A 57,671-nucleotide genomic window follows, 5' to 3' on the forward strand; every position below is an offset into this window, starting at 1 on the left:
GCCCTGGAGGTCGGGTGACCGATGGAGGGAGCCAGTGCGCATGGACGAGGGCTTCCCTGGCCTGCCACGAGCGTGGGCGCGACGCGCCTGCGGTGGCGGTGGCCGATGGGGGAAGGGACAAAGACCGAGACGAACTTGCAGCAGTTGGTTGGCGAGGGTGCTGCACCCCTGAGCCAGTGGCGTGCGTTGAGCGCGGTGGCCCCACCCCGTCCCATCTCGAACCGGGTCGTGAAACACCGCAGCGCTGAAGGTACTGGCTCCCCTGGAGCTGGGAGACAAGGTCCGCGCGCCCACCATATCAAGAAGCGGCTAGAGGAAACTCTGGCCGCTTTTTTGTATATTTCAATAAGCCAGTTCACACCTTGTGGAAAAGATCTCTCTTATTCTCTTAAAAAGAGATTATTTCATGCCGGAACCCTTCCAATTTACCCACTTTTGTGGGACAATAGAAATATGGGAGCAGGTTGTTTGGCGGCGTAAGGCTCAACACCGCTAAAACAGCATTACCACGTAGTAAAAAACTCCCTGTACGTCAATTAAGCTATAGAACATCTCCTAATTGACGTCAGTGTTAGGAGGGGGTGGGGCAATGAAAGAACTTCCGATCATTGGAGACATCGTTCTGGTAAAAGCCGCTGACGGCTTGCCAGAGCGAACTGGCATTGTCTTGCGTGTTCGCACACGCAAAGACGGCTACTGGACAGCAGCCGAGCTTCTGATCGACGGCAGCATCCAGTGGATCAACAAAGGGCATCTTGTACGTGTTGTCGGACGCCCTAAAGGGATTAGCCGCATCGATCAGCCATCGAGGCGCACCCATGGGTGGTTTGTGCGTATCTATGAAGGCAAACGCACACGCGTAGCTCGCCTCTTCAGCGACCAGAAGCACAATGGTATCGGGCCAGCACTAGAAGCTGCGCTCGCATTCCACAAGTCTGAGTCCGAGCTGGTGCAGCAAGCTCAGCAGATCCACGCGCCTGCCGTAGGATAATGGGTCAGCCCCATCCCCGGGGACTTCCATCCGAGTACTATTCTCCAGCTTCTGAGAATACTATACTCCCCATCTTCAAATAGCATGGTAGATAATATGTGCTTTTGACCATCGCTGAACCGAGCCAGCAGCTTGGCGGAGCCGTACCTAGTACTATTTTCTTCCCTCTATTTGCATAGATGGGATGAACCAGTATAGAGTCCCTTCACCTACAACGCCATGATTCACTCATGGCGTTGTTTTTTTGATACAGGCATGCGACAATGGGCGATATCGCATTGCCCCTAGGAAAGAAGTATGGTATCAGCTATGACAGACGATACCGAATACCAGCCGACGCCCTATGCTATCGATGTCTTTACCGCGCCGCGTGCCATTGCGGTAATCGGCGCGACCGAGGAGCCACATAGCTTTGGGCGCACCGCGCTCTGGAATCTGATCAGCAGCCCATTTGGCGGCACCGTCTACCCCATCCACCCCACACGGTCGAGCGTGCTAGGGATCAAGGCATACCCCCATGTCAATGCCGCGCCCGAGCAGATAGACCTAGCTATCATCGTCACCCCCACCAGCACTGTACCGGCGCTGGTGCGCGAGTGCGCCCAGGCGCGGGTGAAGGGGGCGATTATTGTGACATCGGGGTTTCGCGCACTGGGCGCATCCGGAGTGGCGCTTGAGCAGCAGGCGCTGGCCGAGGCCCGCAAGACGGGCATGCGCCTGATGGGGCCAAATAGCCTCGGGCTGATCCACTCGCAGGGGCACCTGAACGCCAGCTGTGCGCGCGCGATGCCCAAGCCAGGAAATCTGGCCTTTATCAGCCATAGCGCGGCGCTGGCGACAGCCGTGCTAGATTGGAGCCTGCAGGAAAATATCGGCTTTAGCCACTTTATCTCGCTTGGATCGATGCTCGATATTGGCTGGGGCGATATGATCGACTATCTGGGCAGCGACCCCTCCACCGATAGCATCGTGATCTATATGGAGTCGGTAGGCGATGCCCGCGCATTTCTATCGGCAGCACGCGAGGTGGCGCTGGCCAAGCCGATCGTGGTGCTCAAGGCGGGCCGTAGCGAGCAGGCCGCTCGCTCGCTGGCCGCCCATACCGGCAGCCAGATTGAGCGCGACGAGATCTTTGATGCCGCGCTTCGGCGCTGTGGGGTGCTGCGCGTCGCCTCAATCGCCGAGATGTTCGCCATGGCCGATGCGCTGGCACGCCAGCCGAGGCCGCGCGGCCCACGGCTCTCGATCATCACCAACGCCGGCGGGCCAGGCATATTGGCTGCCGACACCCTCATCGCCAGCCATGGCGCGCTGGCCACGCTCAGTTCCGCTACGATCGAGCAGCTCGACCAGATCCTGCCCACCGCGTGGGCCGAGTCGAACCCAGTAGATCTGCAGGGCGACGCCAAGGCCCCACGCTATGCTGCCGCCATCGATATCGTCGGGCGTGACCCCCAGGTGGATGGGCTGCTGGTGATCCTTAACCCCACCCTGATGTCGGAGCCAGACGAGACGGCCCAGCAGCTGAGCCGCTACGCGCATACGATTGGCAAGCCGCTGCTGGCCAGCTGGATGGGCGGCGACATGATCGCCAACGGCGCGCGGCAGCTGAAGCAGGCGGGCATCCCAGTATATGCCTACCCCGATGTGGCGGCGCGCACATTTTCGTATATGTGGCAGTATAGCGAGAATCTGCGCAGCCTCTACGAGACGCCCGCGCTCCCAAGCAGCAGCCCGATCAACCGTGCCCGCATCTGCGAGATCTTCGAGCAGGCCGATCGCGAGCAGCGCACGCTCCTTTTGGAAATAGAGTCCAAACATGTGCTTGAGGCCTACGGCATACCGGTATGCCCTACATTCGCGGCCAGCTCGCCAGCGCAGGCAGTAGCGCTAGCCGAAACTCTGGGGTACCCTGTGGTTATGAAGCTGCAGGGCGCCGAGATCGCTCATAAAAGTGACCTAGGCGGTGTTCGGCTGAATCTACAGACCAGCGAGCAGGTATCGGCCACCTTTTACGAGCTGATCGCCACCGCGCAGCAGCATAGTCTCACATCATATACCGTCAGCATCCAGCCCATGGTGCAGGGCCGTGGCTACGAGCTGATCATTGGCAGCATAGCAGACCCACAATTTGGGCCAGCGCTGCTCTTTGGCGCTGGCGGCGACCTTGTTGAGATCCACCAAGATCGAGCGTTTGGTCTGCCGCCGCTCAACACCACGCTTGCCCGCCGCATGATGGAGCAGACGCGGATCTTCCATGCGCTACCAGGCGTGCGCGGGCGGCCTGCAGTCGATAGCGCCAAACTTGAGCATCTGATGGTGCAGTTTAGCCAGCTTGTGATCGAGCAGCCCCGCATCCGCGCGATCGATATCAACCCGCTCTATATCGACAGCACCACGATCGCGGCCCTCGACGCGCGGATTACCCTCTACCCGCCGACGAGCAGCCTGGAGCAGCTGCCGAAGGTGGCCATCCGCCCCTACCCCGCCGAATATATCTCGCGACACCAGCTGCGCGACGGCAGCACAGTGCTGATACGGCCCATCCGCCCCGAGGACGAGCCGCTGATGATCGGATTTCACCAGTCGCTCTCCGAGCAGAGCATCTACTATCGCTTCTTTCGCTCGATGTCGTACGACCGCCGGATCGAGCACGAGCGGCTTTCGCGGGTATGCTTCCTTGACTACGACCGCGAGCTTGCCCTGGTAGCCATCAGGCAGCCGGCTGATAGTGGCAGCGAGGTGATCGGCGTGGGTCGCCTGACCCACCCGCGCAGGCTCGAAGATGCCGAGTTCGCGCTGCTGGTGAGCGATAGCGTGCAGGGAAAAGGGCTGGGCAAGATACTGCTTGGGCAGCTGGTGGACATTGCGCGCAAAGAGCAGTTTCAGCGCCTCGTTGGGTATATGCTGCCGGAGAACCGCGGGATGATCCACATCGCCGAGCAGCTCGGATTTCGGATCAAGCGATCGCTGGACATTACCGAGGCTACACTGGTGCTTTGATATGAGCGCACACAAAAACACGCTGGCTTACCCCAGCGTGTTTTTGTGTGTAGAACTGGTTGTGCTAGTCCAGGTAGCGCCGCAGCGCGCGCCCGTAGTGGGGGTGGCGCAGCTTGCGCAGGGCCTTGGCCTCGATCTGGCGGATACGCTCGCGGGTGATGCCGAACTCGCGCCCGACCTCCTCCAGCGTGCGATAGCGACCATCCTGCAGGCCGTAGCGCAGCTGGATGATGCGGCGCTCGCGCTCGGGCAGCTTCTGCAGGGCCTCATCGAGCTGCTCGCGCAGGATGTTCTGGGTGGCGTTCTCAAGCGGCGGGGCGTTATGCTCATCCTCGATAAAATCGCCCAGCACAGCGTCGCCCTCGGTGCCCACCGGCGACTCAAGCGAGACCGTCTGGCGGGCGGCATCCATGGCGCGGCGCACCTTGGAGACCGGGATGGCCATCTCGGCGGCGATCTCCTCGGAGCTAGCCTCGCGGCCAAAGCGCTGCTGCAGCTCGTTGGATGTGCGCTTGATGCGGTTGATGGTATCGCCGATATGGACAGGTAGCCGGATCGTGCGGCTCTGATCGGCGATGGAGCGGGTGATGGCCTGGCGGATCCACCAGGTGGCGTAGGTCGAAAACTTGTAGCCGCGGTGGTAGTCGAACTTCTGTGTCGCGCGCATCAGGCCAATATTGCCTTCCTGGATGAGATCCAGCAGCGACATGCCGTGGCCAAGATATTTTTTTGCAATACTGACAACAAGACGAAGGTTGGCTTGGATCAGCCGCTCGCGGGCAAGCTCGCCATCGGAACACCATTGCTGTAACAGGGCGCGCTCGGCGCTGGAACAGGCCCCCCGCTCAAGACGCTCGCTCGACTGGTCGCCGCGCTCCACGCGCTGAGCCAGCTGCGTTTCCTCCTGCGGCGTGAGCAGACGCACACGTCCGATCTCGCGCAGATACACGCGCACAGGATCGTCGATGCCTAGGGCCTCTTCGTCGATGGCCAGCTCGGCTTCTTCTTCGATTTCGACATCCTCGGGGTGAAATTCTTGTTCAGGCGCCTCGTTAGGGGCGGCGGGGTGTGTTGTATGCGCAGAGGGTGGGGTAGCAATGGGCTTCGAGCGCTCGGGAGATGACGTGTAGCTTGGGGAGAGCACCGGCTGTTCACAGGCCGCGAAGTCAAACAGATCAACGGTTTCTTTCAATGTGTTACCGCTTTCTCTTTTTCATACACGAACGCGGCGCGTTATGCAAAGTGAATATAGCACAAAGAATCGGCTTATTCAAGGCCTTTTTCCTGAGGAGTTGCTGAGTTGTGCCCTGATGCGTACGGGCTTCCTTGATAAACCGCTGATGTGTATAGTATAAATTGCTACTTTCTACAGCTTTCTTACACATATAATTCTAGTATAGAGTATAGAGCATAGGTCTTCGGCAGCGCTGCACCTACCATACACGCCACAGGGCGTGTGTTGGCGTTCTGGCGGCAGGTACCGCCGACGCGCAGCACAAATCTATGGTGGGTGCTATGGGTGCGGCAGCAATACTTCGCATTAAGAGTAAAGATGACACAAAGTCACAGGGAGTGCTATAATGCAGAGGGGCATTCCCCGTAAACGGCATACGTGATGGTCGAAGCGCACCCAAAGGCACCTGCTGGTACGCATGGTGCAGCGGTGTCTTTATCGAGCATACGAGGCAGCTGTTTCTTGCAAAGGAGGAAGGGATCATGCAAATCTTTTTGGACAGCGCCAACCTCAACGAGATCCGCGAGGCGGCGAGCTGGGGCATCCTGAGCGGCGTGACGACGAACCCGACCCTGATCGCCAAGGAAAAGGGCGCTGACTTCCAGGCCACCATCCAGGAGATCGCGTCGCTGGTGGATGGGCCGATCAGCGCCGAGACGATCTCGCTGGATGCCGAGGGGATGATCCGCGAGGGCCATGAGTACGCCAAGTGGCACCCGAACGTGATCATCAAAGTGCCAAGCACCACCGAGGGCTTGAAGGCCGTGAGCGCGCTGCACGCCGAGGGCATCCGCACCAACGTGACGCTGTGCTTCAACACCACCCAGGCGCTGTTCGCGGCGCTGGCAGGCGCGTTTGTGGTCAGCCCCTTCGTGGGCCGCGTGGATGACACGGGCGTAGATGGCATGAACCTCATCCGCGAGATCGCCCAGGTCTACCGCAACAACCCCGCGATCGAGACCAAGATCCTCTCGGCATCGATCCGCCACCCGCGCCACATCATCGACTCGGCCCTGGCTGGCGCGCACATCGCCACCTGCCCGTTCAAGGTGCTGGAGCAGAGCATGAAGCACCCGCTGACCGACAGCGGTATCGAGCGGTTCCTGGCCGACTGGAAGGCACGCACCCCCGCGCAGTAGCGATAGAAAGGTTGATATTCCGCACCGGGGCGGGCGCTTGTGGCGCTGGCCCCGGAGGCTGAATGGAGCTTTATGGCTTACACAGAAACCGACCAGCTTGTGGTCAACACCATCCGCACGCTCTCGATCGACGGCGTACAGAAGGCCAACTCGGGCCACCCCGGCCTGCCACTTGGCGCTGCGCCCATGGCCTACGTGCTGTGGTCGCGCTTCCTGCGCTTCAACCCCAAAAACCCTGGCTGGGCCAACCGCGACCGTTTCATCCTCTCGGCGGGGCACGGGTCGATGCTGCTCTACAGCATGCTTCACCTGTTCGGCTACGAGCTGCCGCTGGATGAGCTGAAGAAGTTCCGCCAGCTGGGATCGAAGACCCCCGGCCACCCCGAGGTCGGGTTCACGCCTGGCGTCGAGGCCACCACTGGCCCGCTGGGCCAGGGCTTCGGCAACGGCGTGGGCATGGCGATGGCCGAGGCCTACCTGGCGGCCACCTACAACCGCAACGGGCACGACCTGATCAGCCACTACACCTATGCGATCGTGAGCGACGGCGACCTGATGGAGGGCATCACCTCCGAGGCAGCATCGCTGGCTGGGCACCTCAAGCTGGGCAAGATCATCTACCTCTACGACGACAACAGCATCTCGCTCGACGGCCCCACCAGCCTATCGTTCACCGAGGATGTGCTGAAGCGCTTCGACGCCTACGGCTGGCACACCCAGCGCGTGGAGGATGGCAACGACCTGGATGGCATCGAGGCAGCCATCCGCGCGGCCCAGGCCGACGAGCGCCCCTCGATCATCTCGGTGCGCACGATCATCGGCTTCGGCAGCCCGCTGCAGGGCACCAACAAGGTGCATGGCAACCCGCTGGGTGCCGAGAACCTGCGCAAGACTAAAGAGGCGCTTGGCTTCGACCCCAGCCAGGAGTTCGTGGTGAAGCCCGAGGTCTACGAGTACCTGAAGCAGTTCGCCGAGCGTGGCGCGCAGCTTGAGGACGAGTGGAACGAGGCCTTTGCCCGCTACAGCAACGCCTTCGCTAGCGAGGGACAGCAGCTGAAGCAGGCCCTGGGCGGCACACTGCCGATGAACTGGGATGTGCCGCTGCCGCGCTTCACCCCTGAGGATGGCGAGCTGGCGACGCGCCAGGCATCGGGCAAGGCGCTGGTGGCGCTGAAGTCGCAGGTGCCCTGGCTATTCGGCGGCTCGGCAGACTTGGCCAGCTCGAACGAGATGCCGACCAAGGACGATGTGTCGTTCCAGCCTGGCAGCTACAACAACAGCAACGTGTGGTTCGGCGTGCGCGAGCACGCGATGGGCGCAGCGCTGAACGGCATGGCGCTGCACGGCGGCATCCGGCCCTATGGCGGCACCTTCCTGACCTTCTCGGACTATATGCGCGGCTCGATTCGACTGGCGGCGCTGAGCGAGCTGCCGGTGGTCTACGTGTTCACCCACGATAGCATCGGCGTGGGCGAGGACGGCCCGACCCACGAGCCGGTGGAGCACTTCGCCTCGCTGCGCGCGCTGCCGAACCTGGTGGTGCTGCGCCCCGGCGATGCCAACGAGAGCATCGTGGCTTGGAAGATCGCCATGGAGCGGGTGCACGGCCCGACGGCGCTGCTGTTCTGCCGCCAGAAGCTACCGGTGTTCGACCAGAGCAAGCTCGGCTCTGCCGAGGGCACCCGCAAGGGCGGCTATGTGCTGATCGACGCCGAGGGCGGCCAGCCCGAGGTCATCCTGATCGCCACTGGCTCCGAGGTCGCGATCGCGGTCGAGGCGCACGCCAAGCTGGCCGAGCAGGGCGTGAAGGCCCGCGTGGTCAGCCTGCCCAGCTGGGAGCTGTTCGCGGCGCAGGATCAGAGCTACCGCGACGAGGTGCTGCCGCCTGCGGTGACCGCGCGCGTGGGCGTCGAGGCGGGCGTGTCGCTAGGCTGGCACCGCTGGATCGGCGACAAGGGCGTGTTCGTGGGCGTGGATCGGTTCGGCATCTCGGCCCCGTACAAGGAAGTGTACGAGGAGCTGGGCGTGACCACCGAGAACGTGGCCGCGCAGGCGCTGGCCCTGCTGGGCCGCGGCGGCGATGTGGGCGGCGGCACGCAGGTGCCCGGCCACGCCAGCGGCAGCGAGGGCCACTCCTAGGCGCTCTAGCGCCCAATCGCAGCATGCAGAAAGGCCGCCCCGGGCAATCCGGGGCGGCCTTTCGCTGTGCTCGCAAAGCCGCTGTGCTCGCAAAGCCGCTAGGCGCGCGAGCGGGCCAGGCTGGTGCGACGGACCACCGGCGGCACCTGACGACGAAGCGCAGAGCCAGCGCGGCGGCGGGGGGCCACCACCTGGGCGGCCTCGCGCACGCGGGCGGGCGTGGCCACCGGGGTTGGCTCCAGGGCCTCGCGGTTGTAGCCCAGCAGGCTCATGATCTGGGCCACGCTCTGCGGCAAGATCTCGCGCATCACCAGCTGGTCGCCATCCTGCTCGATGATGATCCGGCGCATCTCGGGGCTGAGGCAGTGGTGGGCCGCGCCCTTGCCCGAGATCATCTGCTGGTATGCGCCCACGCCGAACACCGCGAAGATCAGGCCCTCGCCCTCGGCGGGCATCACCAGCGGCTCGTGGCCGGGGCGAGGGAAGAGGTCGTCGGAGTCGCAGGTGCGGCGTCCGCCCAGGCGCACCGACTGCGACTCCGTCTCCCAGCCATCGAGCGGCAGCACCATGAACTTCTGATCTTCCACGATCAGCATGTCGGGCAGCGAGACCATCATCGAACCGTTAACCAGATACCACGGCTCCATGTCGGCCTGGGCCTCCTTCACCGCGCCCACCTGCATCAGGTAGACGCTGTGCGAGGCCACGGTGTAGCGGCCAAACTCGCCCATCACATCGGGCTGGGGCACGCCGTGCTCGGCGGTGATAGCGGCCAGCGTGCGCATCAGGCGGGCTAGGAACTGCGTGTAGTCGAACTGGAAACCCAGCTCGTAGGCGGATGTGGGCATGCCGCCGCCGAAGTTGAACATGTGCAGCGAGGGCACCTGCTGGCGCACGCGGCTGTAGTTGATGGCCGAGCGGGCCAGCCGCGCCATCCAGCCGTCCATATCCTCGATCTGGCTGCCGACCATGGCGTGGTAGACCACGATCTGGTGGGGGGTACCCGCCACGCGCCGCGCGGCCAGGGCGATCTCCTCCTGGGTCAGGCCGAAGCGCTCGCCGCCGGGGTGGGCGGGGTTCACCGTCTCGGCGGCGTGGCGCTCGCGCACGCCCAGCAGCAGCGGCTTCGAGCAGTGGGCGAGGTAGGCATCCAGCTCCTCAAGGTCGTCGAGGATCGGGACGATGTTAGCGAACCCGGCCTCGCGCAGCGTCACGATCGCGTCGATGTAGTTGCGCTCCTTCGAACCATTGCAGAAGATATAGCGGCTCTCGGGCAGGATGCCCTGCCGCCACAGGTGGTGGGCGATCACCACATCGGCAGCCGACGAGGTCTCGTACTGGGCACCGGCATTCATGGCCGTGCGCACGACCTCCTCGGCAAAGTTGGCCTTGGTGGCATAGGCGTACAAGAACGCACCGCGATAGCCAGTCTGGGCGCGGGCAGCATCGGCGTAGCCGTGCATGCGCTCGACCTGGGCGGTGATCAGCGGGCAGTAGGCGATCTCCAGCGGCGCGCCATAGCGCTCGGCCAGCGCGCTCAGATCGACCTCATCCGCGAGTAGCAAACGTCCATCCCGGCGACTGAGAAAATCAGTCAGGGCACCATCGGCTGTGATGCCATAGCGATTCTGAAGGTAATCGAGATAGGTCTGCTTGCTCAACTCTTGCGGCCCTCCTTGGGGTGATGATGAATACACCGACAGCGAGCAGCCCTGGGCGGATGCGTGGCCCAGGGCGGAAGGTGCGGCATGCGCGGCGGTGCCTGCGCTGGTGGCGCGGGCGGGCATGCACAGTGAAGATTCGTGGGTTGGGAAGCGATCGATTGCTTGTACCTCCTATCAGTGAACGCAGGCGCAGGCGCGCCAGCAGCGGGACCAGATCTGGTTCACCGCACGCACTGACAGGGGCACAAAAAACCCACACCTAGCGGCGTGGGGGAAGGTACTTGCAGCAAGTTTGCGCGCCGACTAGCGGCGCATGGACATGGCAGCAGACACCGAACCACCCGGCAGGTGAGTCAGTGGCGCGAGTCGAACCTGTTCGAAACGCACTAAATTGCCTTGCCCGTCCATATAGCCTCGGCAAAAGCCCCCGGAGCACCAACCCGAATGGCTACGCGAAGGTACCATTCACCCTGGCATTTCGCAATACCCGGTTGCCTAGAGAGGCGGTCAGGTATGCGCCGGAAGCACGGATACGGTGGTGATTTCAATTCACCAATGCGGTATTATAGCGGTTTTCCGCCACTTGTCAATAGATCGTTCACGACATGTTTTAGCCGATCCGGATGCCTTATCTCAGCATTTCCCGCCCAGCGATGTCCGCTAGGGCCTAGGTGTTCTCAATCCACAGAAAATCTCTACCACTCAAGAATCCAAGACACCAAGGAACAAAAGGGGGCAAATGCCACGAAGGCGCAAAGCCACGAAGGCGCAAAACCGCTGCGCCCAAGATGCATACGATGCAAAAAGACAGCAGACAGAACCCATAGACCCTGGGCCACGACAAGGGCGGCACCTACCGTGGCGCAGGGTATGCTATACTGATGCGGCAAATAGCCCCACACACAACGAGGAGGATGGTATGGTCGAGCGTATCTGCCCGTCCTGCCAGCAGGGCAACCCTGCGGAAGATCGCTTCTGTGGAAAGTGCGGCGCGGCGCTGGAGCGGCTGGAGCTGGCGCCTCGGCAGCAGCACGCGATCACGATCGCCGGGCGGAGCCTGCCGGTGACATGGCAGCAGGTGGGCAAGACAGCGGCGCTGGGCGCGGCCACCGTACTGGCCGAGGTGGGCATGGCCTGGCTGCGGCGGCGGATGGCCCAGGGCGCAGCCGACCGCGTGGCGATTGAGCGACCGCAGCGCAGCGCAGCGCCAAGCCAGCAGCGCAACACGCCACGCAACGCGGTGACGATCATCAGCAAGAGCGTGACCCAGATCTTCTACCCCGATGATGAGAAGATGGCTCGCTGATCGGCGAAAAAGTGGTTTTCGAGCGGTTCAGATCATCAGATGATAACCAGCTAACTCTCATCCCGCTCCAATAGACGCCATCCGCCTAACGTGCTATGCTGAACAAAAGAAACTTTTTCATGGCGTAAGACGTCTTTATCGGTGAAAGAATCGGCGGCACAACGGGCTTAGCGGAACGGAACAGGACTATGGCGCAGGCGATTGTGACAAGAAATGATATCCAGCGGCGGCTCCAACCCATGGCGATGCGGCTAAGGCTGCGCGATACCATTCTTCTTGGAAGCAAAACCCTGTGGATGCCCCTCGCGCTCAGCGCGCTCATCCAGCTGATCGGCCATCTCGCTCCCATCCCCCAGCTTCTGCTCATCACATGTGCCCCGCCGCTGATCTGGCTTCTGGCCATGGTCGGCTTCCTGACGCTGCGGCCCATGCCTGTGGCCCAGGTGGCGCAGCGGGTCGACGGCCTGCTCGACCTGCGTGAGCGGCTGGCCACCGCGCTGGAGCTAGGCGGGCGCGCCGAGCACGGGCCGGTGGATGATGAGCAGCAGGAAGATGCCCGCAGCGTCGCCCGCCAGATCCGCCCTCAGCAAGTGCCACTGATCTTCGACCGGCGCATGCTAGGGGCCGCGCTGGCCGCGCTGGCCTGCGTGCTGGCCCTGGTATTGCTTCCCAATCCGCAGGTGGCGGTGCTGGCGCAGCAGGCCGCCGTGCGCCAGAGCCTGCAGCAGGCCGCTCAGCAGATCGAGCAGGCCCGCCAGCAGATCGCCCAGGACACCTCGCTGTCGCCCGAGGAGCAGGCTGCGCTTGAGAAAGAGCTGGCCGCGCTGGAGCAGAAGCTGCGCGAGAATGGCGGCAACCGCGAGCAGGCGCTAGCCGATATTTCCACCGCCGAGGCCCGGCTCCAGCAGCGGATCAACCCGAACGCCGATGCCCAGAAGGCCGCTATGGATCAGATGGCCCAGAGCCTGCAGTCGCTGGCCGAGCAGCAGGGCCAGCCAAACACCAGCGCCAGCGCCGCCGAGCAGCTGCGGGCACTGGCCGACCGGCTGGAGCAGATGACGCCTGAGCAGCGCCAGCAGGCCGCACAAGCGCTGCAGCAGCAAGCCAACCAGCTGGCCCAGAGCAACCCGCAGATGAGCCAGGGGCTGGCCAGCGCGGCCCAGGCAATGCAGGGCAACGACGTGCAGGCCGCGCAGCAGGCGCTCCAGCAGGCCCAGCAGCAAGCCCAGCAGCAAGCCCAGCAGCAGCAGGCCCAACAAGCGACAGAGCGGTCGCTCTCGCAGGTGCAGCAAAGCCGCGAGCAGGTGGCACAGGCAGGCCAGCAGAGCCAGCAGGCCCAGCAGGGCCAGCAGCAGCAGGGCCAGCAGCAGGGCCAGCAGCAGCAAGGTCAACAGGGCCAACAGGGACAGCAGGGCCAACAGGGCCAACAAGGACAGCAGGGCCAAGGACAGCAGGGCCAGGGACAGGGCCAGCAAGGATCGCGGCCAGCGAATGGCCAGGGCGGAGGCGACGCCAACAGCCAAAACCAGGGCGGGCAGACCGGCAGCGGCAAGAGCGGCAGCGGCCAAGACGGCGGCAGCGGCCAGGGCAACGAGGCCGGCGACATGATCTACCAGCCCTACAACCCGAACGCCAAGCCGGGCGACCCCGACTATGTGCAGGGACAGCAGAACGGCCAGGGCCAGACCCAGGTGCAGCAGGGCCAAAGCCCGCTGCCGGGCGTGGCCAACGAGTCGCAGGTGCCCTACGAGCAGGTTTTCCCGCAGTACCAGCAGTCGGCCAGCGAGGCGCTCGATCAGAACGCCATCCCCTCCCACCTGAAGGGCTATATTCGCGACTATTTCTCGGAGCTTGAGCCATAGCGCAGATCGGACACACCAGACACCACGACCACCGCTCTGCCATAGCGCAGCCGCACCAAGCCGTGCGGCCTAGGAAAGATACTATGTTTGTGTATGTATTAGAGGGACTCCTCGCAGCGCTGATCATCGTCGGGAGCGCAACCATTGTCTGGGGGGTGCGCGCATTCAACCTGCCGACCAAGATCACCACGATCGCTTTTGCTATCACCGCTGTCTCGTGGGTGGCCTTTCTGATCACTACTATCAGCTTTACCGTACGCAGCTTTGTTGTGCCCAGCGCCTAGCCCCAGGGCAGCGCCACACGCACACCTATAAGTAGGAGCAGCTATGACCGCACCTCAACCAGCACCACGCATCAGCCCCGAGGAATTTCGCCAGCGCGCCGCCGCCATCGAGGCCGAGGTCGGGCAGGTGATCGTCGGGCAGCGCGAGCTGATACGCCAGACGCTGATCACCATGATCGCTGGCGGCAATGCGCTGCTGGAGGGCGTGCCGGGCCTGGCCAAGACCACCCTGGTGCGCACGATCGCCGACGTGATCGACTGCAACTTCAGCCGCATCCAGTTCACCCCCGATCTCATGCCAGCGGACATCATCGGCACCACGCTGATCAGCGAGGATGAGGCCGGGCACAAGAGCTTTCGCTTCGAGCCGGGGCCGATCTTCGCCAACCTGGTGCTGGCCGACGAGATCAACCGCGCCACGCCCAAGACGCAGAGCGCGCTGCTAGAGGCCATGCAGGAGCACACGGTCACGGTCGCCAAGACCATCCACAAGCTCACCAGCCCGTTCTTCGTGCTGGCCACGCAGAACCCGCTGGAGATGGAGGGCACCTACCCGCTGCCCGAGGCCCAGCTCGACCGCTTCTTCTTCAAGATTCTGGTGCCGTTCCCCTCCGCCAGCGAGCTGGTGGAGATCGCCAACCGCACCACCGGCGCGCGCGCAGCGGCCCCGCGCAAGGTGGCCAATGGCGCGCTGATCAGCGAGATGCAGGCCCTGGCCCGCAGCGTGCCGATCGCCAGCCATGTGGTGAGCTACGCGGCCCGCCTGATCACGGCCACCCACCCAGGCGACCGCGACACGCCCGCGATCACGCGGCAGTATGTGCGCTACGGCGCTAGCCCGCGCGGCATGCAGGCGCTCATCCTGGCGGGCAAGATCCTGGCGCTGCTGGATGGGCGGCTGAATGTGGCCTTCGCCGACCTAAAGCTGGCCGCGCTGCCCGCGCTGCGCCACCGCGTGGTGCTCAACTTCGAGGCCCAGGCCGAGGGCGTCGCCCCAGATGATGTGGTGCGACAGATCGTCGAGTCGGTGAAAACTGAATAGGTTTCTTGTCTGCGCGCGTTCTCTACCCTACGCTGCTTGCTGTGGCTCACGCCAGAGGACATATATGGTTGCTTCCTAATCAACCCAACGATATGTCAAGATCTACCATGACGTCCCTGAGCTAGCTGCTGGTATGCCCCCCACCCACCCAACGCGCGGGATGTAGCAGGGGAGGATACCCAATGATTCGTGTTCCAGGGCTTATTGTCGGGCTGATCTGCGCACTCATTCTGAACATTGTTCTGTTTGTCATTGCTGGCCACACCAGCGCCACCTACATCTTCACCGTCGGCCTGCCGCTGAGCGCGCTGGTGGGGGGCTACCTCGCCGGGCGCTGGGCCATCCGCCCGCCTGTGGTGCCCGGCATGAGCGTAGGCATGCTGGTGGTGGCCACCCAGATGGGCATGGGCATGGGCACCCAGGCCAATCTATTCGCCTATGTCTCGCTGATGGTGGTGCTGCTTGAGCTAATCGGCGCGATCTGCGGCGGCATGATCGGCACGCTGGTGGCGCGGCGCACAGCGGACGAGCCGCTGCGCGAGCCGCTCTTCCGCCTGCCATAGCCCGACCGCCGCACCACGCTGGGCGCGGCACACCCCGCGCCCAGCCCCAAGGAGCGCTATGACCACAACCACCGCACCGCCGCTCTTCGACGCCGCCTTCGTGCGCAAGCTCGACCGCTTGGCGCTGCTGACCCGTCACGCCATGCTGGGCGAGACCCAGGGCGAGCGGCGAAGCCCGCGCCGGGGCAGCTCGGTTGAGTTCGCGGACTTCCGCCCCTACACGGTGGGCGACGACATCCGCCAGATCGACTGGAACCTCTACGCCCGCATGGAGCGCTTTTTCCTCAAGCTGTTCGTGGCCGAGGAGGAGCTGAGCATCCACCTGCTGGTAGATAACAGCGCATCCATGGCCTGGGGCGACCCCGACAAGCTGCACTTCGCACGGCAGGCGGCTGGTGCGTTTGGCTACATCGCGCTCTCCAGCCTGGACCGGGTGACGGTGACGGCCTTCGCAAACGAGGGCGGGCGCGTGCTGCCGAGCGTGCGCGGCAAGCGCGGGGCCTTCCCGCTATTCGACTTTTTGCAGAAGCTGCCTGTGGGTCGCGGCGGCAGCTTCGCCGAGGCCTGCAGGCGCTACGCGCGCACCGCACGTAACCCCGGCCCGCTGCTGCTCTGCTCCGACCTGATGGACCCGCAGTGGGAGGAGGGCCTGCGCGCGCTCACCACCCGGCCCTTCGAGATCACGGTCATCCACACGCTCGCGCCGCAGGAGATCGAGCCGACGCTGGAGGGCGACTTCCGGCTGCTGGATGCCGAGGGCGGCGAGCCGATCGAGATCACCGCCGACCTTGAGACCCTGCGGCGCTACCAGGAGGGCCTGCGCCAGTGGCGCGGCGAGATCGAGTCATTCTGCAGCGGTCGCGGCATCGCCTACATCTTCGCCGACACCGCAATCCCGATCGAAGAGTTCGTGCTGACCCACATGCGACGTCGCGGCGCGATCCGCTAAGAGCTACCGCGCCAGGCCGTGTGGCCTGGCGCGGCCCCACACCACTATGTCATTTCTTGCACCACTGGCCCTGCTGAGCGCGGCGGTGATCGGCCCGATCATCGTGGCGATGTACCTGCTGAAGCTGCGCCGCGAGGAGCGCACCGTCTCCTCCACCTTCCTGTGGAAGAAGATGGTGCGCGATGTGGAGGCCAACGCGCCCTGGCAGAAGCTGCGCCGCAACATCCTGCTGCTGCTGCAGCTGCTGATCCTAGCCCTGCTGGCCTTCGCGCTGGCGCGGCCCTTCTTCCGCACCACCGGCATCGCGGGCAAAAACCTGATCGTCATCATCGACCGCTCGGAGAGCATGGGCGCGACCGACGCGAACGGCACCCGGCTCGATGCCGCCAAGCAGCAGGCGATCGCGCTGATCGACCAGCTGCCCGACGGCGGGCGGGCGACCGTGATCGCGGCGGGCGGCCAGATGGATGTGCCCGCCTCATCGAGCAGCGACAGGCGGCAGCTGCGCGATGCCATCCAGGGCATCCAGCTGCGCTACAGTGGCAGCGACCTGGCGCAGGCGCTGACGCTGGCCTCGGCGCTGGCCTCGCACGAGGCCGAGAGCGAGGTGGCCGTGCTCTCCGATGGCAACGCCAGCGTGCCCGCCGACCTGCAGGTGCCCGCCACGGTGCGGTTCTTCCCGGTGGGGTCGCGCGATGCAAATCTGGCCGTCAGCGCGCTGACGCTGGAGAGCAGCGCGGCGGGCCAGACCATGTTCGCGCAGGTGAGCAACTACGGCACCGCCGAGGCCAGCAGGCGGCTCGACATCTACCTGGATGGCGAGCTGTTCAACGCCTACAGCCTGCAGATCAAGCCGGGCCAGTCGGCCTCGCAGACGGTGGAGGTGCCCGCCGCCGTCCACACCGTAGAGGCCCGGCTCGACGCCAGCGACGAGGATGCCCAGCCGCTGGACGACCGCGCGTGGGCGGTGAGCAACGCGGGCGAGGGCAGCCGCATCCGGATCGTGGGGCCGGGCAACCGCTTCCTAGAGACCGCGCTGGCCCGCCTGCCGAACATCCAGGTGACGCGCATGCCCACCAGCACCACCACCTTCACCGAGACCGCCGCGCAGGTGCCGCTGACCATCCTGGATGGCGTGGTGCCCGCCCAGCTGCCGCCGGGCAACCTGTTCTTTATCGCCCCGCCGCGCTCCACCGCCTTCTTCTCGGTCACCGGCCAGGTCGAATTTCCCGCGCTGCACCCCAGCACTGGCGAAGATGCGCTGCTGCGCTATGTGACGCTGAGCGATGTGCACGTGCGCCGCGCCACCGCGCTGGTGCCGGGGGCGTGGGCGCGCACCGTGGTGGATGGCGACGGCGGGCCGATGCTCGTGGCGGGCGAGTACGAGGGCAGGCGGATCGTGGTGCTCAGCTTCAGCACCCACAACTCCGATCTGCCGCTTCAGGTGGCCTTCCCGCTGCTGATCTCGAACGTGGTGAGCTACCTGGTGCCAGGCAGCGGTGCCGACGCCGCCCAGATCGCGCCCGGGCAGCCGCTGGCGCTGCCAGTGGATGACAGCATCACCGCCGTGCGCGTGACCAAGCCCGATGGCGGTGTGGTGGAGGCCGTGCGCGAGAGCGGGCAGGCGATCTTCGCCGACACCACCCAGCCAGGGCCATATGTGGTGGAGCAGTACCAGGGCCAGAAGCTCGTTGGGCGCATACGCTACGCGGCCAACCTGTTCTCGGCCAGCGAATCGACCATCGCGCCCAAATCCCAGCTGGCCATCGCCCAGGCCAGCGGCCTGCAGCAGGCCGAGACCCAGGAGCAGAACCGCGTCGGGCGGCAGGAGATCTGGCGCTGGCTGGCGGCGGTGGCGCTGGCCGTGCTCGTGATAGAATGGCTTGTGTACCAGCGTAGCGGCATCGCCTACCTGCGCGAGCGACTACTGCGGCGTCGATCGCAGCCGATCAGATAGCGAAGCAAAACGCCCATGCGCCTGACCTTCATCCACCCCGAGCTGCTCTGGCTGCTGCTGCTGCTGCCGCCCATGTGGGCGCTGGCGCTGCTGGGGCCGCACAAGCTGGCCGGCGCGCGGCGCTGGGCCAGCCTGGCGCTGCGCACCGCCATCATGCTAGGGCTGATCGGGGCGCTGGCAGGCACACAGGCGGTGCGCCGACAAGACACCACCACCACTATCTTCCTGCTGGATGGCTCGGACTCGGTGGCGCTGTCGCAGCGCGCCCAGGCCGAGGGCTTCATCCAGAGCGCGCTGGCCGCCATGCCCAACGAGGATGCGGCGGGCGTGGTGGTGTTCGGCAGCCAGGCCCTGGTCGAGCGCGCGCCGCAGCAGGAGACCACGCTGGGCCAGATCGCCGCGCACCCCGCAGGCAGCGCCAGCGACATCGCCTCGGCCATCCAGCTGGGCCTCTCCATGCTGCCGCAGGAGGGCCACCAGCGGCTGGTGCTGCTCTCCGACGGGGGCGAGAACCGTGGCGACGCGCAGGCCGCCGCGCGGATCGCCGCCGAGCGCGGCATCCCGATCGATATTGTGCCGCTGAACGGCCTGCCCGATGGGCTGGATGCCCAGGTGAGCCGCGTGCGGCTGCCCGCCAGCGCCCGCGTGGGCCAGCAGCTGCGGCTGCAGATGACGCTGGAGAGCACCCAGGCGACGGCGGGACAGCTTCGGATCGAAGGTCCAGACGGCCAAGTTCTGGTCAACCAGCGCGTCGACCTGCCGCAGGGCAGCGCGGATATGGACGTGGTGCTGCCGCCGCCCACCCAGCAGTTTAGCCGCTACACCGTGCGGCTGAGCGTGGAGGGCGACGTGCGGCCCGAGAACAACGCCGCCGAGGCCTACACCTTCATCACCGGCAGGCCCCGCGTGCTGCTGGCCGAGGGCAGCCCCGATGCCGCCAAAAACCTGGCCGGGGCGCTCGCATCCAGCGGCATCGAGGTGAGCGTGATCAAGCCCCAGGCCCTGCCCGAGAGCATCGGCCAGCTGGCCGAATACGATGCGGTGGCGCTGATCGACACGCCCAAGCGCGCCGTATCGGCCCGCGCCCAGAGTGCCCTGGCCACCTTCGTGCACGACCTAGGGCGCGGCCTGATCATGGTGGGCGGCACCCAGGCGTTTGGCGCTGGCAGCTGGCGCGACACACCGATCGAGGCGGCGCTGCCGGTGGACATGGATATCCCCACGCAGTACGAGATCCCGCCGGTGAGCATCGTGGTGCTGATCGACACCTCGGGCAGCATGTCGCAGGAGGAGGATGGCAAGACCAAGCTGCAGCTGGCCGCTGACGGCGCGGCCCAGATCGCCACGCTGATGCGCGACAGCGACGAGATCACCGTCATCCCCTTCGACGAAGCGCCCGGCCAAGTGGTGGGGCCGATCCCCGGCAGCCGCAGAAATGAGGCCGTGTCGCTGCTGAGCAAAATGGAGCCGGGCGGCGGCGGCATCAACATCTTCGATGGCCTGTCCGAGGTCGAGCGGCGGCTGTCCAGAACGCAGATGAGTGTCAAGCATATCATCACCATCACCGACGGCGCCGACACCGAGCAGCAGGAAGGGGCCATCGACATCATCAAGCGGCTGCGCGGCCAGCAGGTGACGCTCACCTCGATCGCGATCGGCGATGGCAAGGATGTGCCGTTCCTCCAGGGCGCGGTGCACGAGGGCGGCGGGCGCTTCTTCCTGACCACCAAGGCCAGCGAGCTGCCGTCGATCCTAGCTGACGAGACGCAGGCCGTGGTGCGGCCCTATGTGGTGGAAGAAGACTTTACACCGGGCAGAATTAACGACCACCCCATCCTGCGCGCGATCGACGGCGTGCCCAAGCTGCAGGGGCGCGTGGTGACGACGCCCAAGCAGACCGCGCAGGTGCTGATGAACAGCGAGCGCGGCGACCCCGTGCTGGCGGTGTGGCAGTATGGCCTGGGCCGATCCGCCGCATGGACCAGCGATCTGGGCGGGCGCTGGGCCAACGGCTGGACCACCTGGGAAGGCTACCAGCGATTCTGCGCCCAGCTGGTGGGCTGGCTGCTGCCCGCACGCGAGGACTCGGGCCTCGCCCTGCAGACCGAGACGGTAAACGGCCAGCTGCTGCTGGAGGCGCAGGCCAGCAACACCCAGCAGCAGGCGCGCTCGGGGCTGACGATCACCGCGCGGCTGCTGCGCGGCGACCAGCCCGCCGTGGAGGTGCCGCTGAGCGAGGTGGGGCCGGGCCGCTACCGCGCCGCCGTGAGCGACGCCGCGCCGGGGGCCTACCTAGTGCAGCTTGAGGCCAAGGACAGCGCGGGCGCGACCGTGGGGCTGGCCACCGCCGGTGCCGCCGTGCCGCAGAGCGCCGAGTACCAGACCCGCAACGCCAACCCCGCGCTGCTTAGTCAGCTGGCCCAGATCAGCGGCGGGCGGCAGGGCATCGCACCCGCCGAGGCCTTCGCGCCCAACCTGCGCAGCCAGGGCGCGGCCAGCGAGATCGCGCTGGCGCTGCTGGCCCTGGCCCTGGCGCTGCTACCCTTCGACATCGCCATCCGCAGGCTGTTCGGCAGACGCGGCCCGACCCTGGCCACCGCCCCGCGCAGCGCGTGGGCGCTGCCGCCGATACCCAAGACGCTCAAGATCCCCACACCCAGCGCGCCAGCCGCACCCAAAGCCGTAGGCAAAGAGGCCGAACTGGAGAAGCTGCGCGCCGCCCAGGAGCAGGCCCGCAAGCGCGCCAGAGGCGAGGAATAGGCCAATACGATGCCACAGATCAGCTTTCTCTCACCGCTGGCGCTTCTCCTGCTAGCGCTCATACCACTGCTGTGGTTGCCCGCGCTGGTCGCGCCGCGCCGCACGGCCCGCTGGCGGCAGGTGGCCAGCCTCGCGCTGCGCACCGCCATCATGCTGGCGCTCATCCTGGGCATCGCTGGCGCGCAGCTGACCTTCCCGGCCAGCGCGATCACCACTATTTTCCTGCTGGATCGTTCGGACTCGGTGGGCGACAGCCAGCGCGCCCAGCAAGAGCAGTATGTCGATCAGGCGCTCCAGCGGCAGCGCGCAGGCGACCGCACCGGCATTGTGGTGTTCGGCAAAAACGCACTGGTCGAGCACGCCCCCGGCGATCTGTCCGCGCTCGGGCGGCTGGCATCCGCACCCGTGGGCGCGCGCACCAGCCTGCCCGACGCCATCCAGCTAGGCATGGCGCTGTTTCCCAACGACACCCAGAAGCGGCTGGTGCTGCTCTCCGACGGCGGCAACAACCTGGGCACCGTGGGCGAGGCCGCGCAGCTGGCCAGGCTGGGCAAGATCCCGATCGATGTGGTGAACCTGCCAGCCGACGTGGGCCAGGATGTGCTGGTGCGCCGGATCGACACGCCCGGCAGCGCGCGGCTCGGCCAAGAGATCAGCGTGACCGCCCAGATCGAGTCGAGCTACGCCACGCGCGGCAGCGTGCAGGTGTTTGTGGATGGCCAGCTGGCGCTCAGCCAGGAGCGCGAGATCCCCCAGGGGCAGTCGAGCATCAGCTTCCAGCTGCCCGCGGGCGCGGCGGGCTACCGCAAGATCGATGTGCAGGTGCAGGCCCAGGGCGACGCCACCAGCCAGAACAACCGCACCGCCACCTTCACCGAGATCAAAGGGCCACCCAGGCTGCTGATCGTCGCCGCCGAGCCAGACAAGGCCGAGAGCCTGCGGGCCGCGCTGGAGGCGGGCGGCGCGCAGCCTGTGGTGAGCGACCCCAGCCACGCGCCCACCGAGCTGGCCCAGCTGAGCGAGTACGCCGCCGTCATCCTGTTTGACACGCGGGCGCGCGACCTGCCGCACGCCCTGATGGAGAACATCCCGACCTATGTGCGCGAGCTAGGCGGCGGCTTCGCCATGATCGGCGGGCAGCACAGCTTCGGGGCGGGCGGCTACCGGCGCACCGCCATCGCGCCCATCCTGCCGGTGGAGCTTGACCCGGTCGACACCATGATGCGTCCTGACGTGGCCCTCACCATGGTGATCGACCACAGCGGCAGCATGGCCGAGGCCAGCGGCAGCGGCACGCGCACCAAGCTCGACCTAGCCAAGGAGGCGGTGTACCAGGCCAGCCTGGGCCTCACCCCGCAGGATCAGATCGGCCTAGTGGTGTTCGACGACATGGCCCGCTGGGTGCTGCCGCTGCAGCAGATGCCCGACACCACCGCGATCGAGCAAGCCCTCAGCACCTTCGACCCCGACGGCGGCACCGACATCCTGCCCGGCATGCAGCTGGCCGCTGGAGCTATGCAGCAGAGCCAGGCCAAGATCAGACATGTCATCCTGCTGACCGACGGGCTGGCCGACGACAACTACGCCCAGCTGGTGCAGCAGATGAACGCGCAGGGCGTCACCATCTCCACCGTGGCGCTGGGCGACGACGCCAACCCTAACCTAGAGGGTATCGCCAAGCAGGGCGGCGGGCGCTACTATCAGGTGCGCTCGGCCCAGCAGATCCCCAACATCTTCCTTCAGGAGACCGTGATCATCGCCGGGCGCGACCTGATCGACCGCGACTTCACGCCCATGCTGGCGCTCAGCAGCGCGGCGCTGCGCGGCATCACCAGCTTCCCCACGCTGCGCGGCTACAACGGCACCGAGCTGAAAAGCAGCGCCCGCACCATCCTCGTGACCGACGACAGCAAGCCGCTGCTGGCCCAGGAGCAGGTGGGGCTGGGCCGCACCGTCGCATGGGCCAGCGACCTCGACGGACGGTGGAGCGCCCAGCTGCTGCGCTGGGATGCGTTCCCGCGCTTTATGGCGGGCTTTATCGACATGCTGGTGCCGCCCCAGGGCGACACCGGCCTGACACTGGAGGCCAGCGCCCAGGGCGATCAGGTGGTGCTCACGGCGCGCGCGCAGGATGCCAGCGGCCAGCCGGTGCCCAACCTGGCGGTGTCGGGCAATCTACTGGCCCCGCAAGACCAGCAGAGCCAGAGCCAGCCGGGCCAGAAGCTCACCTTCACCCAGGTGGGCGCGGGCGAGTACCGCGCCACCGCTCCCGCGCACGACATCGGCGTGTATCTGGCGCAGGTGGCGGCGGTGGACGCCCAGGGCGCGCCCGCAGGCACCGCCAAGGGCGGCGTGGTGATGAGCTACTCGCCCGAGTATGGCCAGCAGCGCGCCAACCCCAGCCTGCTGGCCGATATCGCCCGCGCCACCGCCGGTCGCGTGGACCCGCCCGCCGACACGGCGTACGAGCGGCTGGCCCAGCCCTTCAGCGCGGTCTACGAGCTGGGCATCACGCTGCTGCTGCTGGCCTTCGCCCTGCTGCCGCTCGACATCGCGGTGCGGCGCGTGTTCATCCCGCTGCGCTCGCTGGTGCCCGCGCGCCAGCGGGCCGCCGCGCCCCAGCCGATCCCGGCCATGGCGCGGCTGGGCCAGGCCAAACAGCGCGCCCAGGCCCGCGTGGCCACGCCCGAGCCACCCCAGGCCGCTGCGCCCCAAGCAGCCGCGCCCCAGCCGCGCCCAGCGCCCCAGGCTGCACCCAGGCCCGCGCCGACCAAGCCCGCCCCCAAGCCCCAGGGCGGCGCGGCAATGAGCGACGAGCAGTTCGCGCGACTGCTGGCGGCGAAGAAGCGGGCCAGAGACAGCGAGAAGAAATAGCGAAGGCCATGGGGAAGTGATCCCCCATGGCCCTTAGCCTCGCCCGAGCGCATCGCTAGGCCTCAAACGGCAGCTCCACCACCTCGGCGGTCAGCGAGCTGCCCGCGATGCCCACCTGCGCCCCCTGCTCGGCGTGGGCGGTGCGCACATAGGCCAGCGCCACCGGCCCCAGACGCGGCGACACCACCACGCTGGTCAGATCGCCGGCCTCCTTCCCGCCCACATCCAGCTTGGCCGGGGTGGCCAGCCCGCCCACATCCGCCGAGGAGAGCCGCAGGCCGCACAGCCGCTTGGCCATGCGCCCACGGCTCTCCATCCGCGCGATGATCTCCTGGCCCACATAGCAGCCCTTACGGAAGCTCACCGCGTCGGTCAGGCCGGTCTCCAGCGGGATGTACTCCTGCCCCAGCTCGTGCCCGACGGCGGCGTAGCCGTGCTCTACCCGCAGCAGGTCGAAGGTCGCCTCATCCAGCGCGGCGGCCCCACCGGCGGCCAGCGCATCGCGCAGCGCGGCGGCGTGCTCGGCGGGCACCACTAGGCGGAAGCCAGCGCCGCCCAGCGGCAGCGCGCGCGCCACCAGCGTGGGCGCGCCCGCCAGCACCAGCTCGGCGCTGGCGTGCAGCGCCAGATCGGGCAGCGGCGCGCCCGCCAGCTGCTCTAGCAGCGGGGCCGCGCCTGGGCCATACAGCGCCAGCTGGGCGTGCGACTGGCCCATCGGCTCCAGCGTCACCTTGTCGTTGAAGAAGATATTCTTGCGCAGATGCGAGTAGACCGGCCCGCCCTGGCCCGGCCCGGTGATCAGCACCAGCGCATCCTCCAGCCGGTAGACTGTGAGCAGATCGATGATCCTGCCGATCGGCGTGGTCAGAACGGTGCGTAGCCCCTGGCCCATGCCCAGGTGCACGATATCGTTGGTCGAAAGCCGGTGCAGCAGATCCGCCGCGCTCGCGCCGCGCATGCGGATGCGGCCATACCCGCCCTCGTCATAGAGCGCCGCGCCCTCGTAGGCGGCGCGGTAGGCTGTGTCGGTCATAGTCTCTCCTCCTCCAAAAAAGGCCAGCACCCAGACACCGCTATGGTGCCTGGGTGCCGAGGAAATGGGTAGGAAGCCGTGCGGACGCTAGACGTTCAGCGCCTCGGTCTGGCTGGTGGCGATATAGATCACGCGCTCGGCGATGTTGGTCGAGCGGTCGGCCACGCGCTCCAGCGTATGCGAGACATCCAGCAGGTTGATCACGCAGTCGAGCGTGCCGGGGTTGGCGCGCGCCGCGTTCATCAGCTCGGCGGAGACCTGATCCTCCAGGTCGTCCACCTTCTCGTCCTCGTAGGCCAGCGTGCGGGCCAGGTTCACATCCAGCCGCACGAAGCAGTCGAGCGAGGCGTTGAGCATCTGCTGGGCGTACTCGCCCAGGCGGTGCAGGCCGCCGGGGGTCTCGATCAGCTCGGGGGCGCGCAGGCAGCGGCCCACCCGCTTGGCGATGCCCTTGGCGTAGTCGCCAGCGCGCTCAAGCTCGCCCGCGATCGCCACGGTGGCGTTCAGGGTGCGCAGGTCGGTGGCCAGCACTGGCTGCTGGGTGGCCAGCAGCTGCTGCACGGCCTCCTCGATCTGGTTGCGGGCCACGTCGATCTCTTTATCGCCAGCGATCACGAGGTCGGCCAGGGCCGTGTCCCAGGTCTCTAGGGCGCGCATCGCATCGGCTAGCGAATGTTCCACCCGGCTGCCCATCCGCAGCAGGTCATCATGTACCGTCTTCAGCTGCTTCACATAGCGGTCGCGCATGGTTCCTACCTCTCCAGTCGGCGGTCGTTTTCGTAGCCAGCCAGCGATAATCCGGTATGCTATCACGGTTTCTCAGGCACGTCAACGGACTGCGCATATAGCTCCGTGATGCGGAATAATGAGCATCTGATGAATGTCTTTTCACAGATCAGTGAGAGGCTGAGCCAGCAAGAAAGGTAAGATCTGATCAAGGATCGCCACGCTCTTCCGCACTTGGCGTGCTATAGTACCCACCCGATGCTAAGACTATGTTAAGTGCATGTAAGAGTTTCGGTATAAAGGCGGGCAGAAAGCCGCTTCCTGCCAGCTACATGCCCTTTGCGCAAGGGGCGCGATGCTGCTATACTGCGCCGCATATGTATCCAAACCAGCCACACCTCATGAAGTAGATAAATGGTATGCAGGATCAGAGCAGAATTCGCAATTTCTCGATTGTTGCCCACATTGATCATGGAAAAACCACTCTTTCCGATCGATTTCTCGAACTAACTGGAACCATCAGCGCGCGCGAGCGCCGCGAGCAGCTGCTCGACGCCATGGACCTTGAGCGTGAGAAAGGCATCACGATCAAGGCCAAGGCCGTGCGCATGAACTACACCGCCGATAATGGCGAGACCTACGAGCTGAACCTGATCGACTGCCCGGGGCACGTCGACTTCACCTACGAGGTCTCGCGCGCGCTGGCCGCCTGCGAGGGCGCTATTCTGGTGGTGGATGCCGCCCAGGGCATCGAGGCCCAGACCCTGGCCAATGTCTACCTGGCGCTAGAGCACAACCTGACGATCATCCCCGTGATCAACAAGATCGACCTGCCCGGCGCAGAGCCGCAGCACGTGGCGCAGGAGGTGGAGGATGTGATCGGCCTGCCCAAGGAAGAATGCGTGTTCGCCTCGGCCAAGCAGGGCATCGGCGTGCGCGAGATCCTGGAGGCCGTGATCGAGCGCGTGCCCCCGCCTGTCGGCGACGCCGACAAGCCTGTGCGCGCCCTGATCTTCGACTCGCACTACGACGCCTACAAGGGCGTGATCGCCTACGTGCGCGTGATGGAGGGCACGATCAAGAGCGGCGCGCGCGTGCGCATGATCGGCACCGAGGCCGAGGCCGAGACGCTGGAGATCGGCTCGTTCCGCCCGGCCATGTTCCCCCAGGATGAGCTCGGCCCCGGCGAGACGGGCTACATCGCCACCGGCCTGAAGGACGTGGGCGAGTGCCAGGTGGGCGACACCATCACCCTGGCAGGCCGCCCCGCCACCGAGGCGCTCTCCGGCTACCGCCCGGCCAAGCCCATGGTCTTCGCCGGCCTCTACCCCGTCGACTCCATCCAGTATGTCGAGCTGCGCGAGGCCCTGGAGAAGCTGAAGATGAACGACGCCGCGCTGGCCTTCGAGCCAGAGACCTCGGCGGCGCTGGGCTTCGGCTTCCGCTGCGGCTTCCTGGGCCTGCTGCACATGGAGATCGTGCGCGAGCGCCTGGAGCGCGAGTACAACCTTGAGCTGCTGATCACCGCGCCCAGCGTGGAGTACCAGGTGCTCCAGACCAACGGCGACATCATCACCGTCGACAACCCATCCGAGATGCCCGAGGTCGGCCTGATCTCCAGCATCGAGGAGCCGGTGATGCAGATCAGCATCTTCACGCCCACCCGCTACATCGGCACGATCATGGAGCTGGTGACGGGCAAGCGCGGCACCTTCGAGACCATGGACTACATCGACCCGACCCGCGTGCACCTGAAGTACCGCATCCCGCTGGGCGAGATCGTGATCGATTTCTACGACCAGCTGAAGAGCCGCACCCAGGGCTACGCCTCGCTCGACTACGCGCTGGCGGGCTACCAGGAGGCCGATCTGGTCAAGCTGGACATCCTGGTCGGCGGCCAGCAGGTCGACGCGCTCTCGCTGATCGTCCACCGCGACTTCGCCTACAACCAGGGGCGCGCGCTGGCCGAGAAGCTGCGCAGCCTCATCCCCCGCCAGCAGTTCGAGGTGCCCATCCAGGCAGCCGTGGGCGCGAAGATCATCGCCCGCGAGACGATCAAGGCCATGCGCAAAGATGTGCTGGCAAAATGTTACGGCGGCGACATCACCCGCAAGCGCAAGCTGCTGGAAAAGCAAAAAGAAGGCAAGAAGCGCATGAAGATGGTGGGTAATGTCGAGATCCCCCAAGAGGCGTTCATGGCTGTGCTCAGCCTGAACGACTCCAAAGGGAAATAGATTGCCTAGGCGCGACCTGTCGCGCACCGCACCCGCGCAGATCCGCCCGGCGCACAGCCGCGCCCCTGCGCACTGAAGGAGCCACAGTGAAGATCAAACATGTGACGATCGTCGGTATTGCCGCCCTCGCGATCAGCGCGTGCGGTGGCCCCGCCGCCAGCAACACCACGGCCACCGCTGGCGCAGCCGCCAACACCACGGCAGCCCCGGCCGCATCCGCCGCACCCGCCACCGCTGGCGCTGGTGCCACCGCCGAGGCCGCCACCACCAGCGGCGACCCTGCGCTGGTGGTCGCCAGCGTGGGCAACGCCACGCTCACCCGCGGCGAGCTGGACGCGCGGATCAAGCGCATCCAGGATGCCGTCGAGAAGCAGTCGCAGGGCGCGCAGAAGCCCACCGCCACCCAGATCGAGCCAAGCCTGGTCGAGCTGTTCTTCGACGAGCACCTGACGCTGGCCGTGGCCAAAGACAAGAGCGTGGGCGTGGAAGATGCCGATGTCGAGAACCAGATAAAGAAGATCGACGAGAGCATGAAGGCGCAGGGCTCGACCCTAGAAGATGCCATCCAGGGCCAGCTGGGATTCGAGAGCTCGACCGACCCCAATTTCCGCCAGCTCGTCACCGCCATCGTGGCCCGCGAGAAGATCAGCAGCACCCTGGTGACCACCGACACGGTGGAGAAGGAAGTGCGCGCCACGGTGGAGCAGCAGGGCAAAGAGGAGATCGAGAAGGCCAACGTGCGCCACATCCTGGTGGCCACCGAGGAGGAGGCCAAGAAGGTGATCGAGCGGCTCGACAAGGGCGAGAAGTTCGAGGACCTGGCCAAGGAGCTCTCGACCGACCCCGGCTCGAAGGACAACGGCGGGCTCTACGAGAACGTGGAGAAGGGCCAGATGGTCGCCGAGTTCGACAAGGCCACCTTCGAGGATCTGCAGCCCGGCGAGACCACCAAAGAGCCGGTGAAGACCCAGTACGGCTACCACGTGATGCACCTGGACAGCCGCACCAAGGGGCCGCGCTACACCCCCGAGCAGATCGAGGAGAACATCAAGCAGCAGCTTGAGTACGCCGTCTACCAGAAGCAGCAGGAGGCCCTGCAGAAGCTGCTGGACGAGAAGCGCGCCGCGCTGAAGACCGCCAACCAGCTGGTCGAGCCGGTCTACCCGACGCCCACCGTCGCGGTGCCTGGCGAGCTGCCCAGCGATCTGCAGCCTGCCGAGGGCACCGCCGAGGCCGCCCCTGAGGCCACCGCCGAGGCCACCGCCGAGGCCACCGTAACGCCGTAGCCAACTCTATCGGGGCGGGCCGTGCCCAGCACGCGCCCACCCCCAGCCACACTATGCGCAGCCTGTATACCCTTCTTGTGAAAGCCATGCTGGCGCTCGCGCTCTGCAGCGCGGCCAGCGAAGCCGCCCTGCCCACCCACACGGCGCAGGCCGCCGCGCTGGCCGCACCCGCAGCCCAGGAGCCAGGCCCGACCAGCCCCGCCGCCACGCCCCAGCAGGGCAGCCAGCGCAAACGGCTGGAGGCCCCGCCGCTGCAGCCCCAGGCTGCCGGCCTGCTGATCGGCATCAACCTGCTGGTGGCCGCTGGTATCGTGGGCTTTGCATTCGCCCTGCGCCGCCGACGACAGCGCCAGTAGCACACCACGGTCGGCCAGCCATCGCATTCTAGCCCTCCATCCTAGCTCTGATGCCCAAAGGCATAGGGTGTACAACGCCGCAAGCGTCGTATGCTTTGTGCCTTTGCTATTGCATCTGTATGCGGAGAATCGCTCACCATGTCATCACTTACTAGCATCGAAAATATCTGCAGGGCTATCGGCATCGACCCGCTCGCACACGGGCTGCAGATCCTCCGCGCTGCCGACCTCATCCCCAGCCGCGCCCACTGGCCCGAGGCCAGCGCGCCCGCCGATCAAGCCTGGTCCGAGATCCAGGGCCGAGGCCCCTACCTGCCGCTGCTGCAGCCCTACCCGCTGCTCGCCACCCGCCCCGCCATCCTGGCCGATATGGACGCCAGCTCGCCCTCGGCGCTGGCCCTGTCGCTCGGGCGGCGCTACCCGCCCAGCCACCCGCTGACCCTGGCCAGCGCCGAGGGCCAGCCGCTGTGGCGCGGCACCCTGGCCGATCTGCCCGCCCAGCATCCCCAGCCCGGCAGCGCGCTCTACATCGCCCCGCTCGCCCTGCTCGACGACCGCTGGAGCGCCGATGGCCCCACCACGATCATCGCTCGGCTGCTGGGGCCGAAGGGCTGCCCCTGGGACCGCGAGCAGACCCACCGCTCGCTGCGCAAAGATCTGCTGGGCGAGACCCACGAGGTGCTTGAGGCCATCGACCAGGGCCAGACCGATGAGCTGGCCGAGGAGCTGGGCGACCTGCTGCTGCAGATCCTGCTCCACGCCGAGATCGGGCGTCAGGCTGGCGAGTTCTCGCTCGACGATGTCTACCACCACCTCGCCACCAAGCTCATCCGCCGCCACCCGCATGTGTTCGGCGACGAGACCGCCGAGACCAGCACCGAGGTGTTGAAGGCCTGGGACGCGATCAAGCAGGCCGAGCGCCAAGAGCAGGGCAAGGCCGCCCGTGGCACCCTGGATGGCGTGCCCGAGACGCTGCCCGCGCTGGCGCTGGCGCAGGACACGGTGAAGAAGGCCGCCAAGGCCGGCTTCGAGGCCGATAGCATCATCTGGGAGATCGACAAGATCTACGAGGAGCTGTCCGAGGTCAACGAGGCGATCAACCAGCAGCCCGACATCCGATCGCCATCCGACATGCACGAAGAGCTGGGCGACCTGCTGCTGATCATCACCAAGCTGGCCCATCGCCTGAAGATCGATGCCGAGTCGGCACTGCGCGAGGCCACCGCCAAGTTCCGCAGGCGGTTCCTGGCCATGGAAGCACTGGCCGAGCGCAGAGGGCTGCGCCTCAAGGCGCTGTCAGATGAGGAGAAGCTCCAGCTCTGGTCCGAGGTGAAGCACAGCTAAGGCGACCGGAGGGACGCAGCGCTATGGCAGGAACACCAGTACCCATCCACGTAGGCGATATCATCCAGACCCGCAAGGCCCACCCCTGCGGCGGCGACACCTGGGCCGTGGTGCGGATCGGTGCCGAGATCGGCATACGCTGCACCACCTGCGACCGCAAGGTCTTCCTGCCGCGCTCGGTGCTTGAGCGGCGCATCCGCAGGTTTGTCTCGCACGCCCCAGCGCCGCCCGAACACCCCCCAGAAGAGGCCACTCCCGAATAGCCCGATGAACCGCATTGCGGTCGTCGCCCCCACCCCGATGACCGCAATCGCCCGCATCAGGTGGAGGGGCGGATCGTGTGCGCCCTATCGCGCTGCGCCGCCCATATCGAAGCCCCACCCGACATGGTGTCACGTGGTCAGGCAGCCGCATGTGGGGGCAGCGACCGTGCATGGCGCTCCCCAAACCTTCTTTCCTGCCCCCTGAACCCTCTTGTCGCCTTCGTGCCCTCGCGTCTTCGTGGTATTCGTTCCCTTTTCTTCCTGCGTGTCTTGGCGTCTTGGTGGTAAATATGGTCTGAACGCACAGGCCCTGGCGTACGCCCTGCCAAGTGGCGCGCTCGTCCATTTCGCGGTATCATTGGGCGAACCCTTTCGAGTGGGCGCAAACGCCGTGAAATATCCTACGAGCTACGTTGATAGGTGCCTCCGCCTGCTGCGCGCCGCCATCCTTGCGCTGGCGCTGCTGGCCTGCGCCCTCGCGCCGAGCGCATCCCAGGCCGCACCGGCTGGCCCCATCCTCTCCATCCAGGTCGATGGGGTGCTCACCGCCCCATCATTTGACTATATCCGCCGCGCCATCCAGCAGGCCGAGTCGGCGCGGGCCACCGTGCTGATCATCAACCTGCGCAGCGAGGGCGGGGTGCTGCGCGACGCTCGGGTGCTGGCCCAGGAGATCGCCCAGGCCAAGGTGCCCGTGGCTGTGTTCGTGGCCCCCGCAGGCACCGACGCCGGGCCAACCGGCGCGATCCTGCTGAGCGCCGCGCATATCAGCGCCATGGCACCCGGCACCACCTTCGGCAGCCCCTACCCGCTAGCCCAGATCGACGCCAGCCTAACCCAGCAGACCGCCGACCTGCTGATGGACAGCCTGACCCAGCAGATCCGCCAGTGGAACGAGGCCCAGGGCCGCAGCACCGCGTGGGTCGATCAGGCGGTGCGCAGCGGGGCCATCTTCACCAACCAGCAGGCGGTAGCCGCAAGCCCGCCCGCCATCACCATGGTGGCCGCCGACCAGGCCCAGCTGGTGGCGCAGCTGCACGGGCGCACAGTGGCCCTGGCGGGCGGCGCGCAGGCCACGCTGGCCACACTGGGCCAGCCCATCCAGCCCATAGCGCCCACCACCTGGGAGGGCCTGCGCATGCTGCTGGCCCAGCCCACCCTGGCCTTTGCCCTGCTGATCATCGGCGCTATCCTGGTGTCGCTCGAATTTGCCACGCCGGGCATCACCGTCTTCGCTGGCTCGGGTGCGGTGCTCATCCTGGTGGGGCTGGCCGGGCTGCTCATGCTGCCCCTGCAGCTGTGGGCGCTGGCCGTGCTGGTGCTGGCCCTGGTGGCGCTGGTGGCCGAATTTGTCACACCCTTCCACGGCGCGCTGGCGGTGGTCGGCATCGTGCTGATGGTGGTGGCCGGGCTGAACCTGATCGACCCCGCGCAGGCCCCCGGCAGCGGCGTGTCGCTGTGGGCCGTGCTGGGGCTGGCCGTGGCGCTGGGCGCTGCGGTGGCAGCCGCCGTGGTGCTGGCCCTGCGCGTGCGGGCCAAGCCAGCCGTCACCGGCCAGGAGGCGCTGGTGGGCATGGTGGCCGAGGTGCGCAGGCCGCTCGACCCGCAGGGCATGGTCTATGTCGACGGCGCACTGTGGAGCGCGATCTGCCAGGATGGCAGCGCCGCCGTGGGCGACCACGTCAAGGTCGTGGGATTTCACCATATGCAGCTGATTGTCCAACATCTGGACAATGGTTAGAAGGAGCGATATATGCCCCTGGCAGCAACAATCCTCTGCGCCGCCGTCTTCATCTTCATGGTGCTCATGTTGGTGCTCGCCGCAATCAAGATCGTGCCCGAGTACGAGCGCGGCGTGATCTTCCGCCTGGGTCGCCTGGTGGGCGCGCGCGGGCCGGGTATCTTCTTCCTCATCCCGGTGCTAGAGCGCATGGTGCGCGTGGACACCCGCGTGATCACCATGGACGTGCCCGCGCAGGAGGTGATCACGCTCGACAACGTGACGATCAAGGTCAACGCGGTGCTGTACTTCATGGTCATCAACCCAGACTGGGCCGTGACCAAAGTGGTGGACTACATCCGCGCCACCATGCAGATCGCCCAGACCACGCTGCGCAGCGTGGTGGGCCAGGTCGAGCTGGATGACCTGCTGGCCCAGCGCGAGAAGATCAACCAGAAGCTGCAGCAGATCATCGACGAGCAGACCGAGCCGTGGGGCGTGAAGGTGACGATCGTCGAGGTAAAAGATGTGGAGCTGCCCTCCACCATGCAGCGCGCCATGGCCAAGCAGGCCGAGGCCGAGCGCGAGAAGCGCGCCAAGATCATCCACGCCGAGGGCGAGTTCCAGGCCTCGCAGATGCTCTCCGAGGCTGCCAAGGTCATCTCTGCCGAGCCGACCTCGCTGCAGCTGCGCTACCTGCAGACGCTGACCGAGATCGCGGTCGAGAAGAACAGCACGATCATCTTCCCGCTGCCGATCGACACGATCACACCGTTCATCGAGGGCGCGGTGGGCGCGATGGTCGGCTCGCGCAACCCTGCGCCACGGCCCGCGCCGCAGCCCGCCGCCCCCAGCGAGCCGCCCGCCGCCAGCCCAGAAACCGAGCGCCTCTAGCAGCCGCGCTCAGCACCGCGCCCGCAGGCCCGCGCATGCAGCTCGCACCCTACGAGCTGCATGCGCGGGCCTTGGCATACCAGGGCATGCTCAACACCCGGGCAAGCCATCGCCGCCAAAGCTGCAAGACACCAAGGGTGCTCTTTTCACCACAGAGGCCCAAAGGCACAAAGCAAAGAAAGGCCGGAAAATCGGCCCGCCAGCGCTGGGCATGGCCTTCCCGCTGCGGTGAGGATTATGGCCAGCATGCCCATTGGTGCACCTTCGCCGGATGGGCGAGGCCGCTGGCGTGCACTCGCGGGCCATCACCACGCAATCCACCTTCCCAAACAATCTTTTCTATCCTTGGTGCCTTGGAGTCTTGGTGGTAAACCGATCATCCGCTTCCCTCGTGTCTTTGCGTCTTCGTGGTATTCGTCGTGGTTTCCGGCGGCGCGATGCGGTGCTATAATGCCCATATGTGGCCTGCCAGCGCCCCCACCGGGGCCACAGACCGCAGCGAAACCCTTTGGCTCAGCCTGGCATCGCGGAGCGCCCCCAACCGCCGCTCCCACAACCACGGAGTTACGAGCCTGTAGCGAAACGGCACGGCAATGAACATCTCTATCAACGCGGCGGAGCCATTCGGCTACCAGACGCCGCTGCTGGCCCTTGCGACATGGGAGGGCGAAACACTCCCCGAGGCGATTGCCCCGCTGATCGAAGCAGGCGACTGGACAGGCAAGGCCAAGCAGAGCCTTGTGATCTACCCGCGCGGCGCGGTGGCCGCCAGCCGCGTGCTGCTGGTGGGCCTTGGCCCCAAGGCCGCCGTCACCAGCGAGAAACTGCGCGTGGCCGCCGCCACCGCCGCCACCCGCGCCCGCGAGATCGGCGTCGACAGCTTCGCCCTGGCCCTGGCCGAGGGCGGCCCCATAGGCCCGAGGGCTGCAGGCCAGGCCCTGGCCGAGGGCGCGACGCTCGCGCTCTACCGCTTCGACACCTACCGCACCGGCCTCAGCCCCGAGCAGACCCGCAGCATCGAGAGCCTGACCATCCTCGCCCCCAGCGACACCGACGAGGTGTCCGCAGGCGCGGCGGTTGGCCAGGCAATCGCCGCCGGCACCAGCTTCGCCCGCGACCTGATCAACCACCCCGGCAACGTGGTGGTGCCCGCCAAGCTGGGCGAGACCGCGCTAGATCTGGGCAAGGAATTCGGCTTCAAGGTGACAGTGCTCGACAAGGCCCAGCTGGAGGCCCAGGGCTTCGGCGGCATCATCGGCGTGGGCAAAGGCTCGGCCAACGAGCCGCGCTTCATCACCATCGAGTACGGCAGCAAGCAGCCGGGCGTGCCCACCATCTGCCTCGTGGGCAAGGGCATCACCTTCGACACCGGCGGCATCTCGATCAAGCCCGGCGAGCGCATGCAGGAGATGATCAGCGACATGAGCGGGGCCGCCGCCGTGCTGGGCACACTGCGCGTGATTGGTGCGCTAAAACTACCCCTGCACATCGTTGGTTTAATAAGCACTGCGGAAAACATGCCGAGCAGCACCGCCTACAAGCCAGGCGACATCCTGACCACGCTCAGCGGTAAGACGATTGAGGTGCTCAACACCGATGCCGAGGGCCGGATCGTGCTGGCCGACGCGCTCTACTACGCGCAGCGCTACGAGCCAGATGCGATCATCGACCTGGCCACGCTCACCGGCGCGATCGTGGTGGCCCTGGGCACCTACGTGAGCGGGATGATGACCAACAGCGACTCGCTGGCCGACCGCCTCAGCCGCGCTGGCCAAGAGACCCACGAGCGCGTCTGGCGGATGCCGCTCTGGGAGGAGTACCTCGACCAGACCCGCAGCGAGGTCGCCGACCTGAAGAACACCGGCGGGCGGCCCGGCGGCGCGCTCACCGCGGCGGCCTTCCTCTCGCAGTTTGTTGGCGAGTACCCATGGGCGCACCTCGACATCGCAGGGACAGCCTACTCCGAGCGGGCCATGGGGCCCTACACGCCGCGCGGCGGCGCGGGCGTCGGGGTGCGGCTGCTCACGCAGATGCTCGTCGACTGGGCCGGGGGCGACGCATAGCCCTTGACCGCACCATCTCTGCCCGCTCGGTCGCGCCTTGCCGCACGACCGAGCGGGCAGAGGCGGTTGGACGACCCGACCACATGGGCTATGCTCTGCGCACGGTGGGAACACTATAGCAGTACATTATGGTGCGAAGCCCGCTTGCCGCGCGGCGCGCTCATGAGGAAAGGGCATCCAATGTCTGACGATCTCGTGATCCGTTTTTGGGGGGTGCGAGGCAGCTACCCAGTGCCGGGGCCAACAACGGTTCGCTACGGTGGGAACACTTCCTGCGTTGAGATCCAGGCGGGCATCCACACCATCATCCTCGACGCAGGCTCGGGGATCATCCCGCTGGGCAACGAGCTGATCCGACGCTCGCAGGCCCAGGGCAACCGCCCGGTGGTGGCCACGATCTTCTTCAGCCACATGCACCACGACCACACCCAGGGCTTCCCCTTCTTCGAGCCGGCCTACATCGGCGCAAGCACCCTGCACATCCTCGGCCCCAAGGTCTTCGAGGCCGACCTGCAGGAGACGCTCACCCACGCCATGCTGCCGCCCACCTTCCCGATCAGCCTCGACGAGCTGGCATCGCTCAAGATCCTGCGCAACCTCAACGAGACCGACGTGGTGCTGATGGGCCAGAACCAGCACGATGTACGCGTGCTCAACCAGTATCATGAGCAGGTCGACCCCTCGCCCGAGCTGGTGCGGGTGCAGGTCTACCACAGCTACGCCCACCCCAAGAACGGCGTGCACGTCTACCGCATCAGCTGGCGCGGCAAATCGGTGGTCTACGCCACCGACACCGAGGGCTACATCGCCACCGACCAGCGGCTGGTGAAATTTGCCCAGGGTGCCGACGTGCTCATCCACGACGCCCAGTACCGCATGGAGGACTACGCCAACCAGCAGCGCCCACGCCAGGGCTGGGGCCACAGCACCCCCGAGATGGCCTGCGATGTGGCCCACGCCAGCCATGTGCGCCAGCTGGTGCTCTTCCACCACGACCCCAGCTACGACGACGAGACGATCGCCGAAAATGAAGAGCGCGCCCAGGCCCGCTTCCCCAACACCTGCGCGGCCCGCGAAGGGTTAGAGATCCGGATCTAGACGCGCGATTTCGCTATGCATGTTAGGCGACTGGCACAGTGAAGAAAAAGCTGCTGCCGTGGCCAAGCTCGCTCTCAAGCCAGATCGTCCCGCCGTGCGCCTCGACCACCAGCTTGCAGAACGGCAGGCCCAGCCCCGTGCCCCCACGCGAGTCGCCCACCTGGCTGAACTTGGCGAAGACCCGGCCCTGGTCTTTTGGCGCGATGCCGATGCCGCAGTCGCGCACCGACACGCAGAGCATGGGGTGTGCCGTACCGCCGCCGTAGCTGCTCACGCAGATCAGCACCGTGCTGCCCCGGCTGCTGAACTTGATCGCATTGCCCAGCAGATTCTGCACCACGCGCACGATCAGCTCGCCATCGGCGCTGGCGCAGGGCAGATCGGCGGGGATGTCGGTCTGGATGATGATCGAGCGCTCCTGCGCTAGCATCGACACCCGCTGGACAGCACGCTTGACCAGGCTAGCGATCGGCGTTGCGCTGAGCGTGATCGGCATGCGGCCATCCTCAAGCCTGCTTATGTCCAGCAGCGTATTGATCATCTCCAGCATCTGCACCGAGCTCGTGCTGGCGATATTCAGCACATTGCGCTGGCTGTCGGTCAGATCGCCGGGGATGCCACGCAGCATCATCTCAAGCGCCGCCATCACGCTTGAGAGCGGGGTGCGCAGGTCGTGCACGATCATGTTGGTCAGATCCTGCCGCAGCCGCTCGGCCTCGCGCGCCTCGGTGATGTCGCGCAGCACCAGCAGCACGCCGCCCTCCTCGCTGTGCACCGGCAGCACCGCCCACTCCAGCGAGCATGTCTGGGTGTCCTGCGCGTTCAGGTGACCAAAGGCCAGCCGGTCCTCGCCGTGCAGGATGCGATCCAGCCCGCCACGCAGCGACAGCCACTCATCAAGCCCATACGAAACCGTCCGCTGCCAATTGGTCAGCCATGCGTCAAACGAGGCGCTCTGGAAGGCCTGGCTGTCTAGCTGGGTCAGCCGGTAGATCGCCGCGTTGGCGTGGGCGATCTTGCGGTCGCTAGTGATCATGATGATCCCCTCGCGGGTGGAGGAGAGGATTGATCCCATCAGATCGTTCGCGCCGCGCAGCTCGGCAAACAGCTCGATGCTCTCGATCGCGGCGGCGGCCTGGGTGGCAAACAGCACCACGGTTTCTTGATCGGAGGCATCGGGCGAGATCGCCAGGAAGAACACGCAGAGCATGCCCACCAGCCGACGCGGGGCACGCATGGGCACGGCGAACAGCAGCGGCGCATCTGGCTCCAGCGGGCGCACCAGCTCGGGGCGGCCCGTGCGCATAGCCGTGCGGCATACCGCCTCGACCATGGGCGACATGGCGGCCTCACCAAGCTGCACCACCGGGGCTAGCCGCGTGTCATCAGGCAGCAGCACTAGCGCGCCCTGCGCCCCCGAGACCTCCATCACGCCGCGCGCGGTCATCGTAAAGATCTCGTGCTGGCTGCGCATCGATGTGGTGATGGCCATGCTCAGCGCGTTGAGCGCGGTGAGGCTCTGCAGGTTGTGCTGCAGCTGCGCGTTGGTCTCGGAAAGCTCCTGGGCGCGGCGGGCCAGCGCCCGATCCACCTGGGTGAAGCGCCGCGCGTTCTCCAGCGCGATCACCGCCTGGTCGGCCACCGCCTCCAGCAGCCGCCGGTCGTCGGAGGTAAACGGTGAGCCGTTTAGGCGGTTCATCACCTCGATCACACCGCGTATGCCCGCCACGCCGCGCAGCGGCACCGCCAGCAGCGCCTTGGTAGTAAAGCCGGTGCTCTTGTCGGTATAGTCGTAGAAGCGCGTGTCATTCTGGGCATTGTTGACAATCACGGCCTCGCCGGTGCGCACCACGTAGCCCGCCAGCCCGCGCCCGCGCGGGATGCGCTGCCCTAGCAGCTGGTTGCCTACCGGCCCGCTGGTGTAGGCGAACACCAGATCGCCGCTCTCCTCATCGGCCAGCAGCAGCGAGCCTTCCTCCACATTCAGCAGCGTGCAGACCTGCTCCATGATCAGCGAGGGCACCTGCTCAGTGTCCAGCGACGAGGTGATGGTGCGCCCGATGCGGTTCAGCGCCTCCAGCTCCTGCGACTGCCGCGTGCTCTGGCGGAACAGCCGCGCGTTCGAGAGCGCCGCCGCCGCCTGGCTGCCGATCGCCGCCAGCAGATCCACCTGATCGTGGGTGTAGAAGCTGCCCGCGCGCAGGCTGCTGACCTTCATCATGCCAATCACCGTGTCGTTGGCGATCAGCGGGATGCCCAGCCATGCCAGCCCGATAGGCAGATCGCTCACGCGGCGCGGCGCAACCCCGCGGCGGGCGCACTCGGCCATATAGTCGTTGGTGTAGAGCGGCGCACGCTGGCGGATGACGATCCCGGCCAGCCCTTCGGATGCGGGCCAGCGGTAGGAGCGCTCTAGGCGCTCGCCCTCACACATCACATAGGCCAGCTCGAAGTCATCATAGGTGGGGTTGTAGAAGGCGATGTAAAAGTTGGGGGCCTCGACCGCCTGGCATACAGCGGTGTAAATGGTCGCCAGCAGGGTCTCGACATCCAGCACGCCGCTGAGGATGCGCCCGGTCTCGGTGAGGGTGCGAAAGTGGTGGACACGCTCGTCTTCCTGGTGGGCCGATTCGTGCAGGGCCAGGGTCGGGCCAAGCTGGCTGGCCAGCATCCGCAGCGCCAGCGAGCGCTCGGTATCGCACTCAGGGATGTCGAGATAGATCCAGCCGAGCAGCTGGCCGCGCCCAAGCAGCGGCAGGAACACATCCGAGCTATCGGCCAGCACGCACTCGCCGCGCGCCAGGGCCAGCTGCGCCGCCTCGTCAGGCATGATCAGGGCTTGGGTGTGGTGGGGGCCGAGCAGGTGGTAGCCGTGGCGGAGCCAGACAATTTGCAGGGTGCGCGGCGCACAGATCGCATCCAGCAGCGCCATCGCCTGTGAGACCGCCGCATCAAATGTCTGGGCCTGGGCGAGGTCAAACATCTGCGGCTGGTAGAAATATGACGCCTCTATGTCGAAGAGCTGTTTTCGCGTCATGGCTGGCTCCTGGCAGGCTTGATATTGGCTTATAGTACCAGATTTACGGTTCTTTGACAATTTAAAAATAACCGTTTTTATACCAACTTCGCAGCATCATAATAACGACAAATCAGCGCTTTACAAATACGAACATAAGTGCTATTATACATAAGCGAAGCGTCATTCTAGCTTCTTGAGCAACCATACGCGACAAATACGAGTATATACAGGCCAGCGTTATCTGGCCAGCAAGGGGACGCTATGTTTCAGCGTATCGACGAGCTGCAGACCGGCAGCATGTTTATCCTCACCGGCCAGGCTGGCGCGGGCAAATCGCACCTGGCCACTAGCGCCCGCCGCAGCGGCACGCTCTGGATCCTCGACACCGAGGGCGCGGCGCAGAACCTCTCGAACAAGCCCGGCATCCACCGCCGCATCCAGGTGCTCCAGTCGCTCTCGCTGCGCATGCTGGTGGACGCTATGAACGAGATCAAGCGTCAGGGCAAGCCCGGCGACACTGTGGTGCTCGACTCGATCTCCAAGGTCTTCCAGGCCATGCGCGCCCACGCCCAGCGCCGCGCCGGTGCCGAGACCGACCGCAAGACTGGCATCACCTTCGACGAGCACGCATCGGTCAACCGCAACATGCAGACGCTCTACACCGGCCTCACCGAGCTAAAGCAGGCTGGCTTCCACGTCATCCTGATCGGCCACCTGGCCCGCAAATATCGCTCCGACACCGAGGGCAGCCTGATGGACGAGGGCCTGCGCGTGATGGCCGACGAGAACATCGCCTACGAGGCCGACGCCATCCTGCTGGTCGAGCGCGAGGGCGACGAGCGCTCGATCACGCCGATCATCAAGCCGCCGCGCCCGGCCCACCTGAAGCTCAACAAGCGCTACCCAGCCACCCTGGCCGCGCTCTACCCCGACCTCGCCGCCGAGGAGCCAAAGGCCGCAGGCCGCAAGGGCGACAAGGCCGCCCGCAAGGCCGAGCCAGCCGCCCAGCCGCTGGCCGCCCACGAGGCCGAGGCCGACGATGGCCCCAGCGTGGATGACGCGCCCGCCCAGCCCGCCCGCGAGGAGGCGCAGCCAGCCCACACCACCGAGCCGCCGCGCGACGCCGCCGAGGCCGAGCGCCGCTTCTTCGCCCGCTACGCCGAGGTGATCGGCGGCGACACGTGGGGCCAGGTGCAACACTTCTTGGGCAGCCGCAGCGCCAAGCCCACCACCGTGGATGGCTGGATCCGCGTGGCCGAGGCCGTGCGCGACCAGGCCCGCAACCGCCCGAGCGCGCTGGCCGCATAAGAACGCGCAGCGCTGCATCGTAACGTTCGATGCAGCGCTGCGCTCTTGTGCGCACCCAGTCAGCCAGCATGCCCATGGGGTGCTATAATACCGGCGCTTTTCCGACCGAGGCCCGCCCATCCAAGGCAGCGCCGCCACCATCAAGCGCCAACCGCCATGATCTTTTCCCGAACGCTCCGCTGGCTCGTGCTTGTCCCTATGCTCTGCGCGTGCAGCGCCGCCAGCAGCCCAGCGCCCCAGCCCATCCCTACGCTCCGCCCCACCGTCACCGCCCAGCCCCAGCCCACCGACACCACCACCACCGCCGCCGACACCGGCTGGGTCGCGGGCAGCCACGGCATCGAGCTGCGCACGCTGCGCGCCGAGCAGGGCAGCCAGCAGGCCCAGATCACCGTGGCGCGGCTCAACCTCGCCCAGGTGCGGCTGCGCGTGGGCTACTCGCCCGGCAGCCCCCGCCCGCTACTCGACTGGGCCAAGCAGACCGACGCGCTGCTTGTGGTGAACGGCAGCTTCTTCGACGAGGCCTTCCGGGCCACTGCCCTGCTAGTGAGCGATAGCGCGGCCACCGGCCAGAGCTACCAGGGATTCGGCGGCATGCTCGCCGTGGCCCCCGACGGGCAGGTCGGCATCCAGCCCCTGCGCGACCAGGGCTACGACCCGCAGCAGCCGCTGGAGCAGGCGCTCCAGTCCTTCCCGATGCTAATCTTCCCAGGGGGTGTGGATGCTGGGGTCGAATGGGACGCCCAGCGCGACCGCCGCACGGCGCTGGCGCTCGACCGCCAGGGCAGGATGCTGATAATCATCTGCGCCCAGCCCGCCTTCTCGCTGAACGAATTTGCCGCATGGCTGCGCCAGAGCGATCTAGAGATCGACCGCGCGCTCAACCTCGACGGCGGCTCCTCGACCGGGCTGTATGTAAACGCCGATGCCGCCCAGGCCGAGATCCTGCCCTTCAGCAGGCTGCCGATCGTGCTCTACGCCGAGCCTCGGGCCAGCTAGCTAGCCCCCGACACATCGCGCCTGCGCAGCCAAAAAAAGGCTGCGCCCGCAAACGCGGCGCTGTACAGCGCGATTAGCACCAGCGCCTGGGGCAGCGAGGGCAGCAGCGCGGGGTCGACATTCTTATTGAGGGTGGTGGGATCAATCCCAAAGCTCATGCTATTGAGATAGGTGAGCCGGTTGATATTCGCCTGGAGCATCAGGTTGTAGAACATCTGCCACAGCCCGCCCATATGCGCAAGCATCGTGATCGCGCCAAACGCGATATCGATCAGCTGAAAGACCAAGCCCGAGGCCATACCAAACATCAGCGAGCGCCCGTAGACCGTGGCCGCCACCGTGAGCAGCACATAGGGCAGCAGCACCAGCAGCGCGCGCAGCAAGGCCGTAGGCAGGCTGGCCAGCGCCGCCGCATCGGGCATAGCCACCGGCCCCAGCAGCGCGCCAAAGCCCAGCGCCGCCAGCCAGCCCACCGCCAGTGTGATCAGCATGCCCGCCACCAGTGCCAGCAGCACCACCAGCAGCTTGGCCAGCAGGTAGCGGCTGCGGTCGGGGTAGTGCGCCAGATGCGTACGCAGCGTGCCCCAGCCATAGTCGCTGCCGACGAATCCTGCCGCCAAGATCACCGCGAAGATGCCGCCCAGCCCATTGATATGGCTGAACATCAGAGCAAACGCGCCAGGGAAGGCCAGATACTGGGTAAAAACATCGCGCTGCACCTCGCCAGGGGCCAGCGGGCTGATCACCGTGATGAACCAGAACATCATGAACTGGAGCACCATCAGCGCCTGAAAGAGCCCCAGTAAGATCCAGGTGAGCGGGCGTTTGCCCAGCTTGAGCCATTCGGCGCGCAGAAGATGAAGCATAAAGCACACCCGTGGCGGCGCGGCAAAAGCGCTACTGCCGCGTAATCTCTAGGAACACATCCTCAAGCCGGTCGTGATCTGGCCGGATCTCGGACACGCCGATAGCGTGGCTGGCCAGCAGCAGCGTCACCTCGGCGGCGCGCTCCACCGGCGCGCTCACGTGCATGGCGTCACCTTCGATATTGACCGCCTCAACCCATGGCAGCGCGCGCAGGTGCTCGGCGGCCTGCCCCAGATCACCCGCCACCCGCACCAGCAGCCCATGGCCGCGCCGCAGCAGGTCGGCCACGCGGCCCATGGCCCGCAGCCGCCCATCCTTCAGGATGGCCACGCGATCGCAGACCTGCTCGACATCGTGCAGCACATGGCTGCACAGCAGGATGGTGCGGCCATCGGCGGCCAGGCTCTTGATCAGGGTGCGGATCTCCTGCTGGCCCGCCGGGTCCAGGCCATTGGTCGGCTCGTCCAGCATGATCAGGTCGGGGCTGTTCAGCAGGGCGGCGGCGATGCCCAGGCGCTGGCGCATACCCAGCGAGTAGGAGCGGAAGCGGTCCCTGCCGCGCTCGGCCAGCCCCGCGATGGCCAGCACCTCATCCGCCCGCGTGGCGGGCAGGCCGCCAGCCATGGCCAGCGCGCGCAGGTTGTCGCGGCCCGAGAGGTAGGGGTAGAACGCCGGGGTCTCGATCATCGCGCCCACGCGGTGCAGCGCCTCGCCGGGGCTGTGCGCGATGTTGTGGCCTAGCACCTCGGCCCGCCCGCTGGTGGGCGCGATCAGCCCCAGCAGCATGCCGATGGTGGTGGTCTTGCCCGCGCCGTTTGGGCCAAGAAAACCAAAAATCTCGCCGCGGTAGACCTCCAGATCAAGGCTATCGACGGCGAGATGGCGCTGGTAGCGCTTGGTCAGTTTTTCGGTTCGGATGGCTTGTTCCATGCTGCCAGCCAGTCGGCGGGGCTGGGTGCTGCCCAGCCCCGCCGCACAAACGCTACTCCGCCAGCTCGGCCTCAAGCGCCGCACGCACCGCCTGCGGGTTGGCCTGGCCCTTCGAAAGCTTCATCACCTGCCCCACCAAGAACTGGATGGCGCTGGCCTTGCCGCTGCGGTACTCGCCCACCGCCTTGGGGTTGTTGGCGATCGCCTCGCGGGCCATGGTGGTCAGCGCGTCGCCCGCGCTGATCTGGGCCAGGCCGCGCTCGGCCACCACCTCGCCGGGGGCCTTGCCGCTGCGGAAGCTCAGCTCGAAGACCTCTTTGGCGCTGGTGCGGGTGATGCTGCCCTTGTCGAGCAGATCCTGCACCTGGCCCACGTACTCAGGCTTCATGCGCCCAAGGATATCGCCTAGCGACTCGCCGGTCTCATTCAGCAGCCGGAACAGCTCGCCCGTGATCCAGTTGGCCACATCGCGCGCAGCCGAGTTCGGCGCGGCGGCGACCGCCGTCTCGTAGTACTCGGAGACGGCCCGCTCGATAGTGAGCGTCTCGGCGTCGGCGGCGGAGATGCCGTACTGCGACACAAAGCGCTCGCGCCGCGCGTCGGGCAGCTCGGGCAGCTCGGCGCGGCGAGCCTCGATCCACTCATCGCTCAGCACCAGCGGCGGGATGTCTGGCTCGGGGAAGTAGCGGTAGTCCTCCGAGCTCTCCTTCACGCGCTGCAGCACTGTGCGCCCATCGGCATCGTTCCAGCCGCGCGTGGACTGCGGGATGGCGTTGCCCGCCTCTAGCTCTTTGATCTGGCGGTCTACCTCGTAGATCAGCGCCCGCTCGACCGAGCGGAACGAGTTCATGTTCTTGATCTCGACCTTCGAGCCATATTTCACCTGGCCCTTGGGCCGCACCGAGATGTTAGCATCGCAGCGAAGCGCGCCCTCTTCCATATTGCCCGTGTTCACGCCGATCCACATCAGCATCTCGCGCAGCTTCTGGAAGAAGATCTTGGCCTCGGCGGGCGAGGAGATGTCCGGCTCGGAGACGATCTCCATCAGCGGGACACCAGCGCGGTTGAAGTTGACCAGCGTCGAGCGATCCGGCTGGTGGATGCTCTTGGCCGTGTCCTCCTCGATATGCACGCGGGTCAGGCCGATGCGCTTCGGGCCGTGGTCGCCCTCGATCTCGATCCACCCCGCCACGCAGATCGGGTCGTCGTACTGCGTCCGCTGGTAGGAGGACGGCAGATCCGGGTAGAAGTAGTTCTTCCGGCTGATAATATTTTCGTGCTGGATCCGGCAGTTGAGCGCCTGCCCCGTCAGCACCGCCAGCTCGATGGCGTGGCGGTTGATCACCGGCAGCGCCCCAGGCAGGCCCAGGCACACAGGGCAGACATGAGTATTCGGCGCGGCGCTCGCGTATTCGGCGCTACACCCGCAGAACATCTTCGAGCTCGTCAGGATCTGAGCGTGAACCTCAAGGCCGATTGTGACCTCGTACTCCATAACGTGTCTCCATACACAGCAACTTGAGGCAATTATAGCACGCCTTTTCAAGGCCACCGCCAGCGCACAGGGCTGTAGCGCCCTGCGCGCTGGCGCGACTCACCTAACGACCTCGATGCTTCGCCAGCGCCTTCTCCTTGGCTCGCTGGCGCTTGTAGTCGGCCAGGGCCTCGCGCTGGGCGCGGCTCTGGGTCTTGCGCTCGCACTTGTGCTGCTCCAGCTGCTGGCGCAGCACATCCTGGGCCTTGGTGGAGATGCCGCGCTCGGCCAGGGCGCGGGCGGCCTCGCGGGCCTGGCGCTTGGGGCTGGGCCTGCGCTCCTGGGCGGGGGCCGCATCCGCCGCCGCAGGCGGGGCCGCCGCCAGCAACGCGGTATATGGCCCCAGCACAAAGGCCAGTACCTCCGGCCCGCTCGGCTCGGCCCCAAACACGTGCCGCGCTACCCGCAGCGTGTCGCCGCATGCCTCCTCGATCACGCCCACCCACCAGGGGTCGGCAAAGTACACCGTCAGCGTGCTCATGTGATTCCTCCCTTTGACGCACATGCGCGCCGGACAACCCAGGGAGGGCAGGTTACTGACAGCCCCAGCGGCTGCGCCCGGACTACCAACCGGACCGTGTTTTTACGCGCAAGGAAAGTATAGGCAGGCGCAGGGCGGGCCGCAACCACCCCAGGGCCGACCATGCTACAATAGCGCCATGAAACGCACATTTTACGAAGACTACGCCATCGGCGACACCTTCACCACGCCCGCACGCACCATCACCGAGGCCGACGTGGTGGCCTTCGCCGGGCTGACCGGCGACTACAACCGGCTGCACACCGACGCCGAGTATATGCGCGATTCTGCATTCGGCGAGCGGATTGCCCACGGGCTGTTAGGCCTATCCATTGTCAACGGGCTGAAGTACCGCACCGACATCGACTCCGACGGCATCATCGCCTTCCTCGGCCTCAGCTGGAAGTTCAGCGCGCCGATCAAGTTCGGCGACACCATCCACGCCACGCTCCAGATCAGCGCCATGCGCGAGACCAGCAAGCTCGACCGTGGCATCATCATCAAGCAGGTGCGCGTGCTCAACCAGCGCGGCGAGCTGGTGCAAGAGGGCGAGTTCACCATGATGGTCAAGCGGCGCGAGGGCTAGGCAGATCGCACGCGGCACAAAAAGACGCCCTGGCAGCAGCAAAGCCGCCAGGGCGTCTATCATGATGCCCGCGCTAGTCGCCCGTACCCTTGCGCGGCGATTCGGATGGATTGATCCGGCCTGTGGCCAGCACCGCCTCCGACTGCGCCAGATTGGGCGTCGGCGGCTTGACCAGGATCTTGTCGATGCGCCGACCGTCCATGTCGATCACCTCGAAGGTGAAGCCCTGCCACACATGCTTGGCCCCCACGTTGGGGATATGCCCCAGCAGCGAGAGCAAGAAGCCCGCGAAGGTCTCGAAATCGCTCTCGCGCCCGCGCTCGCCATCCGGCAGGTTCAGGCGCTCGACCGCCTCGGGGAAGGGCAGCAGACCGTCGACGAGGAACGTGCCGTCGTCGCGGGCCACCACAGCCTCCTCGGCCTCGTCGTACTCATCCTGAAGCTCGCCCACCAGCTCCTCAAGCATATCTTCCATGGAAAGCACGCCAGCCACCTGGCCGTACTCATCCAGCACCATCGCTAGGCCGATCCGGCTCTGCTTCAGCTGCTGGAACGCCACCATCGCGCGCTGGCCCTCCAGCACATACAGTGGCTGGCGCAGCTTCTGGTGCAGATCCAGCGCCTCGCCCTGGCCCCAGTCGCGCAGCAGATCCTTGGCGTGCAGGATGCCCAGCACGTGGTCGAGCGTCTCCTCGTACACCGGGATGCGCGAGTAGCCAGAGGAGGTAATCGTCTCCACCACCTCGCTGATCGGCGTGCCCAGCTCGATCGCCACCACCTGGGTGCGCGGGGTCATCAGCGAGCGCACGGTGCGGTCGGTGAAGGTGAACACGCTGTTGATGAACTCCTGCTCGGATGCCTCCAGCGTGCCCTCTTCCGCGCCCTCGCGCACCAGGGCGATCACATCATCCTCGGTGATCGGCGTCTCCGCCACGTTATGTCGCCCAAGCAGCCGCAGCACCACATCCGCCGAGAGTGTGAGAAACCACACCACCGGCGCGGCCAGGCGCGAGAGCATCTGCATCACCGGCGCGACCGCCTGGGCCATGCCCTCGGCGCCCTGGAGCGCCAGGCGCTTGGGCACCAGCTCGCCGATGATCAGCGACAGGTAGCTGATCAGGATGACCACCACTGTGAACGCCAGCGCATCGGCGTAGGGGGCAAGTATCGGAATTGCATGCAGCTGGGGGGCGAGCGCAGAGGAAAGGCTCTGGCCACCAAACGCTGCGGCAAAGGTGCCAATGACGGTAATGCCCACCTGCACGGTGGAAAGAAAGCGGTTTGGGTTTTCCGCAAGCTCAAGTGCTGCTGCTGCCCCGCGATTCCCCTCGTTCGCGCGCTGCTCAAGGCGGTTCTTACGCGCCGAGACGACCGCGATCTCTGAGGCGGCGAAGAAGCCATTCGCCAACATCAGCACCACCACGATTATCGCTTCTACCCACACGCCTTCAGACATAGTTCCTCCCTAACGTAAAGTACATACTCGTCAACACAGCACTAAGAGTACCACAAAATAATGGCATTCTTCTCACAAAAACGGTCATAGAAAAAGCGCGCGCCGCATCGGGATGCGGCGCGCGCTTGCGAAAAAGAGCAAGCGGGGGTTAGTCGAGGTAGGCCTGGAGCTGTGCGCCCACATCGGGGGCGCGCAGGTGGCGCAGCGCATCGGCCTCGATCTGGCGGGTACGCTCGCGGGTGATGCCAAACGCCACGCCGACCTCCTCAAGCGTGTGGCGGCGGCCATCCTCAAGGCCGTAGCGCAGCCGTAGGATCTTGCGCTCGCGCTCGGGCAGGGCCGCCAAGGCGCGCGAGAGGTCGTGCTCCATCATGCGCTGGGCCGCGATCTCCACCGGCGTCTCCGACGACTCGTCGGCCAGCAGCTCGCTCACTAGGCCCTCGCCATCATTGCCCAGCGGCTGCTCAAGCGAGATAGGCTGCGAGGCGGCCTGCATCAGGCGGCGCACCTTGCGCAGGCTCGTGCCCAGGGCCTCGGCGATCTCCTCGGGGGTTGGCTCGCGCTCGAACTGCTGCTCAAGCTGGCGCGAGATGCGGCGGAGCTGGCCAATTGACTCACTGAGGTGGACAGGCAGGCGGATGAGGCGGCTCTGCTCGGCGATCGCGCGCGTGATGGCCTGGCGGATCCACCAGGTGGCATAGGTGGAGAAGCGGTTGCCCTTGGTGTAGTCGAACTTCTCGACGGCGCGCATCAGGCCGATGTTGCCCTCTTGCACCAGATCCATGAACGAGAGCGGGCTGCCGATGTACTTCTTGGCGATGCTCACCACCAGCCGCAGGTTGGCCTGGATGAGCTGGCGGCGCGCGTCGTCGCCACGGATCACATCGCGGTCGAGCGCCACACGCTCGCCGATCGAGGACCACTCCTTGCGGTTGAGCCGGCCCTGGGCCGACTGGCCGCGCGCGATCTCCTCGGCCAGCGCCAGCTCGTTGGCGGCATTCAGCAGCGAGACCTGGCCGATCTCACGCAGGTACATCTGGACCGAGTCTTCCACCGACTCAGTGAAGCGTTTTGGGCCTACAGATACCGGAACATCTTCATTCCAAGCAAGGTCGTGGTCGTCGACAGTGTTGGATTTGTGGAAGTCGTCTGACTGCATTTGGGGGTAACGCATCGTCATCGCTTGATCTCCACTAGTGGCAGTGCGCCAAGGTAGTGCATTAAACCGTCGCCGACATACGATCACGGGATGGATGTCATAAGCATCGAGGCTTATTTATCTACGTGCCCAACGAAGAAGTGGCAGTATTGCAACGGTCTTGCATAGATACCGCTGGATAGGCAGGGAAGTTGCGGCCTGTTCCTCTGTGCTCCTAACAGCGGCCCAACCCCCGAGCAGATTCGCTTCGACACGATTTTTGGCTTGGTAGATTGGAAAAAGGTGACTTTTACCGTGGTGCTACTGTACACCAGAATGGTCGAGGTGAGAGGATAAAAAAAAGCAAGATTCCAACCACCTTGATCAAGAAATCTTGCGCTGGGAAAAATGGCGATTGAAAAGCAGGAGCGGCTTACAGGTATTAAAATACCATGAATATGCAGAAAAAACAAAAACGGGTAGAAGATCGCCCTTCACCCGTTTCATCGTTTTAATCTTTTTTAAGAAATAAACGGCCTGGTGACACGTGACAGCCTAGGCTTGACGGTCAAGCACGAACTGTAAGATCTCGGTGCATGCCGTTCGCGCGGGCGATGGCCCGAACCGATCGAGTGCCTGCAACGCACGTTCAGCGGAGGCGTGGGCCTCGGCCATGGCGCGCTGGATGCCGCCAGCGCGGATCACCGCATCGACCAGGGCTGGCACATCGTCGGGGTGGGGGATGGGGCTATGCACCAGCGGCTGCAGCCCGGGCTGCTTGCCATAGGCCACCGCATAGATCAGCGGCAGGGTCAGCGTGCCCTCGCGCAGATCGTTGCCCGCTGGCTTGCCCAGCTTGGCCTCGTCGCCGATGAAGTCGAGCACATCATCCACGATCTGGAAGGCCATGCCCAGCTCGTAGCCGAACACGCCCATGGCCTCGATCTCGGCATCGCTGCCACCTGCCACGGCGATGCCAGCCTTACAGGCCGCCACAAACAGCGCCCCGGTCTTGGCGGCGATCTTGCGTCGGTACTGCTCCAGCGCCACATCCAGCGGCACCAGCTGGGTCACCGGGTGAAGCTCGCCCTCAACCACGGTAAGCGCGGCCTCGGCGTAGAAGCGGATGATCCGTGGATCTGGCTCGAAGGCCAGCTCGCTGGCCGAAACGGCGAAGAGGTAATCGCCTAACATCAGAGCAACCTGATTATCCCACTGCGCATGCACGGTCTTGCGGCCACGCCGCTGGTCGGTGTGATCGACCAGATCGTCGTGCACCAGCGATGCGCCGTGCAGCATCTCGACAGCGACAGCCGGGTGCAGCGCGCGCACCAGATCGTACTGGCCCAGCCGCGCCGACAGCAGCACAAGCGCGGCGCGCAGGCGCTTGCCGCCTGCGGCCACGGTATAGCGGCCCGCCGCAGTGAGCAGCGCCGACCGCGAGCCAGCGCGATCCATGAGGCGCTGCTCGACCGCCCGAAGGTCGTTCGTGAGGTTCGCCCGCTGGAAAATGTCCGACAGCGTCGGCGAATGCTTTGGCATAACTGCGAATGCCACCTTGGCCTCGCGCGCCGTCTCCAGTCGTGGAAACACCATCGCGGGCACCCTTTCTCGTGTTAACGCACGCCCGTCATGCGCCATACAATGTTAATTATATCACAATCGGCCACATGTAGACGGTGCTCCTACATGTTCCGAGCGTACCATTACCGCATCGAGACCTGCTCGATCCGAGGCACCACCAGCGCATGCGCTTCCTAGCAAGGCAGACCGTGTGGCTGATATCGCACCGTTGGATTATACACTATGCCAGCACCAAAACCGTAGATGTTGACGCTAAGAAACCAGCCAAGGCCAAATCATGGCACGACCCTTGCCTATGCCAGCGCAGAACCCGCCGTGTGAAATGATCGAGCATACCCTATGTCTGCCTCTCAGAACGGCACCCCAAGCGCCCAGCCAGAGCCTGCCACACCGGCCTGGCAGCGGGTGCCGCTACGCCAGATCGCACTGGGCACTGCACTGGTCGCGCTGATCGTGTGCGGCTGCGTGCTGGTGCTGGCGCTGCGCTCTGTCTTCCTGCTGCTCTTCCTAGGGATTGTGCTGGCCACCGCGCTCAGCCCGCTGTTCGAGCGGCTGCGGGCGGCGGGCCTCTCGCGCAATCTAGCGGCCATCACCACCTTCCTGCTGCTGCTGACTTTCCTGGGCGGGGTGCTGGCCCTGATCATCCCCTTCTTTGTCGCCCAGCTGGGGGCCGCCGCCACCAGCCTGCCACAGCGCTACGCCTCCTTCCTCGATATGCTGGCCCACGCACCGTTTCGGCTGGTGCGCGATCTGCGCCCGCTGCTGCCAAACGACCCGTTCGTGCCCATGCAGGGCGACGGGGCGCTCTCGCCCGATATGGGCGAGGCGCTGCCGCCGCTGCTGCGCGGGCTGGCATCGGGCGCGCTGGTGCTGCTGCTCAGCTTCTACTGGCTGAGCTACCGTGCGCTGGCCATCCAGTCGGTCGCGCTGCTCATCCCGCTGAACCTGCGCACCCAGGCCACCGAGATCTGGAACGAGATCGAGGCGAAGATCGGCGCGTTTGTGCGCGGGCTGGCCATCCTCAGCATCAGCATCGCGGTGCTCTCGTTTGCGGGCTACAGTCTGATCGGCCTGCCCGGCGCACTCACCATTGCGCTGATCGCCGGGCTGCTTGAGGCCGTGCCCTATGTGGGCGCACTGGTGACCATGGTGATCGCAGCGATGGTAGGGCTGGCGATCTCGCCCGAGAAGGCGCTGCTGGCCGTGGTGGTGGCAAATATCGTGCAGGCAATCGAGGGGTCGATCGTGGTGCCGCGCGCGATGGACCGCACGGTGGGCGTGAACCCGGTGGTCACGCTGCTGGCGCTGGCGCTCTTCGGCGAGCTGTTTGGGCTGGTGGGGGCGCTGCTGGCGGTGCCGCTGGCCGCCGCGCTGCAGGTGCTGCTCGACCGCTTTGTGCTGCGCGGGCCAGCGCCCGAGAGCATGGAGATCGGCGGGCGCGACCAGCTGGCGCTGCTGCGCTATCGGGCCCAAGATCTGGCCAGCGACCTGCGGCAGCAGGTGCGCAGCAAGGGCGCGGAGATCACGCCCGAGGCCGATGCGGGCGAGGAGGAGCTTGAGTCCATCCTCACCGACCTTGACAGCGTGCTTTCGGCGGCCCAGGAGCAGACCCCATGAGACGAATTGCACAGATCACGCTTACTATTTTCTGCACGCTGCTGGCCTTTGTGCTGCTGTGGGCGTTTCGGCCAGCGCTTGAGCTGTTTGTCGGCTCGGTGGCGATCGCGGCGGCGCTGCGCCCGCTGGTGCGGCAGACCGAGGACCGCGGCATACCGCGTGGCTACGCCATCCTGCTGTGGTATGTGCTGGCGCTGGCGCTGCTGGGTCTGGTGGGCGGGCTGTTCCTGCTCAATATCTCGGGCGAGGCGGCCAGCGCGCTTGAGGGCTTCCCCACATGGTACCGCACGCTGGTGGTGCAGCTGCAGCAGGGCGACATGGTAGGCCAGGCGCTGGCCCAGGCCCTGCCCCCGCCCGAGGTTGTGGCGCTGCCGCAGGCCCCGGCCTTCACCGGAACGCTGACCGGGCTGGTGGGCGGGGCGGTAGCGCAGATTGTGCTGGTGATGGCGATGCTCAGCCTGTCGTTCTACTGGCTGAGCGAGGTCACCCACTTCGAGCGCCTGTGGCTCTCGCTGCTGCCGGTGGGGGCGCGCATCCGCGCACGGGCGGTCTGGCGCAACGCCGAAAATGCGGTCGGGGCCTACATCCGCGCCACGCTGGCGGCGACCATGTGCGCAGGCCTACTGCTGCTGGGTGCCTACCGCCTGCTGGGCCAGATCCCGATGGTAGGCATGATCCCCTTCGCGGCCACGCTGGCGCTGCTGGGCGGTATATCGCACCTAGTGCCACGGGTGGGGCCAGGGCTGGTGGTGCTGCTCAGCGCGGCTGTGGCCGCCAGCAGCGGCATGGCATCGGCGGCGGCGGTGGGGCTGGTGGGCATCGCCATTCACATCGCCGCGCACCACCTGGGCGAGTGGGTGCTGCACACGGGCAGCGAGCGCGTGAACCCGCTGCTGCAGGTGCTGCTGCTGCTGGCGCTGGGCGAGGTCGGCGGGTTTGGGGCCATGATCTTCGCACCGCCGCTGGCCGCGCTGGTGCAGGTGCTCAACAACAGCCTGCGGGCCGCCACGGTCAACACCCCAAGCCAGCAGGCCGCATTCGCCATGCTCCACCAGCGGCTCGACCAGGTCGAGCAGGAGACCGACGCCGAGCAGCACGAGCTGCTGAACGTGCTGCGCCGCAGCCGCGATCTGGTTGGGCAGGCCCAGCAGCTGCTTGAGTAGGCCGGGTCTATGCGTTCTCGTTTGGCAGACCAGGGTTACCACCAAGACTCCAAGCAACAAAAGGGAGCAAATCCTAAGGGTTCAGCATTGCTCGCTTGATTTCGATGGTTTTGCAGAACACATTGGCCCTGCTTGAGTAGTCCGGGCAGCTTGTCGAAGCCATGGGGCTGGCCTATAATCAGCCGCAGGAGGCCAAGTTTCACATGGGGAGGCGGTGCGCCATGGAAGATGTGCGGGCGCAGGTTGTGGTCAGCGGGCGGGTGCAGGGGGTGTACTTCCGGGTCTCGACGCAGGATCAGGCACGGGCGGCGGGGGTACGCGGCTGGGTGCGCAACCTGCCCGATGGCCGCGTCCAGGCGGTGTTCGAGGGCAGCGCGGCGGCGGTGCGGCAGATGATCGACTGGTGCCACGAGGGGCCAGACATGGCCCACGTGGACCATGTCGCAGTCGAGTGGCAGACGCCCCAGGGCGAGGGACAGGGCTTCCGCATCCGCTAGATAGCACGCGCATAAAAAAACAGCGCAGCGGGCAGACACGGTGTCTGCCCGCTGCGCTGTTTTGGTAAGACAGCCTAGCGGCCCTTGCCCGCGTAGCGCCAGACCAGCGAGCCTGCGCCGATCAGGGCCAGCGAGAGGCCCAGCAGCAGCAGCGGCGAACTATCGCCCGCGCCGGTGCGGGGCAGCGCCCTGGGCGGGGTGCGCGTGGCCACGGGGGTGGCAACCGCAGGCGTGGCCTCCAGCATGGGGGTGGGGGTGCCCTCCAGCGTGGCCGTGGTGGTGATGACCGGCGTGGCGGTGCCCGCCACAGGCGACGCCGCAACGATGACGATCGTCACCTCCGAGGTGTTGTTGCCCGGGTCGTCGGTGGTGCTGCTGGTGCTGATGATCGCCACATTCTTCGCAGCGCCAAACGGGGCATCGAGCCGCACGCGCACCGTAATCTGGATCGTCACAACCTCATCGGGAGCAAGCGAGCCAATATCCACCGTGATCGCGCTGCCGCTCGTGCTGGCCGTACCTTTGCTGGTGGTCACACCTACCAGCTCGAACTCGCTGGCAAGATTATCGCTCACCACCACATCATTGGCGGTGCGCTCGTCCTCATTCGTAGCGGTGAGCGTGTAGAGGAAGGTCTCGCCTTGCTGCGCGGTCGAGACGCTGGCCGACTTATGGATGGTCGGGTCGGCCTCTCTCCCGCCCGAGGGGCGCGGTGTGCTGGTGGGCGGCACCGGCGTGGCGGTAGGCGGCTCGGCGGTGGGCGGCTCGGGCGTGTTGGTGGGCGGCACCGGCGTGCTGGTGGGCGGCACCGGCGTGCTGGTGGGCGGCACCGGCGTAGGCGTCGGTGGTTCGGCGGTGGGCGTGTCCACCGCATGCAGAGGCGCTGCATATGTCGCAGGGGCTGGGGCATAGAGCGATACACCGATAAGCACTGCACCAACAAAAAGCGTCATCCACGACATGACTCGCGCTTGCATAGCATCTCCTTGAGGGACAAAGGCGCTGCCCCACATTGTAGCAATTAACGTTGTATCGACACCAAATTCAGGCACATGGCGCGCAGTTTTAGGCCACAATCATAAGTATACAAGAAAAAGCGTTGTTTTCCCTAACACATTCTTTTCTCAAATATGCAGCAATGCAGGAACATAAAAAAGGGCGAGGTGCGTCCACACCCCGCCCCAATGCGGCAGACTAGGCCAGCGCCTGCGCCAGATCGTCGATCAGATCCTGGGCTTCCTCAATACCAACGGAGAGCCGCACCAGGCCTGGCGGAACCTCAAGCGCCGAACCGGCCACGCTCAGGTGGGTCATAGCGGCGGGCACCTCGATCAGGCTCTCCACGCCGCCCAGGCTCTCGGCCAGGGTGAATAGGTGAGTGCGGGCAACCAGATCGCGCGCCGCATTGGCCCCGCCGCGCATCACCACCGAGATCATGCCGCCGAAGCCGTGCATCTGGCGCTTGGCCAGGGCGTGCTGGGGGTGCGAGGGCAGGCCGGGGTAGATCACGCGCTCGATCGCGGGGTGCTGCTCAAGGTAGCTGGCCACGGCCAGGGCGTTCTCGGCGTGGGCGCGCATGCGCAGCGCCAGGGTCTTCAGGCCGCGCAGCACCAGCCAGCTGTCGAAGGGGCCGGGCACGCCGCCCGCCGCGTTCTGCACGAACTGCACGCGGGCCGCCAGCTCGGCATCCTTGAACACCAGCGCGCCGCCCACCACATCGCTGTGGCCGCCCATGTACTTGGTGGTGCTGTAGAGCACGATGTCGGCGCCCAGCTCCAGCGGGCGCTGGAAGTAGGGCGAGGCGAAGGTGTTGTCGACCACGGTGAGGATGCCGCGCTGCCGGGTGTGCTCGGTGATCGCGGCGATGTCGGCCAGCTTCAGCAGGGGATTGGTGGGCGTCTCGATCCAGATCAGCTTGGTCTCGGGGCGGATGGCGTCGAGCGCCTGCTCAAGGTCGCTGGTATCGACAAAGTCGGCCTTGATGCCTTGGCGGCTGAACACCTTGTCGAAAAGCCGGAAGGTGCCGCCATACACATCATCGCCGCACACCACGTGGTCGCCGCTGGAGAGCGCGAGCAGCAGCGCCGACTCGGCGGCCAGGCCCGAGGCGAAAGCTAGGGCGGCTGCGCCGCCATCCAGCGCGGCCAGAGCTGTCTCTAGCGCGGCGCGGGTGGGGTTGCCGCTGCGCGAGTACTCGTAGCCCTTGTGCACGCCGATGGACTCCTGGGCGAAGGTCGAGGTCTGGTAGATCGGCACGATCACCGCGCCGGTGGCCGGGTCTGGCTCCTGGCCAGCGTGGATGGCGCGGGTGGCGAAGCCCTTATCGTGATAGGTTGTGCTCATATTGTTGCCTTTGTGTATACAGAAATACATGTTTATTGTAACCGACGTGCGACATGTTGTGGCGGGTGTGGCAGCGCGCTGGCCACGCCTATTGTAGCGCACGTGGCTAGGAGAGGCATGGGCAAAAACAAGCTGCTGTATCGTAGTCAAAAAGCTACGATATACATCGCAAGACGGATATCTTTTCAGCACTAGGCTGATTAGACTCTATATCGTAGCTTTATAACTACGATATAGAGGAGAACGGGCATGTACAGCATCTTGCGAAATCGCGCGCTGGTCACTATCGGCATCGCCGAGGGCGTCAGCAACATCGGCAACTGGATCAACACCATGGCTATCTTTGCGCTGCTGCTGTTTCGCGGCGGCGGCGGCGTAGCCGAGAGCAGCGGCATCTTCCTGGCGGGCCTGGTGCCCACGCTGCTGGTCAGCCCGCTGGCAGGCTGGCTCTGCGACCGCTTCGACCGCAAGCGGCTGATGATCGCCAGCGAGCTGCTCTCGGGGCTGATGGTGGTAGGGCTGATCTTCGCGCAGCACACCACGCTAATCTACGCCCTGCTGGTATGCCAGGCGATCTGCGGGGCGGTGATGGGGCCAGCGCGGCGCTCCTCCATCCCACAGATCGTCGCGCCCGAGCAGCTGCCCAAGGCCAACGCGCTGCTAGAGCAGATCGCCAGCCTGATCAAGATCGCCGCGCCGCTGCTGGCCGGCGGTCTGCTTGCGGTGCTCAGCCCGCACCAGGCGCTCATCCTCGACGTGATCTCGTTCGCGATCTCGGCGATCATTCTGGCATGGCTACCCAAGCTGCCGCCCGCCGCCGCGCCCAGCCAGCACGCTGCCGCGCCCAAAAGCTCGCTGGGCGGGACGCTGCGGGGCAACGCCCGGCTGGCCCTGCTGATGGCGCTAGGCTTCAGCCTGCCCGCCGTGGTGATGGGCTTCGATGTGCTGGCATCGCTGCTGGTGCGCGACTCGCTGGGCGGCGACGAGCGGCTGTACGGCCTGCTGATCGGGGCAATCGGCGCGGGCAGCCTGGCCAGCACCGCGATCGTCATGCTGCGCCGCAGGGCCGCCGACCCCTGGCGCGATGCCACGGTGGGCATAGTGATACTGGCCGCGCTGCCTGCAGCCATGGCGGCGGCAGCAATCACGCCGCGCGTGGGCGCGCTGCCGCTGCTGATCTGTAGCATCGGCGCGGGCGTGGGCATCGGTCTGATCACCATGCAGGTGAGCACCCTCATCCAGCAGATGGCCCCGCCCGCGCTGCTCGGCCAGGTCAGCGGCATGTTCCAGAGCTTCCACACCGCAGGCCAGCTGGTGCCGCTGCTA

Annotated in this window: 43 protein-coding genes, 1 rRNA gene and 1 other annotated feature (1 of these 45 running past the window's edge); of the genes, 30 read left to right on the forward strand and 14 right to left on the reverse strand. The window is 65.9% G+C overall.

The features are described 5' to 3' along the window. Positions 1 to 3: 3 nt before the first annotated feature. Positions 4 to 59: a sequence feature (possible 23S ribosomal RNA but 16S or 23S rRNA prediction is too short), on the forward strand. A 118-nt stretch (positions 60 to 177) separates the two neighbouring features. From rrf to F8S13_15730, 3 genes are all read left to right on the forward strand, one after another. Further along, a 5S ribosomal RNA gene (rrf, locus tag F8S13_15720) occupies positions 178 to 293 on the forward strand. A 296-nt stretch (positions 294 to 589) separates the two neighbouring features. Beyond that, complete coding sequence (locus F8S13_15725) at positions 590 to 991, forward strand: hypothetical protein (GenBank protein ID KAB8141998.1); 402 nt, start codon at positions 590 to 592, stop codon at positions 989 to 991. A 297-nt stretch (positions 992 to 1,288) separates the two neighbouring features. Next, a complete protein-coding gene (locus F8S13_15730) occupies positions 1,289 to 3,994 on the forward strand; it encodes a bifunctional acetate--CoA ligase family protein/GNAT family N-acetyltransferase (protein KAB8141999.1) in 2,706 nt (901 codons plus the stop codon). A 64-nt stretch (positions 3,995 to 4,058) separates the two neighbouring features. On the opposite strand, the gene F8S13_15735 is transcribed toward F8S13_15730, so the two are convergent. Next, entirely contained in the window at positions 4,059 to 5,186 is a 1,128-nt protein-coding gene (locus tag F8S13_15735; GenBank protein KAB8142000.1) for a sigma-70 family RNA polymerase sigma factor, read from the reverse strand. Between the two features lie 524 nt (positions 5,187 to 5,710). On the opposite strand from F8S13_15735, the gene fsa reads away from it, so the two are divergent. Further along, the gene (fsa, locus tag F8S13_15740; protein ID KAB8142001.1) at positions 5,711 to 6,367 is read left to right on the forward strand and encodes a fructose-6-phosphate aldolase; all 657 of its coding nucleotides are present in this window, start codon (positions 5,711 to 5,713) and stop codon (positions 6,365 to 6,367) included. A gap of 72 nt (positions 6,368 to 6,439) precedes the next feature. Then, the gene (gene tkt, locus F8S13_15745; protein ID KAB8142002.1) at positions 6,440 to 8,506 is read left to right on the forward strand and encodes a transketolase; all 2,067 of its coding nucleotides are present in this window, start codon (positions 6,440 to 6,442) and stop codon (positions 8,504 to 8,506) included. A 98-nt stretch (positions 8,507 to 8,604) separates the two neighbouring features. Here tkt and F8S13_15750 read toward each other — a convergent pair whose 3' ends face one another. Next, entirely contained in the window at positions 8,605 to 10,293 is a 1,689-nt protein-coding gene (locus F8S13_15750) for an arginine decarboxylase (protein KAB8142003.1), read from the reverse strand. 796 nt (positions 10,294 to 11,089) lie between these two features. On the opposite strand from F8S13_15750, the gene F8S13_15755 reads away from it, so the two are divergent. The 9 genes from F8S13_15755 (at position 11,090) to F8S13_15795 (ending at position 23,767) form a co-directional block, all read left to right on the forward strand. Continuing rightward, complete coding sequence (locus F8S13_15755) at positions 11,090 to 11,476, forward strand: zinc ribbon domain-containing protein (protein ID KAB8142004.1); 387 nt, start codon at positions 11,090 to 11,092, stop codon at positions 11,474 to 11,476. Positions 11,477 to 11,664: 188 nt separating this feature from the next. Further along, positions 11,665 to 13,338 (forward strand): hypothetical protein, encoded by a 1,674-nt coding sequence (locus F8S13_15760; GenBank protein KAB8142005.1) that lies wholly within the window; start codon positions 11,665 to 11,667, stop codon positions 13,336 to 13,338. A gap of 83 nt (positions 13,339 to 13,421) precedes the next feature. Then, positions 13,422 to 13,622, forward strand: coding sequence for a hypothetical protein (locus F8S13_15765; GenBank protein ID KAB8142006.1), 201 nt, complete (start codon positions 13,422 to 13,424; stop codon positions 13,620 to 13,622). A gap of 43 nt (positions 13,623 to 13,665) precedes the next feature. Continuing rightward, on the forward strand, positions 13,666 to 14,664 hold the full coding sequence (locus F8S13_15770) for a MoxR family ATPase (GenBank protein ID KAB8142007.1): 999 nt from the start codon (positions 13,666 to 13,668) through the stop codon (positions 14,662 to 14,664). Between the two features lie 182 nt (positions 14,665 to 14,846). Further along, complete coding sequence (locus F8S13_15775; GenBank protein KAB8142008.1) at positions 14,847 to 15,227, forward strand: hypothetical protein; 381 nt, start codon at positions 14,847 to 14,849, stop codon at positions 15,225 to 15,227. A 58-nt stretch (positions 15,228 to 15,285) separates the two neighbouring features. Next, on the forward strand, positions 15,286 to 16,176 hold the full coding sequence (locus F8S13_15780; GenBank protein ID KAB8142009.1) for a DUF58 domain-containing protein: 891 nt from the start codon (positions 15,286 to 15,288) through the stop codon (positions 16,174 to 16,176). Between the two features lie 46 nt (positions 16,177 to 16,222). Next, a complete protein-coding gene (locus tag F8S13_15785; protein KAB8142010.1) occupies positions 16,223 to 18,133 on the forward strand; it encodes a VWA domain-containing protein in 1,911 nt (636 codons plus the stop codon). 15 nt (positions 18,134 to 18,148) lie between these two features. Next, positions 18,149 to 20,893, forward strand: a complete 2,745-nt coding sequence (locus F8S13_15790) for a VWA domain-containing protein (GenBank protein ID KAB8142011.1) — start codon at positions 18,149 to 18,151, stop codon at positions 20,891 to 20,893. Positions 20,894 to 20,902: 9 nt separating this feature from the next. Continuing rightward, positions 20,903 to 23,767: a VWA domain-containing protein gene (locus F8S13_15795; protein ID KAB8142012.1), complete on the forward strand. Its 2,865-nt coding sequence runs from the start codon at positions 20,903 to 20,905 to the stop codon at positions 23,765 to 23,767. Positions 23,768 to 23,822: 55 nt separating this feature from the next. Here F8S13_15795 and F8S13_15800 read toward each other — a convergent pair whose 3' ends face one another. Then, the gene (locus F8S13_15800) at positions 23,823 to 24,800 is read right to left on the reverse strand and encodes a folate-binding protein YgfZ (protein ID KAB8142013.1); all 978 of its coding nucleotides are present in this window, start codon (positions 24,798 to 24,800) and stop codon (positions 23,823 to 23,825) included. An 87-nt stretch (positions 24,801 to 24,887) separates the two neighbouring features. Beyond that, a complete protein-coding gene (gene phoU / locus F8S13_15805) occupies positions 24,888 to 25,547 on the reverse strand; it encodes a phosphate signaling complex protein PhoU (GenBank protein KAB8142014.1) in 660 nt (219 codons plus the stop codon). Positions 25,548 to 25,945: 398 nt separating this feature from the next. Here phoU and lepA point away from each other — a divergent pair, with 398 nt between their 5' ends. The 9 genes from lepA (at position 25,946) to F8S13_15850 (ending at position 36,784) form a co-directional block, all read left to right on the forward strand. Continuing rightward, the gene (gene lepA, locus F8S13_15810) at positions 25,946 to 27,760 is read left to right on the forward strand and encodes an elongation factor 4 (protein KAB8142015.1); all 1,815 of its coding nucleotides are present in this window, start codon (positions 25,946 to 25,948) and stop codon (positions 27,758 to 27,760) included. An 86-nt stretch (positions 27,761 to 27,846) separates the two neighbouring features. Further along, the gene (locus F8S13_15815) at positions 27,847 to 29,046 is read left to right on the forward strand and encodes a peptidylprolyl isomerase (GenBank protein ID KAB8142016.1); all 1,200 of its coding nucleotides are present in this window, start codon (positions 27,847 to 27,849) and stop codon (positions 29,044 to 29,046) included. A gap of 53 nt (positions 29,047 to 29,099) precedes the next feature. Further along, a complete protein-coding gene (locus tag F8S13_15820; GenBank protein ID KAB8142017.1) occupies positions 29,100 to 29,402 on the forward strand; it encodes a hypothetical protein in 303 nt (100 codons plus the stop codon). Between the two features lie 90 nt (positions 29,403 to 29,492). Continuing rightward, positions 29,493 to 30,746, forward strand: a complete 1,254-nt coding sequence (gene mazG, locus F8S13_15825; protein KAB8142018.1) for a nucleoside triphosphate pyrophosphohydrolase — start codon at positions 29,493 to 29,495, stop codon at positions 30,744 to 30,746. 23 nt (positions 30,747 to 30,769) lie between these two features. Beyond that, a complete protein-coding gene (locus tag F8S13_15830) occupies positions 30,770 to 31,009 on the forward strand; it encodes a DUF951 domain-containing protein (GenBank protein KAB8142019.1) in 240 nt (79 codons plus the stop codon). Positions 31,010 to 31,400: 391 nt separating this feature from the next. Then, positions 31,401 to 32,750, forward strand: a complete 1,350-nt coding sequence (locus F8S13_15835) for a nodulation protein NfeD (protein KAB8142020.1) — start codon at positions 31,401 to 31,403, stop codon at positions 32,748 to 32,750. 12 nt (positions 32,751 to 32,762) lie between these two features. After that, positions 32,763 to 33,623: a slipin family protein gene (locus F8S13_15840; GenBank protein ID KAB8142021.1), complete on the forward strand. Its 861-nt coding sequence runs from the start codon at positions 32,763 to 32,765 to the stop codon at positions 33,621 to 33,623. Positions 33,624 to 34,216: 593 nt separating this feature from the next. Beyond that, positions 34,217 to 35,686: a leucyl aminopeptidase gene (locus F8S13_15845; protein ID KAB8142022.1), complete on the forward strand. Its 1,470-nt coding sequence runs from the start codon at positions 34,217 to 34,219 to the stop codon at positions 35,684 to 35,686. Positions 35,687 to 35,866: 180 nt separating this feature from the next. Continuing rightward, positions 35,867 to 36,784 (forward strand): MBL fold metallo-hydrolase, encoded by a 918-nt coding sequence (locus F8S13_15850; GenBank protein KAB8142023.1) that lies wholly within the window; start codon positions 35,867 to 35,869, stop codon positions 36,782 to 36,784. A gap of 22 nt (positions 36,785 to 36,806) precedes the next feature. On the opposite strand, the gene F8S13_15855 is transcribed toward F8S13_15850, so the two are convergent. Further along, positions 36,807 to 39,821 (reverse strand): GAF domain-containing protein, encoded by a 3,015-nt coding sequence (locus F8S13_15855; GenBank protein ID KAB8142024.1) that lies wholly within the window; start codon positions 39,819 to 39,821, stop codon positions 36,807 to 36,809. Positions 39,822 to 40,064: 243 nt separating this feature from the next. Between F8S13_15855 and F8S13_15860 the strand changes: the two genes are divergently transcribed. Next, positions 40,065 to 41,111 carry an AAA family ATPase gene (locus F8S13_15860; protein KAB8142025.1) on the forward strand — a complete coding sequence of 349 codons (1,047 nt, stop codon included), beginning with the start codon at positions 40,065 to 40,067 and terminating at the stop codon, positions 41,109 to 41,111. A gap of 156 nt (positions 41,112 to 41,267) precedes the next feature. Beyond that, a complete protein-coding gene (locus F8S13_15865; GenBank protein KAB8142026.1) occupies positions 41,268 to 42,110 on the forward strand; it encodes a phosphodiester glycosidase family protein in 843 nt (280 codons plus the stop codon). On the opposite strand, the gene F8S13_15870 is transcribed toward F8S13_15865, so the two are convergent. From F8S13_15870 to F8S13_15885, 4 genes are all read right to left on the reverse strand, one after another. After that, positions 42,107 to 42,976: a hypothetical protein gene (locus F8S13_15870; GenBank protein KAB8142027.1), complete on the reverse strand. Its 870-nt coding sequence runs from the start codon at positions 42,974 to 42,976 to the stop codon at positions 42,107 to 42,109. The two genes, F8S13_15865 and F8S13_15870, sit on opposite strands and share 4 nt — an antisense overlap. A gap of 31 nt (positions 42,977 to 43,007) precedes the next feature. Next, positions 43,008 to 43,907 carry an ABC transporter ATP-binding protein gene (locus tag F8S13_15875; protein KAB8142028.1) on the reverse strand — a complete coding sequence of 300 codons (900 nt, stop codon included), beginning with the start codon at positions 43,905 to 43,907 and terminating at the stop codon, positions 43,008 to 43,010. A gap of 52 nt (positions 43,908 to 43,959) precedes the next feature. Beyond that, positions 43,960 to 45,402 carry an Asp-tRNA(Asn)/Glu-tRNA(Gln) amidotransferase subunit GatB gene (gene gatB / locus F8S13_15880; GenBank protein KAB8142029.1) on the reverse strand — a complete coding sequence of 481 codons (1,443 nt, stop codon included), beginning with the start codon at positions 45,400 to 45,402 and terminating at the stop codon, positions 43,960 to 43,962. Between the two features lie 103 nt (positions 45,403 to 45,505). Next, positions 45,506 to 45,922, reverse strand: coding sequence for a YjdF family protein (locus F8S13_15885; protein ID KAB8142030.1), 417 nt, complete (start codon positions 45,920 to 45,922; stop codon positions 45,506 to 45,508). Positions 45,923 to 46,100: 178 nt separating this feature from the next. Here F8S13_15885 and F8S13_15890 point away from each other — a divergent pair, with 178 nt between their 5' ends. Continuing rightward, positions 46,101 to 46,547: a dehydratase gene (locus F8S13_15890; protein KAB8142031.1), complete on the forward strand. Its 447-nt coding sequence runs from the start codon at positions 46,101 to 46,103 to the stop codon at positions 46,545 to 46,547. 73 nt (positions 46,548 to 46,620) lie between these two features. On the opposite strand, the gene F8S13_15895 is transcribed toward F8S13_15890, so the two are convergent. From F8S13_15895 to F8S13_15905, 3 genes are all read right to left on the reverse strand, one after another. Beyond that, positions 46,621 to 48,003: an HlyC/CorC family transporter gene (locus F8S13_15895; GenBank protein KAB8142032.1), complete on the reverse strand. Its 1,383-nt coding sequence runs from the start codon at positions 48,001 to 48,003 to the stop codon at positions 46,621 to 46,623. A 148-nt stretch (positions 48,004 to 48,151) separates the two neighbouring features. Then, a complete protein-coding gene (locus tag F8S13_15900) occupies positions 48,152 to 49,177 on the reverse strand; it encodes a sigma-70 family RNA polymerase sigma factor (GenBank protein KAB8142033.1) in 1,026 nt (341 codons plus the stop codon). A 519-nt stretch (positions 49,178 to 49,696) separates the two neighbouring features. Beyond that, positions 49,697 to 50,737, reverse strand: coding sequence for a polyprenyl synthetase family protein (locus F8S13_15905; GenBank protein ID KAB8142034.1), 1,041 nt, complete (start codon positions 50,735 to 50,737; stop codon positions 49,697 to 49,699). A gap of 327 nt (positions 50,738 to 51,064) precedes the next feature. On the opposite strand from F8S13_15905, the gene F8S13_15910 reads away from it, so the two are divergent. From F8S13_15910 to F8S13_15920, 3 genes are all read left to right on the forward strand, one after another. Then, the gene (locus tag F8S13_15910) at positions 51,065 to 52,342 is read left to right on the forward strand and encodes an AI-2E family transporter (protein ID KAB8142035.1); all 1,278 of its coding nucleotides are present in this window, start codon (positions 51,065 to 51,067) and stop codon (positions 52,340 to 52,342) included. Next, complete coding sequence (locus F8S13_15915; GenBank protein ID KAB8142036.1) at positions 52,339 to 53,505, forward strand: AI-2E family transporter; 1,167 nt, start codon at positions 52,339 to 52,341, stop codon at positions 53,503 to 53,505. Before F8S13_15910 ends, F8S13_15915 begins: the two co-directional genes overlap by 4 nt. A gap of 221 nt (positions 53,506 to 53,726) precedes the next feature. Beyond that, a complete protein-coding gene (locus F8S13_15920; GenBank protein ID KAB8142037.1) occupies positions 53,727 to 54,002 on the forward strand; it encodes an acylphosphatase in 276 nt (91 codons plus the stop codon). Positions 54,003 to 54,076: 74 nt separating this feature from the next. Here the strand turns inward: F8S13_15920 and F8S13_15925 are convergent, their stop codons facing one another. Both F8S13_15925 and F8S13_15930 read right to left on the reverse strand, forming a co-directional pair. Next, on the reverse strand, positions 54,077 to 54,979 hold the full coding sequence (locus F8S13_15925; GenBank protein KAB8142038.1) for a DUF11 domain-containing protein: 903 nt from the start codon (positions 54,977 to 54,979) through the stop codon (positions 54,077 to 54,079). 217 nt (positions 54,980 to 55,196) lie between these two features. After that, positions 55,197 to 56,345, reverse strand: a complete 1,149-nt coding sequence (locus tag F8S13_15930) for a cystathionine gamma-synthase (GenBank protein KAB8142039.1) — start codon at positions 56,343 to 56,345, stop codon at positions 55,197 to 55,199. A 249-nt stretch (positions 56,346 to 56,594) separates the two neighbouring features. Between F8S13_15930 and F8S13_15935 the strand changes: the two genes are divergently transcribed. Beyond that, positions 56,595 to 57,671, forward strand: the 5' portion of a protein-coding gene (locus tag F8S13_15935) for an MFS transporter (protein ID KAB8142040.1). It continues 162 nt past the right edge of the window; the window shows 1,077 of its 1,239 coding nt (coding positions 1-1,077); it begins with the start codon at positions 56,595 to 56,597; its stop codon lies off the right edge, out of view.

This window comes from Chloroflexia bacterium SDU3-3 (assembly GCA_009268125.1).
Lineage (GTDB): Bacteria > Chloroflexota > Chloroflexia > Chloroflexales > Roseiflexaceae > SDU3-3.

Bases quoted from the DNA above. Each gene is read 5' to 3' on its own strand.
- gatB (KAB8142029.1), bottom strand. From the start codon at position 45,402: ATGGAGTACGAGGTCACAATCGGCCTTGAGGTTCACGCTCAGATCCTG.
- F8S13_15910 (KAB8142035.1), top strand. From the start codon at position 51,065: ATGTCTGCCTCTCAGAACGGCACCCCAAGCGCCCAGCCAGAGCCTGCC.
- F8S13_15820 (KAB8142017.1), top strand. From the start codon at position 29,100: ATGCGCAGCCTGTATACCCTTCTTGTGAAAGCCATGCTGGCGCTCGCG.
- F8S13_15895 (KAB8142032.1), bottom strand. From the start codon at position 48,003: ATGTCTGAAGGCGTGTGGGTAGAAGCGATAATCGTGGTGGTGCTGATG.
- F8S13_15925 (KAB8142038.1), bottom strand. From the start codon at position 54,979: ATGCAAGCGCGAGTCATGTCGTGGATGACGCTTTTTGTTGGTGCAGTG.
- F8S13_15845 (KAB8142022.1), top strand. From the start codon at position 34,217: ATGAACATCTCTATCAACGCGGCGGAGCCATTCGGCTACCAGACGCCG.
- F8S13_15755 (KAB8142004.1), top strand. From the start codon at position 11,090: ATGGTCGAGCGTATCTGCCCGTCCTGCCAGCAGGGCAACCCTGCGGAA.
- F8S13_15730 (KAB8141999.1), top strand. From the start codon at position 1,289: ATGGTATCAGCTATGACAGACGATACCGAATACCAGCCGACGCCCTAT.
- F8S13_15890 (KAB8142031.1), top strand. From the start codon at position 46,101: ATGAAACGCACATTTTACGAAGACTACGCCATCGGCGACACCTTCACC.
- F8S13_15785 (KAB8142010.1), top strand. From the start codon at position 16,223: ATGTCATTTCTTGCACCACTGGCCCTGCTGAGCGCGGCGGTGATCGGC.
- F8S13_15840 (KAB8142021.1), top strand. From the start codon at position 32,763: ATGCCCCTGGCAGCAACAATCCTCTGCGCCGCCGTCTTCATCTTCATG.
- F8S13_15855 (KAB8142024.1), bottom strand. From the start codon at position 39,821: ATGACGCGAAAACAGCTCTTCGACATAGAGGCGTCATATTTCTACCAG.
- F8S13_15870 (KAB8142027.1), bottom strand. From the start codon at position 42,976: ATGCTTCATCTTCTGCGCGCCGAATGGCTCAAGCTGGGCAAACGCCCG.
- F8S13_15800 (KAB8142013.1), bottom strand. From the start codon at position 24,800: ATGACCGACACAGCCTACCGCGCCGCCTACGAGGGCGCGGCGCTCTAT.
- F8S13_15790 (KAB8142011.1), top strand. From the start codon at position 18,149: ATGCGCCTGACCTTCATCCACCCCGAGCTGCTCTGGCTGCTGCTGCTG.
- F8S13_15760 (KAB8142005.1), top strand. From the start codon at position 11,665: ATGGCGCAGGCGATTGTGACAAGAAATGATATCCAGCGGCGGCTCCAA.
- F8S13_15830 (KAB8142019.1), top strand. From the start codon at position 30,770: ATGGCAGGAACACCAGTACCCATCCACGTAGGCGATATCATCCAGACC.
- F8S13_15795 (KAB8142012.1), top strand. From the start codon at position 20,903: ATGCCACAGATCAGCTTTCTCTCACCGCTGGCGCTTCTCCTGCTAGCG.
- F8S13_15920 (KAB8142037.1), top strand. From the start codon at position 53,727: ATGGAAGATGTGCGGGCGCAGGTTGTGGTCAGCGGGCGGGTGCAGGGG.
- F8S13_15930 (KAB8142039.1), bottom strand. From the start codon at position 56,345: ATGAGCACAACCTATCACGATAAGGGCTTCGCCACCCGCGCCATCCAC.
- F8S13_15765 (KAB8142006.1), top strand. From the start codon at position 13,422: ATGTTTGTGTATGTATTAGAGGGACTCCTCGCAGCGCTGATCATCGTC.
- F8S13_15915 (KAB8142036.1), top strand. From the start codon at position 52,339: ATGAGACGAATTGCACAGATCACGCTTACTATTTTCTGCACGCTGCTG.
- F8S13_15750 (KAB8142003.1), bottom strand. From the start codon at position 10,293: ATGCCCGCCCGCGCCACCAGCGCAGGCACCGCCGCGCATGCCGCACCT.
- F8S13_15900 (KAB8142033.1), bottom strand. From the start codon at position 49,177: ATGCGTTACCCCCAAATGCAGTCAGACGACTTCCACAAATCCAACACT.
- F8S13_15885 (KAB8142030.1), bottom strand. From the start codon at position 45,922: ATGAGCACGCTGACGGTGTACTTTGCCGACCCCTGGTGGGTGGGCGTG.
- lepA (KAB8142015.1), top strand. From the start codon at position 25,946: ATGCAGGATCAGAGCAGAATTCGCAATTTCTCGATTGTTGCCCACATT.
- F8S13_15775 (KAB8142008.1), top strand. From the start codon at position 14,847: ATGATTCGTGTTCCAGGGCTTATTGTCGGGCTGATCTGCGCACTCATT.
- phoU (KAB8142014.1), bottom strand. From the start codon at position 25,547: ATGCGCGACCGCTATGTGAAGCAGCTGAAGACGGTACATGATGACCTG.
- F8S13_15860 (KAB8142025.1), top strand. From the start codon at position 40,065: ATGTTTCAGCGTATCGACGAGCTGCAGACCGGCAGCATGTTTATCCTC.
- F8S13_15865 (KAB8142026.1), top strand. From the start codon at position 41,268: ATGATCTTTTCCCGAACGCTCCGCTGGCTCGTGCTTGTCCCTATGCTC.
- F8S13_15780 (KAB8142009.1), top strand. From the start codon at position 15,286: ATGACCACAACCACCGCACCGCCGCTCTTCGACGCCGCCTTCGTGCGC.
- F8S13_15770 (KAB8142007.1), top strand. From the start codon at position 13,666: ATGACCGCACCTCAACCAGCACCACGCATCAGCCCCGAGGAATTTCGC.
- mazG (KAB8142018.1), top strand. From the start codon at position 29,493: ATGCTTTGTGCCTTTGCTATTGCATCTGTATGCGGAGAATCGCTCACC.
- tkt (KAB8142002.1), top strand. From the start codon at position 6,440: ATGGCTTACACAGAAACCGACCAGCTTGTGGTCAACACCATCCGCACG.
- F8S13_15850 (KAB8142023.1), top strand. From the start codon at position 35,867: ATGTCTGACGATCTCGTGATCCGTTTTTGGGGGGTGCGAGGCAGCTAC.
- F8S13_15725 (KAB8141998.1), top strand. From the start codon at position 590: ATGAAAGAACTTCCGATCATTGGAGACATCGTTCTGGTAAAAGCCGCT.
- F8S13_15905 (KAB8142034.1), bottom strand. From the start codon at position 50,737: ATGGTGTTTCCACGACTGGAGACGGCGCGCGAGGCCAAGGTGGCATTC.
- F8S13_15875 (KAB8142028.1), bottom strand. From the start codon at position 43,907: ATGGAACAAGCCATCCGAACCGAAAAACTGACCAAGCGCTACCAGCGC.
- fsa (KAB8142001.1), top strand. From the start codon at position 5,711: ATGCAAATCTTTTTGGACAGCGCCAACCTCAACGAGATCCGCGAGGCG.